59 protein-coding genes and 2 pseudogenes (2 of these 61 cut by a window edge) are annotated in these 54,768 nt (G+C 61.6%); 39 read left to right on the top strand and 22 right to left on the bottom strand.

All coding sequences use genetic code 11. The features are described 5' to 3' along the window. The 7 genes from KRR38_RS36850 to arsH form a co-directional block, all read left to right on the top strand. On the top strand, positions 1-829 hold the 3' portion of the coding sequence (locus KRR38_RS36850) for an efflux RND transporter permease subunit (protein WP_309141264.1). Its footprint begins 779 nt before the window's first position; only the last 829 of its 1,608 coding nucleotides appear in the window; the start codon falls outside the window, past its left edge; its stop codon occupies positions 827-829. Continuing rightward, a complete protein-coding gene (locus KRR38_RS34345) occupies positions 826-2,034 on the top strand; it encodes an MFS transporter (RefSeq protein ID WP_217408238.1) in 1,209 nt (402 codons plus the stop codon). The genes KRR38_RS36850 and KRR38_RS34345 overlap by 4 nt, the downstream gene beginning before the upstream one ends. Before the next feature lie 134 nt (positions 2,035-2,168). Next, entirely contained in the window at positions 2,169-2,501 is a 333-nt protein-coding gene (locus KRR38_RS34340; RefSeq protein ID WP_217408237.1) for a helix-turn-helix transcriptional regulator, read from the top strand. 11 nt (positions 2,502-2,512) lie between these two features. After that, complete coding sequence (locus KRR38_RS34335) at positions 2,513-3,040, top strand: arsenate reductase ArsC (RefSeq protein WP_217408236.1); 528 nt, start codon at positions 2,513-2,515, stop codon at positions 3,038-3,040. Next, positions 3,040-3,471 carry an arsenate reductase (glutaredoxin) gene (arsC, locus tag KRR38_RS34330; RefSeq protein WP_217408235.1) on the top strand — a complete coding sequence of 144 codons (432 nt, stop codon included), beginning with the start codon at positions 3,040-3,042 and terminating at the stop codon, positions 3,469-3,471. The genes KRR38_RS34335 and arsC overlap by 1 nt, the downstream gene beginning before the upstream one ends. Beyond that, the gene (gene arsB, locus KRR38_RS34325; protein ID WP_217408234.1) at positions 3,468-4,544 is read left to right on the top strand and encodes an ACR3 family arsenite efflux transporter; all 1,077 of its coding nucleotides are present in this window, start codon (positions 3,468-3,470) and stop codon (positions 4,542-4,544) included. The genes arsC and arsB overlap by 4 nt, the downstream gene beginning before the upstream one ends. A gap of 299 nt (positions 4,545-4,843) precedes the next feature. Next, a complete protein-coding gene (arsH, locus tag KRR38_RS34315; RefSeq protein ID WP_217408233.1) occupies positions 4,844-5,584 on the top strand; it encodes an arsenical resistance protein ArsH in 741 nt (246 codons plus the stop codon). Positions 5,585-5,614: 30 nt separating this feature from the next. On the opposite strand, the gene KRR38_RS34310 is transcribed toward arsH, so the two are convergent. Next, positions 5,615-6,745, bottom strand: coding sequence for a tyrosine-type recombinase/integrase (locus KRR38_RS34310; protein WP_217408370.1), 1,131 nt, complete (start codon positions 6,743-6,745; stop codon positions 5,615-5,617). Positions 6,746-6,828: 83 nt separating this feature from the next. Beyond that, positions 6,829-8,079 carry a hypothetical protein gene (locus KRR38_RS34305; protein WP_217408232.1) on the bottom strand — a complete coding sequence of 417 codons (1,251 nt, stop codon included), beginning with the start codon at positions 8,077-8,079 and terminating at the stop codon, positions 6,829-6,831. A 188-nt stretch (positions 8,080-8,267) separates the two neighbouring features. Here KRR38_RS34305 and KRR38_RS34300 point away from each other — a divergent pair, with 188 nt between their 5' ends. From KRR38_RS34300 to KRR38_RS36840, 4 genes and pseudogenes are all read left to right on the top strand, one after another. Further along, positions 8,268-9,920, top strand: a complete 1,653-nt coding sequence (locus KRR38_RS34300) for a Mu transposase C-terminal domain-containing protein (protein ID WP_217408231.1) — start codon at positions 8,268-8,270, stop codon at positions 9,918-9,920. Then, positions 9,917-10,840, top strand: a complete 924-nt coding sequence (locus tag KRR38_RS34295) for a TniB family NTP-binding protein (protein WP_217408230.1) — start codon at positions 9,917-9,919, stop codon at positions 10,838-10,840. Before KRR38_RS34300 ends, KRR38_RS34295 begins: the two co-directional genes overlap by 4 nt. Further along, positions 10,837-11,259 (top strand): annotated as a pseudogene (locus KRR38_RS38160) (TniQ family protein); the annotation flags it as partial. The gene KRR38_RS34295 and the pseudogene KRR38_RS38160, both read left to right, overlap by 4 nt. A 358-nt stretch (positions 11,260-11,617) precedes the next feature. After that, the gene (locus KRR38_RS36840) at positions 11,618-11,974 is read left to right on the top strand and encodes a hypothetical protein (protein ID WP_254515907.1); all 357 of its coding nucleotides are present in this window, start codon (positions 11,618-11,620) and stop codon (positions 11,972-11,974) included. Positions 11,975-12,007: 33 nt separating this feature from the next. Here the strand turns inward: KRR38_RS36840 and KRR38_RS34285 are convergent, their stop codons facing one another. Then, positions 12,008-12,898 carry a recombinase family protein gene (locus tag KRR38_RS34285; protein ID WP_217408228.1) on the bottom strand — a complete coding sequence of 297 codons (891 nt, stop codon included), beginning with the start codon at positions 12,896-12,898 and terminating at the stop codon, positions 12,008-12,010. A gap of 450 nt (positions 12,899-13,348) precedes the next feature. Between KRR38_RS34285 and KRR38_RS34280 the strand changes: the two genes are divergently transcribed. Beyond that, entirely contained in the window at positions 13,349-14,392 is a 1,044-nt protein-coding gene (locus tag KRR38_RS34280) for a hypothetical protein (protein WP_254515906.1), read from the top strand. A gap of 258 nt (positions 14,393-14,650) precedes the next feature. On the opposite strand, the pseudogene KRR38_RS34275 reads toward KRR38_RS34280, so the two are convergent. Together KRR38_RS34275 and KRR38_RS34270 are read right to left on the bottom strand one after the other, a co-directional pair. Next, positions 14,651-15,636, bottom strand: a pseudogene (locus tag KRR38_RS34275) (ParB/RepB/Spo0J family partition protein). A 229-nt stretch (positions 15,637-15,865) separates the two neighbouring features. Further along, a complete protein-coding gene (locus KRR38_RS34270; protein WP_217408227.1) occupies positions 15,866-17,071 on the bottom strand; it encodes an AAA family ATPase in 1,206 nt (401 codons plus the stop codon). Between the two features lie 552 nt (positions 17,072-17,623). On the opposite strand from KRR38_RS34270, the gene KRR38_RS34265 reads away from it, so the two are divergent. After that, entirely contained in the window at positions 17,624-18,928 is a 1,305-nt protein-coding gene (locus KRR38_RS34265) for a replication protein RepA (RefSeq protein WP_217408226.1), read from the top strand. A gap of 372 nt (positions 18,929-19,300) precedes the next feature. Here the strand turns inward: KRR38_RS34265 and KRR38_RS34260 are convergent, their stop codons facing one another. Next, positions 19,301-19,903: a MucR family transcriptional regulator gene (locus KRR38_RS34260; protein ID WP_217408225.1), complete on the bottom strand. Its 603-nt coding sequence runs from the start codon at positions 19,901-19,903 to the stop codon at positions 19,301-19,303. A 233-nt stretch (positions 19,904-20,136) separates the two neighbouring features. Then, positions 20,137-20,337, bottom strand: a complete 201-nt coding sequence (locus tag KRR38_RS34255; RefSeq protein ID WP_217408224.1) for a DUF6961 family protein — start codon at positions 20,335-20,337, stop codon at positions 20,137-20,139. A 226-nt stretch (positions 20,338-20,563) separates the two neighbouring features. On the opposite strand from KRR38_RS34255, the gene KRR38_RS37595 reads away from it, so the two are divergent. Continuing rightward, positions 20,564-21,028, top strand: coding sequence for an acylphosphatase (locus tag KRR38_RS37595; RefSeq protein WP_309141257.1), 465 nt, complete (start codon positions 20,564-20,566; stop codon positions 21,026-21,028). Positions 21,029-21,690: 662 nt separating this feature from the next. Here the strand turns inward: KRR38_RS37595 and KRR38_RS34245 are convergent. Beyond that, complete coding sequence (locus KRR38_RS34245; protein ID WP_217403750.1) at positions 21,691-22,851, bottom strand: IS110 family transposase; 1,161 nt, start codon at positions 22,849-22,851, stop codon at positions 21,691-21,693. 862 nt (positions 22,852-23,713) lie between these two features. On the opposite strand from KRR38_RS34245, the gene KRR38_RS34240 reads away from it, so the two are divergent. After that, the gene (locus KRR38_RS34240; RefSeq protein WP_217408222.1) at positions 23,714-24,802 is read left to right on the top strand and encodes an IS5 family transposase; all 1,089 of its coding nucleotides are present in this window, start codon (positions 23,714-23,716) and stop codon (positions 24,800-24,802) included. 568 nt (positions 24,803-25,370) lie between these two features. On the opposite strand, the gene KRR38_RS34235 is transcribed toward KRR38_RS34240, so the two are convergent. Next, the gene (locus KRR38_RS34235) at positions 25,371-25,694 is read right to left on the bottom strand and encodes a hypothetical protein (RefSeq protein WP_217408221.1); all 324 of its coding nucleotides are present in this window, start codon (positions 25,692-25,694) and stop codon (positions 25,371-25,373) included. 244 nt (positions 25,695-25,938) lie between these two features. Here KRR38_RS34235 and KRR38_RS34230 point away from each other — a divergent pair, with 244 nt between their 5' ends. From KRR38_RS34230 to KRR38_RS37185, 3 genes are all read left to right on the top strand, one after another. Continuing rightward, on the top strand, positions 25,939-26,199 hold the full coding sequence (locus tag KRR38_RS34230; protein ID WP_217408220.1) for a hypothetical protein: 261 nt from the start codon (positions 25,939-25,941) through the stop codon (positions 26,197-26,199). 94 nt (positions 26,200-26,293) lie between these two features. Then, positions 26,294-26,488: a hypothetical protein gene (locus tag KRR38_RS34225; protein WP_217408219.1), complete on the top strand. Its 195-nt coding sequence runs from the start codon at positions 26,294-26,296 to the stop codon at positions 26,486-26,488. A 60-nt stretch (positions 26,489-26,548) separates the two neighbouring features. Beyond that, on the top strand, positions 26,549-26,671 hold the full coding sequence (locus KRR38_RS37185) for a hypothetical protein (RefSeq protein ID WP_256449661.1): 123 nt from the start codon (positions 26,549-26,551) through the stop codon (positions 26,669-26,671). On the opposite strand, the gene KRR38_RS34220 is transcribed toward KRR38_RS37185, so the two are convergent. The 4 genes from KRR38_RS34220 to KRR38_RS34205 all read right to left on the bottom strand — a co-directional run bounded on the left by KRR38_RS34220 (position 26,668) and on the right by KRR38_RS34205 (position 28,353). Then, positions 26,668-27,330 carry an SOS response-associated peptidase family protein gene (locus KRR38_RS34220; protein ID WP_217408218.1) on the bottom strand — a complete coding sequence of 221 codons (663 nt, stop codon included), beginning with the start codon at positions 27,328-27,330 and terminating at the stop codon, positions 26,668-26,670. The genes KRR38_RS37185 and KRR38_RS34220 overlap by 4 nt on opposite strands. A gap of 129 nt (positions 27,331-27,459) precedes the next feature. Then, on the bottom strand, positions 27,460-27,606 hold the full coding sequence (locus KRR38_RS34215; RefSeq protein ID WP_217408217.1) for a hypothetical protein: 147 nt from the start codon (positions 27,604-27,606) through the stop codon (positions 27,460-27,462). Then, complete coding sequence (locus KRR38_RS34210) at positions 27,603-27,839, bottom strand: DUF6894 family protein (protein WP_217408216.1); 237 nt, start codon at positions 27,837-27,839, stop codon at positions 27,603-27,605. The genes KRR38_RS34215 and KRR38_RS34210 overlap by 4 nt, the downstream gene beginning before the upstream one ends. A gap of 355 nt (positions 27,840-28,194) precedes the next feature. Next, entirely contained in the window at positions 28,195-28,353 is a 159-nt protein-coding gene (locus KRR38_RS34205; protein ID WP_217408215.1) for a hypothetical protein, read from the bottom strand. A 430-nt stretch (positions 28,354-28,783) separates the two neighbouring features. Between KRR38_RS34205 and KRR38_RS34200 the strand changes: the two genes are divergently transcribed. Next, positions 28,784-29,080 (top strand): PilZ domain-containing protein, encoded by a 297-nt coding sequence (locus KRR38_RS34200; RefSeq protein WP_217408214.1) that lies wholly within the window; start codon positions 28,784-28,786, stop codon positions 29,078-29,080. Between the two features lie 63 nt (positions 29,081-29,143). Here KRR38_RS34200 and KRR38_RS34195 read toward each other — a convergent pair whose 3' ends face one another. Then, the gene (locus KRR38_RS34195) at positions 29,144-29,557 is read right to left on the bottom strand and encodes a hypothetical protein (protein WP_217408213.1); all 414 of its coding nucleotides are present in this window, start codon (positions 29,555-29,557) and stop codon (positions 29,144-29,146) included. An 11-nt stretch (positions 29,558-29,568) separates the two neighbouring features. After that, positions 29,569-29,922 (bottom strand): hypothetical protein, encoded by a 354-nt coding sequence (locus tag KRR38_RS34190; RefSeq protein WP_217408212.1) that lies wholly within the window; start codon positions 29,920-29,922, stop codon positions 29,569-29,571. Between the two features lie 127 nt (positions 29,923-30,049). Here KRR38_RS34190 and KRR38_RS36835 point away from each other — a divergent pair, with 127 nt between their 5' ends. From KRR38_RS36835 to KRR38_RS34155, 7 genes are all read left to right on the top strand, one after another. Next, the gene (locus KRR38_RS36835; protein ID WP_254515905.1) at positions 30,050-30,451 is read left to right on the top strand and encodes a hypothetical protein; all 402 of its coding nucleotides are present in this window, start codon (positions 30,050-30,052) and stop codon (positions 30,449-30,451) included. Positions 30,452-30,459: 8 nt separating this feature from the next. Continuing rightward, positions 30,460-30,873: a LexA family transcriptional regulator gene (locus KRR38_RS34180; RefSeq protein WP_217408211.1), complete on the top strand. Its 414-nt coding sequence runs from the start codon at positions 30,460-30,462 to the stop codon at positions 30,871-30,873. After that, the gene (locus KRR38_RS34175) at positions 30,870-32,138 is read left to right on the top strand and encodes a Y-family DNA polymerase (RefSeq protein ID WP_217408210.1); all 1,269 of its coding nucleotides are present in this window, start codon (positions 30,870-30,872) and stop codon (positions 32,136-32,138) included. The genes KRR38_RS34180 and KRR38_RS34175 overlap by 4 nt, the downstream gene beginning before the upstream one ends. A gap of 247 nt (positions 32,139-32,385) precedes the next feature. Beyond that, entirely contained in the window at positions 32,386-33,417 is a 1,032-nt protein-coding gene (locus KRR38_RS34170; RefSeq protein ID WP_217408209.1) for an IS110 family transposase, read from the top strand. A 520-nt stretch (positions 33,418-33,937) separates the two neighbouring features. Beyond that, positions 33,938-34,912, top strand: coding sequence for a site-specific integrase (locus KRR38_RS34165; protein ID WP_217408192.1), 975 nt, complete (start codon positions 33,938-33,940; stop codon positions 34,910-34,912). Beyond that, the gene (locus KRR38_RS34160; protein ID WP_217401357.1) at positions 34,852-36,045 is read left to right on the top strand and encodes an IS91 family transposase; all 1,194 of its coding nucleotides are present in this window, start codon (positions 34,852-34,854) and stop codon (positions 36,043-36,045) included. The genes KRR38_RS34165 and KRR38_RS34160 overlap by 61 nt, the downstream gene beginning before the upstream one ends. 479 nt (positions 36,046-36,524) lie before the next feature. Beyond that, the gene (locus KRR38_RS34155; protein ID WP_217408208.1) at positions 36,525-37,121 is read left to right on the top strand and encodes a sce7726 family protein; all 597 of its coding nucleotides are present in this window, start codon (positions 36,525-36,527) and stop codon (positions 37,119-37,121) included. Here the strand turns inward: KRR38_RS34155 and KRR38_RS34150 are convergent. Continuing rightward, on the bottom strand, positions 37,078-38,085 hold the full coding sequence (locus tag KRR38_RS34150) for a beta family protein (protein ID WP_217408207.1): 1,008 nt from the start codon (positions 38,083-38,085) through the stop codon (positions 37,078-37,080). The two genes, KRR38_RS34155 and KRR38_RS34150, sit on opposite strands and share 44 nt — an antisense overlap. 12 nt (positions 38,086-38,097) lie before the next feature. Between KRR38_RS34150 and istA the strand changes: the two genes are divergently transcribed. From istA to KRR38_RS34105, 9 genes are all read left to right on the top strand, one after another. Beyond that, positions 38,098-39,624, top strand: coding sequence for an IS21 family transposase (gene istA, locus KRR38_RS34145; RefSeq protein ID WP_217408206.1), 1,527 nt, complete (start codon positions 38,098-38,100; stop codon positions 39,622-39,624). Continuing rightward, positions 39,614-40,399 carry an IS21-like element helper ATPase IstB gene (gene istB / locus KRR38_RS34140; RefSeq protein ID WP_217408205.1) on the top strand — a complete coding sequence of 262 codons (786 nt, stop codon included), beginning with the start codon at positions 39,614-39,616 and terminating at the stop codon, positions 40,397-40,399. Before istA ends, istB begins: the two co-directional genes overlap by 11 nt. Positions 40,400-40,850: 451 nt before the next feature. Continuing rightward, a complete protein-coding gene (locus KRR38_RS34135) occupies positions 40,851-41,258 on the top strand; it encodes a hypothetical protein (RefSeq protein WP_217408204.1) in 408 nt (135 codons plus the stop codon). Further along, positions 41,255-41,494, top strand: coding sequence for a hypothetical protein (locus KRR38_RS34130; protein WP_217408203.1), 240 nt, complete (start codon positions 41,255-41,257; stop codon positions 41,492-41,494). Before KRR38_RS34135 ends, KRR38_RS34130 begins: the two co-directional genes overlap by 4 nt. 56 nt (positions 41,495-41,550) lie before the next feature. After that, positions 41,551-41,874: a hypothetical protein gene (locus tag KRR38_RS34125; RefSeq protein WP_217408202.1), complete on the top strand. Its 324-nt coding sequence runs from the start codon at positions 41,551-41,553 to the stop codon at positions 41,872-41,874. Positions 41,875-41,987: 113 nt separating this feature from the next. Next, entirely contained in the window at positions 41,988-42,380 is a 393-nt protein-coding gene (locus tag KRR38_RS34120; protein ID WP_217408201.1) for a hypothetical protein, read from the top strand. An 11-nt stretch (positions 42,381-42,391) separates the two neighbouring features. Next, positions 42,392-42,745 (top strand): hypothetical protein, encoded by a 354-nt coding sequence (locus KRR38_RS34115; RefSeq protein WP_217408200.1) that lies wholly within the window; start codon positions 42,392-42,394, stop codon positions 42,743-42,745. 960 nt (positions 42,746-43,705) lie between these two features. Then, positions 43,706-44,038, top strand: coding sequence for a hypothetical protein (locus KRR38_RS34110; protein WP_217408199.1), 333 nt, complete (start codon positions 43,706-43,708; stop codon positions 44,036-44,038). A 115-nt stretch (positions 44,039-44,153) separates the two neighbouring features. Beyond that, a complete protein-coding gene (locus KRR38_RS34105; RefSeq protein WP_217408198.1) occupies positions 44,154-44,417 on the top strand; it encodes a hypothetical protein in 264 nt (87 codons plus the stop codon). Positions 44,418-44,677: 260 nt separating this feature from the next. On the opposite strand, the gene KRR38_RS34100 is transcribed toward KRR38_RS34105, so the two are convergent. Next, positions 44,678-45,361, bottom strand: coding sequence for a MarC family protein (locus KRR38_RS34100; RefSeq protein ID WP_375293505.1), 684 nt, complete (start codon positions 45,359-45,361; stop codon positions 44,678-44,680). After that, positions 45,358-45,495, bottom strand: coding sequence for a hypothetical protein (locus tag KRR38_RS34095; RefSeq protein WP_217408197.1), 138 nt, complete (start codon positions 45,493-45,495; stop codon positions 45,358-45,360). Before KRR38_RS34095 ends, KRR38_RS34100 begins: the two co-directional genes overlap by 4 nt. A 180-nt stretch (positions 45,496-45,675) precedes the next feature. Between KRR38_RS34095 and KRR38_RS34090 the strand changes: the two genes are divergently transcribed. Next, positions 45,676-46,329 carry a hypothetical protein gene (locus tag KRR38_RS34090; RefSeq protein ID WP_217408196.1) on the top strand — a complete coding sequence of 218 codons (654 nt, stop codon included), beginning with the start codon at positions 45,676-45,678 and terminating at the stop codon, positions 46,327-46,329. A gap of 224 nt (positions 46,330-46,553) precedes the next feature. On the opposite strand, the gene KRR38_RS34085 is transcribed toward KRR38_RS34090, so the two are convergent. Beyond that, positions 46,554-46,730: a hypothetical protein gene (locus KRR38_RS34085; protein ID WP_217408195.1), complete on the bottom strand. Its 177-nt coding sequence runs from the start codon at positions 46,728-46,730 to the stop codon at positions 46,554-46,556. A 172-nt stretch (positions 46,731-46,902) separates the two neighbouring features. Between KRR38_RS34085 and KRR38_RS34080 the strand changes: the two genes are divergently transcribed. Together KRR38_RS34080 and KRR38_RS34075 are read left to right on the top strand one after the other, a co-directional pair. Then, positions 46,903-48,666: a phosphoketolase gene (locus KRR38_RS34080; RefSeq protein ID WP_254515903.1), complete on the top strand. Its 1,764-nt coding sequence runs from the start codon at positions 46,903-46,905 to the stop codon at positions 48,664-48,666. A 52-nt stretch (positions 48,667-48,718) separates the two neighbouring features. Further along, entirely contained in the window at positions 48,719-50,083 is a 1,365-nt protein-coding gene (locus tag KRR38_RS34075) for an IS3 family transposase (protein ID WP_217408366.1), read from the top strand. Positions 50,084-50,970: 887 nt separating this feature from the next. Here KRR38_RS34075 and KRR38_RS37590 read toward each other — a convergent pair. Beyond that, entirely contained in the window at positions 50,971-52,548 is a 1,578-nt protein-coding gene (locus KRR38_RS37590) for a recombinase family protein (protein WP_309141256.1), read from the bottom strand. Positions 52,549-52,721: 173 nt separating this feature from the next. Between KRR38_RS37590 and KRR38_RS34065 the strand changes: the two genes are divergently transcribed. Continuing rightward, positions 52,722-53,135, top strand: coding sequence for an NUDIX hydrolase (locus KRR38_RS34065; protein ID WP_217408193.1), 414 nt, complete (start codon positions 52,722-52,724; stop codon positions 53,133-53,135). A gap of 350 nt (positions 53,136-53,485) precedes the next feature. On the opposite strand, the gene KRR38_RS34060 is transcribed toward KRR38_RS34065, so the two are convergent. After that, the gene (locus KRR38_RS34060) at positions 53,486-54,679 is read right to left on the bottom strand and encodes an IS91 family transposase (protein WP_217401357.1); all 1,194 of its coding nucleotides are present in this window, start codon (positions 54,677-54,679) and stop codon (positions 53,486-53,488) included. After that, positions 54,619-54,768 carry the final stretch of a site-specific integrase gene (locus KRR38_RS34055; RefSeq protein ID WP_217408192.1) on the bottom strand. The gene runs 825 nt beyond the window's last position, so only the last 150 of its 975 coding nucleotides appear in the window; its start codon lies beyond the right edge, outside the window; the stop codon is at positions 54,619-54,621. Before KRR38_RS34055 ends, KRR38_RS34060 begins: the two co-directional genes overlap by 61 nt.

The following is a 54,768-nucleotide window of genomic DNA, read 5'->3' as shown; positions in this document are numbered from 1 at the left end:
GATCGCTCTGGTCGATCGGGCCAGCCGCGACGATCCGTCGAGCATCGGCACGCTACCGATCCGGACGCCGGGCGGCACGTTCGTGCCCTTGCGGCAACTGGCCGACATCGTGCCCTCGTCTGGACGCTATCAGGTCCGCCATGAGGGAGCGCGCCGCGTGCAGACCGTGACCGCCAACGTGGCTGACAGTGATATCGCCGCCTTCGTCGCAACCGCCAAAGCGCGCATCGCTAGCGGAATAAAGCTCCCTGCCGGAACCTATGTCACCTTCGCCGGGACCGCCCAGGCCCAGGCCGACGCCCGTCGCGATCTTCTCATCAACACGCTGATCGCGGCCATAGGCATCATATTGCTGCTGTCGGTCGTGACTCGCAATTGGCGCAATCTCCTGCTGGTGCTCGCCAACCTTCCTTTCGCCATGGTCGGCGGCGTGGTGGCGGTGCTGCTCACCGGCGGGCAATTATCGCTCGGTGCGCTGATCGGGTTCGTGACACTTGCCGGCATTACGCTACGCAATTCGATCATGATGATTTCGCACTTCGAACATCTGGTCGCGATCGACGGCCGCGACTGGAACGCAGCCACGGCGATCGACGGTGCGAGTGACCGGCTGGTGCCGATCGTCATGACATCGCTCGTCACCGCGCTCGGGCTGCTCCCGCTCGCGGTCGGCATGGGCGATCCCGGTCGCGAAGTCGAAGGCCCGATGGCGGTCGTCATCCTTGGCGGCCTGATGACATCGATGGTACTCAACCTGCTGGTGCTGCCGACGCTGGCGCTCGCCTTTGGACGGTTCGGCCGAGAGCAGAACAAGATGGCTCAGGCATGAAGCCACTCGTCACGGCAGTGCCCCGCACGGTCTGGATGCTGGGGTTCGTCAGCCTGTTCATGGACCTGTCGTCCGAGATCATCCATGCGCTACTGCCGCTGTTTCTCACGACGACGCTCGGTGTTAGCGTTGCCGTCGTCGGCGCGATCGACGGTGTTGCCGAAGCGACCGCCTCGATCACAAAGGTGTTTTCGGGCTATGTTTCGGACCGTGTCGGCAAGCGTCGCCCGCTGATCCTGATCGGCTATGGGCTCGCAGCGCTGACCAAGCCGCTGTTCGCGCTCGCCGGGACCGCGCCGGTCGTGCTCGGCGCGCGCTTTGCCGATCGGATCGGCAAGGGATTACGCGGCGCCCCGCGAGATGCACTGGTCGCCGATGTCACGCCGCCCGAGATTCGAGGCAAAGCGTTCGGGCTACGTCAGTCGCTCGACACGATTGGCGCATTCGTAGGTCCGTTGCTTGCCGTTGGCCTGATGGTCGTTTTCACCAACGACATCCGGTCGGTTTTCTGGTTTGCGACCATTCCCGCGGGCATTGCAGTGTTGCTCGTGGTTGTGGGTGTCGATGATGCCAAGCCCCATAGCAGCAGTGCTCCGGCTCGGTCGCCGATCCGTTTTGGTGATCTCGGGCGACTGGCGCGCCCGTTCTGGGAATTGGTCGCCGTCGGCGTTGTCTTCACGCTCGCGCGGTTCAGCGAGGCTTTTCTGATCCTGAAGGCAAATGCGGAAGGCTTGCCGCTTGCGCTGGCGCCGCTGGTGCTTGTTGCCATGAATATCGTTTACGCATTGGGCGCCTATCCGGCCGGAAAACTATCCGATCGCGTGTCGGCGCGCGCCATTCTCGCGGCGGGCATGATCTGTCTGATACTCGCCGACCTGGCGCTGGCAATGTTGCACGGGATCAGAGGGGCATTTGTCGGAATCGGCTTGTGGGGAGCCCATATGGCGCTGACGCAGGGGCTGTTCGCCAAGCTCGTTGCAGACAATGCGGCGCCGGAACTCCGTGGTTCGGCCTACGGGCTGTTCAATCTCGCGACCGGGCTCACAATGCTGTTTGCAAGCCTCATCGCGGGACTCGTTTGGGATAGGTTCGGCGCCGATGCGACGTTCCTCGTCGGCGGGGCCTTCGCGCTCCTCGCGATGGTTCTGCTTTTTGTTCGGCGGCCTCCCATCGCACACGGGCAGAATCATCCTGGCGGGCTGTGAGATTCGCTTAATGAACGGTGTTGGTTGCTCGTCGAGTGATCGCAAGGTCCGCACATGGACGCCCGACCACCACTGACGAGCGATCAAGGCAAATGCCTCCTCGACAATATCCTAATATCTACTATCGTGGATATATGGATAGTGATTCGGCCATCGCAGCCTTGGGCGCCCTCGCACAGGGCACACGCCTCGACGCTTTTCGTCTTCTGGTTCGGCACGAGCCGGACGGACTGGCTGCGGGCGAGGTCGCGCGGGCGCTCGATGTGCCGCAGAACACCATGTCGGTGCATCTCGCTACGCTGGCGCGCGCCGGACTGATCAACGCGGAACGGCGCAGCCGCATCATCAACTATCGCGCCGATCTCGACCAGTTGAAGGCGCTGACCCTGTTCCTCGTCAAGGATTGCTGCGGCGGCAAGGCGGAGTTGTGCGAACCGCTGATCGCCGAACTCGTCCCCTGCTGCTGATGGAGTCCGTCATGTCCGATCGCATCTTCAATGTTCTTTTCCTGTGTACCGGCAACTCGGCCCGCTCGATCCTGGCGGAAAGCGCGCTCAACAAGTTGGGCGACGGGCGCTTCCGCGCCTTTTCGGCCGGCAGCTTTCCCAAGGATGCCGTCAACCCGGACGCCATCGCCGTGCTTGAGCGGATCGAGTATCCGACCGAAGGCCTGCGCTCGAAGAGCTGGGAGGAGTTTTCCGGTGCCGACGCACCGGTCATGGATTTCGTGTTCACGGTCTGCGACGACGCGGCGGGCGAGACCTGTCCGATCTGGCCGGGCCATCCGATGACGGCGCACTGGGGCATCGAGGATCCAAGTCACGTCCAGGGCACGCCGGTGGAACGCGAGCGGGCATTTGTCACGGCGCTCCGCTACCTTGAGAACCGCATCAAGCTGTTCATTGCCTTGCCGTTCGATCGGCTCGACGCCTTGGCACTGCGCGCGCATGTCCGCGAGATCGGGCATGGCGAAGGTGCGAGCAGCCGCCGCGGGGATGCTGCCTGATGCTCGCCGACATCGTGATTTACCACAATCCCGAGTGCGGCACCTCGCGCAACACGATGGCGATGATCCGCAATGCGGGGATCGAGCCGCATGTCGTCGAGTATCTGAAGACGCCGCCGTCGCGGCCGATGCTGGTGTCACTCATCGAACGCATGGGGATCAGCCCCCGCGCGCTGCTGCGCGAGAAGGGGACACCTTTCGCGGAGTTGGGTCTGGGTGATTCATCGCTCAGCGACAACCGGCTCATCGATGCGATGATGGAGCATCCGATCCTGATCAACCGGCCGATCGTGGTCTCGCCGCTCGGGGTGAAGCTCTGCCGCCCTTCCGAAGAGGTGCTCGACCTGCTGCCAAGCGAACAGCGCGGGGCATTCACGAAGGAAGACGGCGAGCGCGTCGTCGATGACAGCGGCCAGCGGGTCGCGTCATGAACGCCACCGCTGTTGAAGCGTTGGCGCCGGCCAAGCCGGCGATCAGCACATTCGAGCGCTATCTCAGCGTCTGGGTGGCGCTGTGCATCCTGGTCGGCATCGCGCTCGGCTACGCGCTGCCCGGCCTGTTCGCGGTGATTGCATCCGCTGAGGTCGCCAGGGTCAATCTCGTGGTCGCCGTGCTGATCTGGCTGATGGTCATCCCAATGCTGCTCAAGATCGATCTCGGCGCGCTCGGATCGGTCAGGCAGCACTGGAAGGGCGTCGGGGTGACGCTGTTCATCAACTGGGCGGTGAAACCGCTCTCGATGGCGCTGCTCGGCACGCTGTTCCTGGGTTGGCTGTTTCGGCCGCTCCTGCCGGCCGCCGATGTCAACTCCTATATCGCCGGCCTGATCCTGCTGGCCGCTGCACCCTGCACCGCGATGGTGTTCGTCTGGTCCAACCTCTGCGACGGCGAGCCCACCTATACCCTGAGCCAGGTCGCGCTGAACGACATCATCATGGTGTTCGCCTTCGCGCCCTTGGTGGGCCTGCTGCTCGGCGTCGCGTCCGTCACCGTCCCATGGGAAACGCTGCTGATCTCGGTGCTGCTCTACATCGTGGTGCCGGTGATCGTCGCGCAACTAATCCGCCGCGCGGTGCTCTCATCGGGCGGGCAGTCCGCACTTGACCGGCTGCTGGCGCGGCTAGGTCCGGTGTCGCTGGTCGCGCTGCTGACGACGCTCGTCCTGCTGTTCGGCTTCCAGGGAGAAGCGATCATCGCCCATCCGCTGGTCATTGCGCTGATCGCGGTGCCGATCCTCATCCAGGTCTATTTCAACGCCGGGCTCGCCTATTGGCTGAGCCGCCGGTTCGGTGTCGCCTGGTGCGTGGCCGCGCCGGCGGCACTGATCGGCGCCTCAAACTTCTTCGAACTGGCGGTCGCTGCCGCGATCAGTCTGTTCGGGCTCAACTCGGGCGCGGCACTGGCGACCGTGGTAGGTGTGCTTGTCGAGGTTCCGGTCATGCTGTCGGTCGTCAGGATCGTGAAGGCGACGCGGCCCTGGTACGAGCAACGTGTGCCGGCATGATTGGCTCTGGCCGCATCGAAGGCTATGGGCATGACCGGCTGCTGCGATCCCTGGTTGTAAAGCCTGAGCGACGTGGAACCGGTTTGGGTGCTGCCATGCTTGGCGCGATCGAGCGAGCGGTAACCGGTAAGGGGGGTCGCTGCCCTCTATCTGCTTACCACCACGGCTGAACCGTTCTTCCGGCGGCACGGCTATGAAACCGCTAAACGCGCCGCCGTGCCGGCCGTCATCGCCCCGTCAGCCGAGTTTCGAACGCTCTGCCCGGCGAGCGCTGCCCTTCTCTTCAAGTGGATTGCCTGATGTCGCGTCTTCGTACCCTTGCCGACCCCGATTACATGCCGGCGCTAGACCGCGACGTGGTTCGTCTTCATCTCGCGGCAGGCCTCGGCGCGCTCGACCATCCGCCGCGGATCCTGCTTCTATACGGTTCGCTCCGTGAGCGTTCATTTAGTCGGCTCGCGGTCGAGGAAGCGGCACGACTGCTGATCCTTTTCGGTGCGGAAGTGCGAATTTTCGATCCGAGCGACTTGCCCCTGCCGGATCAGGTTAAGGCAGACGATCATCCCGCAGTGCACGAACTGCGCGAGCATGCGCTGTGGTCGGAAGGTCAAGTCTGGTGCAGCCCGGAACGGCACGGCCAGATCACCGGCATCATGAAGGCGCAGATAGACCATCTGCCGCTGGAGTTCGGCGGCATGAGGCCCACCCAGGGGCGAACACTCGCGGTGATGCAGGTATCGGGCGGCTCGCAATCGTTCAACGCGGTCAACACGCTTCGCCTGCTTGGTCGCTGGATGCGGATGATCACGATCCCCAACCAGTCGAGCGTCGCCATGGCGTTCAAGGAGTTCGACGAAGCCGGGCGGATGAAGACATCGAGTTACTATGACCGCATCGTCGACGTGATGGAGGAACTGGTCCGCTTTACCGTGCTGACGCGTGGCCATGCCGAACAGCTTGTCGATCGCTATTCCGAACGCAAGGCTGGTGCGGCGAAGCGGGATGCGGCCAGCGATCTCACTTCACGATCGATCGCCTGACCATCGACACGATAAGACCAAAGGGATGGTCTATGCGAGACGTGACAACAGCCGCCCCGCCCCACCAGCCTCCGCCGCCAGGTTGCGGTTGTATTCCAGCGGCATCCGCGGACTCTTCCAGCGCAGCGCATCCATGATGCCCGACAATTCCTCACCGACACTGAACAGGTCCTGGTTGAGCCCGATGCGCGTGGAATGGGCGCTGATTCCTTTGAGCAGCCTCGCGAGGTCCTCGGCCGAGAGATCGCTCAACGCCGCCTTGTCGAATGCCCGCTGTATGACCGCTCGATAGATCGGGCCAATCGAGCCAGGATGAAGGGACCCCTCCCCCACGTCATATTCGACACGAGCTGCTATTGCGGGGTGCGACAAGGTCTTGCGCAGATCCCACGTCTCGCGGCTCGATATGCTGTCGATGCGCCGCCCCTTCACGGCAGGGCGCGCCTTGTAGCGTCGCACTTGCACCCGGCGGAACAGCGCGCCGCTGTCGATGCCCGATGCCCGTTGCCACGCGATGATGGCCTGCACACTCCGCGGGCTTAGAAAGGCGGTGGCCCCCTCCCCTTCCTGATCGCCTTTGCTGCGCGGGATGGTCAGCAGCCGGGCGTCGGGATCGATGGCTTCCACTATGTGCTCGACCTGGACAGCCACCAACTCGGATGCGCGCAAGCCGGTGTCGTAGGCCGTCGAAAGCAGTGCACGGTCGCGCAGCCCCGGCAGATCGTCGTCGCAGGCGAGGAGCAGCGCGCGGATGTTGAGGCCGCGCGGCGCATCGCGCACCGCGTCCCGCACCGGCCCTTTGAAGCGCAGCGGCCGCGCCTGTTTCTGTGCGGTCCCCTTCTCGCGGCGGATGGCCGCCAGGCGCAGCTTGACCAGCGGCGCCACCGTCGGATCGGTGAGGCCGAGCAGCTGGTGGATCTTGGCGATCGATGCCTTGTAGCGGCTAAGCGAGGCCGGCTTGCCCCCCTTCCCAGCCCGCCCGTCGAGATAATCGGCTACGGTCTCGGCCGTCGCCGGCAGCGCGAACCGATTGGTTCGCCGACACCAGGCGTCGAACGCTTCGATGTCGGATTTCAGCGCGCGGATGCTGTGAGGTGACGAGGCAGCCTGGAAGGCGTCGATCAGCGCCTTATTGACGGTGATCGTCCCCCTGGTCCCCATCTTCGTCACCTCCCAGACGAGATCGATCCCGGAGTTTGGCGGAGATGGGATCAGCGATAACAGGGCGGGCAGCTCTTCCACCGCTAGAGCCTCGATTCCTTGACGATCTGCTCATGGGTGAAAGGCTCGATGCCATAGGCCGCCGCAAGGCCATTGAAGGCCTCGACCGCGACACGCTGGAGCTCGCCGGGCTCGACGGACGTCAGTGTCGCGTCATATTCGTAGGAATCCTCGACGGCCGCGTAACCCTCATCACCAAAGTCGAAGCGACCGCGCGGCCACCAGCTTCCGCGAAGATCGCTCACGCCCAGACGCACATGGATCGGGAGCGAGCCTCCATGCGCAAGCGCGAGAGCGCAGTTGCGCTCCAGAAAACCGAGCCACCGTTGGTAGAAATATCCGGTCGCGAGCGTCAGGCGATCACCCTCACGGTCGAAGAGAAAGCCGCCACCCACGCCCCAGAACTCGCCGGTCTGCTCGAACCACTGGGTCGCCGCGAGGGTCGGATAGACCCCCTCCTCCGCCGTCCCGGGCCAATAGACCACCGCGCCGCCTCGGCTGATGCCGTAGCTCAGCGTATTGGCGCGGGCGAGCAGCGCCGCATGTCCAGGGTGGTTGGCCAGAGCCTGTTTGGCGCCGGGGTTGGCAGCCCATTTTGAGGGGATCACCCGTGCATATCCCGGATATTTGTCCTTCCAGACAAATTTGGTGGTGCCGTGGGCCGGGTTTGTCACCAGCTGCGGCTCGGATCGGTCGAACCAAAGGTTGGCGTCGCCGGCGAAATGCGGTTGCCAATGCACCGCCTCGGGAAGCGGTGCCGGCAACTGATCCATCGCCAGTCGAAGATACTCGGCCACACGCTTTGCGAGGTCTGCGCGCACGCGCCGCAGTTCCTCGCGATCGGCATCGACCGCCAGGTGGAAAGCAATAGGTCCGCGCCGCCCTCGCATATCGAAAGGCAGCTTATCGACGGCGGCGCCTTCGAACGCCGTGTTCCAGACTTGCAGGATGCGGTTCTCGCCAAGAGCGCGATGTGCGTAGCCGAGTTCGATGAGCACGTTCGGATTGGCGCAGGCCTTCCCGCTCGCCGAGACAGCGATCGGTGTGACATCGCCCACGAACACCGCGGCTTCGTCGATCTTGCGCAGGATCGTCGCAACAATATCAGGCGTGCCGGCGACGCCCTGTGTGTCCGAGGTGAGGCTCGGCCGATCGGCCTCGTCGAGATCGGCAGCCAGCATGCCGATCGCCTGATCGAGCGCCGATCGGATCACGTCGCGCGTTACGCGGGCGTCGAGATCGCTCTGCCATGACCAGAATACCGTCTTTTCCACGCGCTTGTCGCCCCTGCCCGCCTCGGCGGCCTGTACTGTCGTTTTCAGAAAGCGGCCGGACTGAAAACCGGCGGGATTCCAATGGCCATGCGTTAATAAACCTCCGGACCGTCGCTCTCAAAGTGCACGTTTGCTACAATACGACCGGACCCGGCAACACGAGTCCCTGACACAAACGGGGATAGGTCATGGCCGAATTGGGTACCTCCCTTATGAGGGCCGATTCTACGGCTTGGCGCATCGCATGCATCCGCGAGCCGGTAATTCGCGCGCTCGCCGACCTGCCCAAGATCACGCGCAAAGCCATCAACGAGGTCAGCGCCGAGCTGGGCTTGAGCCGGTCGCGGATCTTCGAATTGGTCGCACGCTATCGTGAGGCCCCGGTGACCAGCTCTCTGCTCGATCTGACCGACGGCTATCCCAAAGGTCGGCGACGCCTCGCGCCCGAGCTTGATCAGCTCATCGCCGAGCAAATCGAGCAGTTCTACCTGACCCGCCCCAAACCAAATGTCGCGCAGCTCGTTCGCGCCATCCGGCATGCCTGCCATGAGCACGCCTTGCGGACCCCCGCGCGCAATACCGTCGTTGCGCGCATCGCTGCGATCGAGCGGGAACGCCTGGTCAAGGCTCGTGACGGAGCCAAGGCCGCCGCTGATCGATACCGACCGGTGGTCCAGTCATACGCCGCAGATTACCCTCTGCAGGTGGTCCAGATGGATCACACCCCGGCCGACATCATCATCGTAGACGAGCATTTCCGCAAACCGCTGTGCCGCCCGATGCTGACCCTGCAAGTCGATGTGGCTACGCGGGTCATCCCCGGCTTCTACATTTCGCTCGAACACCCTTCGGCCACCTCGGTAGGCATGGCCATCCGGCACGCGGTCCTCCCGAAGGCAGCCTGGCTGCAGGATCGGGAAATCTCGATCCAATACCCGGTGTCCGGCATTCCAGACGTGCTGCACCTCGACAATGCCCGCGAGTTCCACTCCCGCGCGCTCATGCGCGGCTGCCAGCAGCACGGGATTGAACTCAGGTATCGGCCCAAGCGAACGCCGCATTATGGTGGGCACATTGAGCGCTTGGTCGGCACGACGATCGGCGAGGTGCACCTCCTGCCCGGTACGACCTTTTCCAACATCCAGGAAAAGGGCGACTACGATGCCGAGGGTCAGGCCTGCATGACCCTCCGGGACTTCGAGCGCTGGTTCGCCATCCAGGTCGGTGTGTATCACGACACCATCCATAGCGAACTTGGGGTACCCCCGCTCACAGCATGGGCCGACGCGCTTGGCGCTCGCCCAGCCACGCCGCGCTTGCCTGCCGATACTGAGTCATTCCTCCTCGACTTTCTGCCCTTCGAGATGCGCAAGGTCCGGCGCGAGGGCATCGAACTGTTCCACGCCTTCTACTGGCACGGCGCCTTGGTGAGCCTCGCCGCCAATTGCGACCACAAGCTCCCAATCAAGTACAACCCGCTCAATTTGTCGGCGGTCTATCTCGAACTGCTTGATGGGAATCACCTGGCGGTTCCGCTGCGCGACCGGCGACGACCTCCCATTACCAAGTTCGAGCATGATCAGGCGCTGAAGGCACTACGCGAGCGCGGTCGCCAGGCCGTGGATGAGCAATCTCTGTTTGAAATGGTCAACCAGCAGCGCCGCATCGTGCTCGAAGCGGTCGACAAGACCAAGGCCGCCAGAAAATCCGCGCAGCGCATTGCCTATGCCCTTGAGGCCGGTGCTCCGCATGGAGGCAAGCCTCCGCCCCCATCGCTACCGGAGCAAGATCCTGATGCACAGCAGCCGATCGTCCCCTTCCAGATCGAGGAGCGACCATGACCGATCTCTACGATCACCTGTTTCCGGCATACCGCGAACAAGCGGAATACAGCGACGAAGCTCGCATCGACTGGCTACGCCGCGACCGCTGGATTTCCTTGCCGCAAGCTGAGATCGCCCTTGGGCGGCTTGAAGATCTTGTGACCTATCCACAGCGCGGGCGAATGCCCTGCCTGTTGCTGTTCGGCTTGACCGGCATGGGCAAGAGCGAGATCCTCCATCGCTTTGCCGAACTCCACACGGCCGCCTACGACAAGCGCGCCGGTCTCACGACCATGCCGGTCGTGGTGGTGCAGATGCCGCCTCAGCCAACCGAGGAAGAGTTCTACACCGAGCTGATGCTGGCGATGAACTATTCCGAATTCGACCACATGTCATTGCGATCCCTGCGCTCTCTTGCTCGGCGAACCCTCGCGGAATTCGGGACCAAGGTCCTGGTGCTCGACGAGATCGACAAGATGTTGGCAGGCTCACCGCGCCAGCAAAGGATCTTCCTCAACACCATCCGCTTCCTGACCAACGATCTCAGGATCCCGATCGTGTGCGCAGGCACCGAGGACGCGCGCATTGCCGTGCTTACCGATCCCAACCTCGCCGACCGCTTTGCGGCGCTCGAACTGGTCCCTTGGCGCAATGATCATGCCCTGCGCCAGCTCATGGCAAGTTTCACCGGACTGCTGCCGCTGCGCCGTCCCTCCAATCTCGATTCCAACGATGTGCGTCAGCGCGTCATCGCACTAACCGCAGGCGTGACGGGCCGGATATTTCGCCTGATGGAGGCGGTTTCCATCGCAGCTATCCGCAGCGGCCGCGAAATGATCGACGCAGACAGCTTCGATGACGAGCAACTGCTGCTGCCGCTGGTATCCATGCAGGTGATCGCCAGTACCGCCCGCGCCATGCGCCGACGCGTGGCATGAATGAGTACCTTGACCCTCTCCCCGATGAGCTTCTGACTTCGTGGTTCGCGCGACGACGCCACAATCTCCGAGGGCGTGGACTTCCTGAACCCAAGGCTGTCCGCGACAGCAAGGGAGCATGGCGGCATCCGGATATCCGGCCAACCAGGACTTGGCTCAATTCCGCCTGCGATAGGTTCAACGTCGAACCATCGCAACTGGCGGCAAGCACCTTCGTCCGCCGATTTCCTCACTTGCCGGTCGATTTTCTGGCTTGGGATTGGGCACCATTTCCGACCGAACGTGAAGGTTTGAGACCGGCGCCACGGCTCGCAATCGCCTGGTGCAGCCGGTGCCTCGCGGAAGATTTTGCTGTCGGCCGACCAGCCCACATCAGGCAACAGTGGGTGAATGCCTCCCTTGGATTCTGCCACTTGCATCGCTGGCCGCTCTCGGACCGCTGCGCTGCCTGCGGCTCCATCCGTTGGAAATTTGCAGCGCCAACTCGCGGCCCGCTGCGCATGCTCTGCGCCGAGTGCTGGCGTCCCCTTGAGCGGTCACTCCCCGAAGTCCTCCACGCCAGCAAGGAGCTGCGCGATTGCTGGGATTGCGTAATCGCGTTCGAAGCCGAGGTTCAGACGGCGTTGCGGGGTAGAACGCCCGACCAGTTCCGCTTCAACTTCACCTCCGCAAGCCAGCTTCTCAACGAAGTGCGAGACATCTGCGGTCTCCTGGCCCGCAATCGGTTGGGATTCACACCGTCGAGCATCCCCCCTGAATGCCTATGCCTGCACCGCTATGAAACTCGGTCTGTTGCGTCCCGAATTCCTGGCCAGCGATTCGCTGTTCCCCTTGGCAGTCGCCAGCGTGCTGAAACGCCGATGCATGCTGGCTGCCGCATGTGCCATCCTCGACGCGAAGGACGAAGCGGGTCGTCTGCTATACGCCCCCAGTGACCCACCAGCCATCGAGAGCTTCATTTCGGCAGCCGACAACACCGCGATAGACAAGTTCCTCGCGGAGCCCGCGCGATGGTCTCCTTCCTTCGGACGCCGCATCAAGGAAACCCGAAGGCGCGCAAGACACCATCATGTCGTCGGCAAGCTCGAACGGACGATATGGGCGCTCAATCGTTCCTTTGCTTCGGCCGGTTAAGCGCGTGCTGACGGGTGAACCCCCGAGGTTCCGTCATTCGTCGATCAATCGAAGCGCTCGGGCCTGCGCGACAAGACGCCTGACACCTTCCGGAGACCAGGCCAACCCTCCACGAGGAGTTGGCTCGCGCAAGTCCTTGGACAACCACGTGGCGATGTCTCGCAGCGAAGAACCCGGGTGCGTGCGCAACCGATCGGCGACAAGGCGTGCGCCCCTTGTATCTGGGGGGAGGCGCGGCGCGGGATCGAGGATACCCGGCTCGGCATAGCCGGCTTTAACCAAGGTGCGGCAGGCCTTCACCAGCGTCCGCTCCGTAAATGAGCGCGCGGGCGGCGTAATGGCCCGAATCTGCCGCAGCACCAGCGCCCAAGGAAGGTGTGGTCGCAGCCGCTGGACCGTCGGCAGCCAGCGCTGTCTGCCGTCAAGCAGCTCATTGAGATGACGCTCATTGAGGCTGTAGCGAATATCGTCGATGGCGACGGGGTCGCGCGCGCGCATGCGCGGATTTCCCGGCCTGGCGCCGCGCGCGACCGCGGCCTTGAGGCCTGCCCGCGTGCGCTCCCGGATCAGCGCCCGCTCGAATTCTGCGAAGGCGCCCAGCATCTGCGTCATCAACATACCCTGCGCGCTTGAGGTATCGATCGGATCGTTGATCGAGCGGAAGTAGGCCCCTTTCGCGCGGAGGGTCTCGACGATCTCGAGCAGGTGCGACAGCGAACGAGCGAGGCGGTCGATCCGGACCACCAGCAACGTGTCCCCCTGCCCCACGCGCGCGATCGCGCGCGCCAGGTTCGGCCGGTCGCGGCTACCGCCGCTCGCTTTGTCCTCAAGAATGACACTGCACCCATCGGCATGCAGCGCATCACGCTGCGCCGCGGTGTCCTGCTCGTCGGTGGAGACGCGGGCGTAGCCGATCAGGGCCATTTGTCACATTTCATAGAACGGGGACATCCGAACGGTTGCCCCCGTATGATATAAGTTTGAGGGCATCCTGGCCAGAGCTGATTGAAGCGGGCGCGCTCCATCCGTTCATCTCTCCGGCCGCAAAACGGCACCTTCGGCCGGGTTCCCCCCGCGCGGACAGGCAGCGCCGGCTTGCGCACTGCGGCGGGATCCAAAAGCCTACAGTTCTGCGGGGTTTTCGCGGCTGAGCCGATGCCAGTCCGGTGGTTTGGGGCCCAAAATCCGGCAGTTTGGGGACATCCTGACGCGCTACGTCGTGCGGTAGGCCAGAGTCCGGTCGTATGGGGAAACCGACAGGCGCGAGCGATATCGCGGATTTCGCCATAATGATAGGGTCGCGATACTCTTTCCTTATCACGACTGCTAATCAAGGCTAAGTTGACTGAAATGGCTTCTGGGTTAAAAGATGGCATGGAACAGGCTCCCGGATCGGGCCCTTACGGCCCCGCTTATAGCCCGCAGATGGCCAGTGCGATCGCCTCTTGCACGGGCGCGATTGCGCGGCTCGATGCCCGGGTTTGCGTGAGTTCGGTGGCTTCGGCCTGGAATCGCCGCGCGATGTGGAGCGGTTACGCGAGGGCACTGCAGCTGCAGTCGGCCGAGCTCGATGAAATCGACGTATTTTCCTGGGGCTGCGGCCTGCAAATCCCTGGCCGCGCCTTGCGTGCGACCAACCTCGACCAGTTCGATCGCTTTGACGAATGGCAAGCCGCGCTCGCCGATCCCGATCGCCTCGCCTGGCGGGACAGCTTGACGACTGCGGTCGGCGAACCTGCCGAGGCCGGCCTGCACCCTCCGCTGATCCGCGCGCTCGATGCCGTGCGGCAGTATGCTCGCGCCAACGGTGGGCTCGAGCCCTGGCTCGCCCTCCCCTTTGCGCTGCGCGATGCCAGGCTTACGGCCACCCCCCTGCCCTGCCTCACCGGGGGCGCGAAAGTCTTCCGGATGAAAAGGACCATCTCCGATGCGGACTGGCTCGCGGTACTGCGCGACCTTGAGGCAAGAGCCGTGGGCAATCTCGATCGCCTGCACGACCTCGAGAGGCTTTACCGCGACGCACAGCGCGCGATCGTGGCCGAATATCGTCCCGGCGCCCTCCCTGCCCTTCTCGCTCTCACCCAGCACCGGCCCTTACTATCGCCGCAATCGGTTGCCGATCTGCTGGGCCTCAGCGTGGCCGGCGCCAGCAAATTGCTCGAACGCGCTAAGGCAATCGGTCTCGTCGCCGAGATTACGCAGCGTCGGACCTGGCGGGTATTCTTGACACCTGACCTGGCGACCGAGTTCGGCTATGTCGCCGCTAAGAAAGGACGCCCGGCCAGGGAGGCCGCTCCCCTGCCCGCAGATCGAAGCCTCGCAGCTGCCTTCGAAGCATTTGACGAAGAGATGGCAAAGATAGATGAGATGCTTGGTTCCCGCGCCGGGATCATCTCACGCATGGACGATGACGACTGACAACGGCTCAGACTCGGCTCGGCTGCCGTTCCGGGGGCGTTCAGATGAACGAGTTCCCATAACCAATTGATATTTCAATGGAATATGTACATCCATTTTAAGGGCCATACAGAGGCAACATGACTCCACCGAGGGGTAATGCAGCGGAGCATGCTAAAAGGCGCTCCTGGAGCTTCTACGTGGCATTTCCGGCAAACAACCTGCCAAGACCGCCTCGGCGAGCGTCTTAATGTGGTCAGGGGTTGCCCCGCACCGATTTCACGCCTTTTCGAGCACTGTCCGGATTGCTGCGAGCAATTCATCGGTCGAAGCTCCCGACTGCGGCAGGACCTTAAGTGTCAGGCTCCCCCCTCGGACCCCGTTGGTAGCGAAGCATGGCTTTGCCCGCCCTGCCCTTCACCTGGACTTCGCCGGTTTGCTTGGGCTTGGAAGCCATGGTCGCGCGAACCAGCCGCTTGGCGATCTCGGCTCCCGAAAGCCGCGTGCCCACATCTTCGCGGTCGGCCGCTATCCGGCTTGCTTCTGCCGCCATCAATTCGAGAGTGCGGCGCTCCCCGGTCAATGGCTTGATGTCGCGCGCGACCCTAACCGTGATTTCATGCTTATCGGCGAAAGCCGGCAGGACGGCGTCGGGCAGCCGCGCTACGTCGAGCAGGCGGCTCAGCCACGACTTCGAGATGTTGAGATGCTCAGCCATCTCCGATTGCGAAGCGTTGTAGAACTCGACTAGCGCCTGCGAGTACTCCTTGGCCCTCTCCCAGTCGGAGATATCCTTGCGCGAGCGGTTCTCGATATCTGAGACCCGGAATGCCTCCTCGTCCGAGACCCGCTGGATAGTGACGAGATATTCGTACTCTGGATGATGGTGCTCCCTCAGCCATTTGACGGTCCACCACCGCCGAACGCCTGCGATGATCTCGTAATCGTAATCGGGGTCTCCCTGAAGACGCCGGACGATTGCCGGGATGCGCTGCTTTTTCGCCGACAGGAATGCGTCGATGAGATCTCTGCAGCTGTCTTCGTCGAGATGGTCGAGATCGCGGTTGTGGAGACGCCAGGGCCTGCACCGGGCCGGGTCCACCCATTCGGTGCGGTCGGTGACAACTTTTCCGGTGGCGAGCCGCGCCAGCGTCTGTGAACGGCTTGCCATGATGCTCTCGGCCGCCGGTGCGACGTCAAGGCCCCCCGTCCTCCTCGAGACCTTCCGTGAGGCTGCTCCCGAACCCTTGATTTCCCTTTGCCATATCGCTCGCTTCCGATTCCTTTAGAGACAATGGGGCGCCGGTTGCCACGTGGCAACTGCGCCAGTTTTGGTAGGATTGTGTCGGGAATCGGCAAGCTGGTTGCCACGTGGCAACTGATCCCGGCCGGCATAGTTTGCGCAAACTCCTGGCTCTCCAGGTCCGCACCAATTCGCAGGCACAAGCCTATGATTAGACGCGTTTTCTGTCCCGCGTTGCCACGTGGCAACTGTCATGAGACTACCCCTGCCCGGCTTTCCCATGTGCGCAGAACGTCGGTCTCGATATCGTGGCAAACATCGGTCAGATGCTTCATGCATCGATTGTGCACTTCATGCGACGTGACCGGCCTGTCGAGCTCGAAAACGGTCTTCATACGGGAGCTCGCATTGTCGATTTCAGCGCTCGTGCGCAGCACCGAATTCAGCATCGAACCGCCAAAGACCTGGCGCATCATCGCCAGGATCTCGCGCTGCATCGACTTGCTTTCGTCGACCCGGCTGCCGACCAGTCGAATGAAATTATAGGCCGGTTTCACGCGCCCACCGAGCTGCTCAAGCTGCTTCATCGTGGTGCGAGCCATGTCGATGAACGAGACCGTCGAAGCAAAATCGATGACACTCGGCGGCATCGGAATGACCATGGCATTGGCCGCCTGGAGGACGGCCATGGAAACCATGCCGAGGGCAGGGGGAGGGTCCATCACGACGATGTCGTAATCGTCGACGACCTCTTCGATCGCCTGGGAGATCAGGTCGATGATGTCGAAGCTCTGGTTTTGCGCGAGATAGCCGGCGATCTCATATTCGAGATTGTAGAGCTTGAGGTTAGCGGGGATCAGATCGAGCCCATGGAAATGGGTCTTGCGGATAATCTTGCGCACGCCGAGCAGTTCCGGGTTGTGGAAGTGGCCATAGAGCGTGTCCTCTTCGCCGAGGTCAATGTCCGGACGATAGCCAAACATCATCGTCGAACTCGCCTGGCTGTCGCAGTCGATGAACAGGACCCGGTAACCGCGGATCGCGAAATGCTGCGCAAGATGCAAGGCGATCGTCGACTTGCCGACGCCGCCCTTGAAATTCGACACCGACAAGATGGCCGGCGTGTCGGTTGGCGCGCGCCACGGACGCGTCCCAAATACATTGCGCATGTGGTCTAGTTCTTCGAGCGTGTATTGTAGGCGGTGTCCCGAAGCCGTGCGGTCGCGCTCGGGGAGGCGTCCGTCACGCTCGGCCTCGCGAATGGCCGAAGCCGTTCGCCCGACGAGCGAGGCTGCCTTGGAGATCGGGAAGGACGGCCCCTTCTTGGCACCAGTCTCGGGATCGAGCGCGCTATCCCTCAACCGTTTGAGGATCGTCAGAGCCTTTCGGTGAAGGGTCGCAAGACCGTCCTCGATGAGATCGTCGACGGGTGCTTCAAAGAGTTGTTCTGTCGCCATGGCCATCACTTTGTGGGTTTGATAGGGGCTATTAGCGCTCTTGGCAGTTTCGAGCAAGAATTGCCCATCAAACTTGCAACTCGACCGATGATCTCCGATCCGTTTTGTCGTGGGCTGCTCCCGCAAGCTCGCTTCCAGCAAATTCGACCGATGATCTCGGAGCCGTTCGAATGCTCAAAGAGGGACGCGAGCATGGGGCAGGGGAGGGCGCCCGAGCGCGCAAATCCCGCCTACGCGTTCATACCGATGATCTCGGTGCATACCGATGAAAACAGTGCTTTTTGCCGATGATCTCGGTGCAATCGACCGATGATCTCAGAGCCCATACCTAAGGACTCAAACTCCTATATAAATCCGATACGCGAATCGGTTTTTTAAAGATTTTTAGAGACGGGAAGGGGGGAATCGGCAAACCGCTCCGACATCATCGGTCAATTTGTAGGTTTCAAGCCGTGAATCCGGGCAAAACTGCCAATAGGCTTGCATCACCCCCCTGAATCCTGTTGTTACCTCGCCATCCGCAGCCCCTAGATTCGGGGAAGGGCACAGCGAATGAGTGGCGACCCAACAATGCCAATCGGGCACCAATACGCTCTCGCCATGATCGACGGGGGCGAAGCAAAGGTACGATCCGTTGCCGAAATGGCCGGAACGCAGCTTACGCTCGATGCGTTCCTGCGGGTTCACGACGAGGAGCCAGTACCGGCATTTCTCCACTCCGCACTTTGCGCCATGTCGCTGCCCACAAAGCGACCCAAGGACGATACGCTTCCGATTCTGCGCGAGGACGGCAAGTACGCGCTCGCTATCAATCCTCGGCCGGTACTTCAGAATATCGATGGGAAACCGGTGCTCAAGAGCCTGGGCGTCCCGTACGGCGCCTATCCAAGAGTGGCATTGATCTATCTCCTGTCACAGGCGGTCGCCAAGCAATCGCGCGATGTCTATCTCGGACGCAATTTCACCGAGTGGATGCGGCGTCTCGGCTATCAGACGATCTCCTATGGCCCTCGGGGCACTGCCAATCTCATGCGCGAGCAGGTCGACCGGCTCCTCGCCTGTGAATGGCAGATCCGCTGGGATGACATGGACGCCGGCGATAACGCCTTCGCGGTCCGCGACGTCAAGATCTCCAACGAATATGCGGGTTCGCTCGATAAGAATGGCGCCTTCGCTCGCGAAATCCGCATGTCCGAGGCTTTCTACAGCCAGCTCGTCGATCATGCGGTACCGCTAAATGAAGTTGCCATCCGGGAACTCAAGGGCACCCCAACGGCGCTCGATCTCTATACTTATCTCGCTTATCGCCTGCCGCGCATAAACAGCGCCAGGCCGCAGATGATTTCGTGGGATCAGCTTGCCAAACACCTGGGGAACGAAGCCGACAGCAAGCGCTTCCGCCAGACCGTTCGCGAGACGATGCAACTAGTCTCGGCGGTTTACCCCAACGCGAATGTCGATGTTTCTGGCCGGAAAGTGGTTCTGCATCCATCGCCCGCGCCGCTCGAGCGCAGGCTCGTCGGACCACACCTGCGTTTGGTGGGCGCTGCCAGCGAACAAAAAGCACCGAGATCATCGGTCGAAAAACCCGGAGCGAGCAAGGCCACCCCAGTCAGGCCCGGCGACGAACTCTATGCTTTCCCGAGCGGCTCGCTGAACTATGGCGAACGCGCCAAGGCGTTTCGTGACATTGGACTCGAGAAGGGCAAGCCTTGGTCTGTCGACGCAATGGCAGATGCGTTCCGTGCCGGTTTCGGTGATATCAAGCGGGCCCGCACCGATAGCGAATGGCTACGCGTGTGGGAGGCTTTCGTCGTGCGCTACGCTGAGCGCCGGTCTGCGACCTCGGAAGAATGAAGGGCGCGTAAAGTTTGGCACCACACCGATGATCTCCGTGCCCTTTAGACTCCCAAGCTGAATCGGCCGACCAACACAGTCAGCTGAGACTTCGAGATCGATCGCGAGCCGTGAAAGGCTGGCCCGCCGTGCGCAGACGCTACAATCCATCCATTTGAGGATTGCGGTGGAGCTGTGCGATCATCGATCTGAGGAGCGATGCCGTCGCGGGCAGGGGAGGGGCGTCGATCTCCGGCATGGAGATCGACACTACACCAATGCAGCATACTGGGGGGAGGGGGAGACCATCGGGCACAGCAGTCCCCATCGAGGGAGATCTGCTGCAGCCCTGACGACCTCCGCAGGATCGACGCAGCTAGCGCCGAGCAGATGTCAGGATTGTACTTCGACGGCAGGCTCCGCCGCCTTCACTGGCTTCGGCGCTTTCGGCTTGGCGGTGGGCTTCGTTGCCGTCTTGGCTGCAGTCTTCGCCGTCGGGGCCTTCGCAGCTACCGGTGCCTTCGCGGTGGCGGGCTTGGCAGCAGTTGCCGGCTTGGGCTTTGCCACCGTTTCGCCTGGCTTGCGGCCGAGGCCAATCTTCTTCGCAAGTCCGCGACGCATCTCCGCGTAGTTCTTCGCAACCATTGGATAGTCGGCCTTGAGACCATACCGCTCGCGATATTCGGCCGGCGTCAGGCCGTGGCCTGAGAGGTGGCGCTTGAGCGTCTTGTACGCCTTACCGTCGATCATCGAGATGATGTGATCATCCGAAGCGAGCGATTTGCGGGCCGTAACAGCAGGGGTGTATTCCGGTGCCGGAGCGACTTCTTCTACAGCGGAAGAAGAACCCGCAAGGCTCGTAACCGCCCCGTGCATCTTATCAAGAAATGCTGGGACCTCTTCGGCAGCGGCGCGCGTATTCGGGTTGGCGAGCCACGCGATCGTGAGTTCAGTCGCGAGTTCGAGGAGGGTGGTATCGGGCTGTTCGTCGGCCATCATCATGTCCTGTTCGTTTGAATCTGCCGCTCGCATGTAACGAAAAGCGCTGTCGCGTCAATTAACGGCTGATTGGCAGGAAATGCAGAATAGGGGGGAGGCCGCGTTAATAACTGATTTACCATGATTTGGCAAAGCGGTCTTGCGGGTCTGGCGTGTTTCATTCGCCTGAGCGCCGGATCCGCTAACCCAGCTTTTGCCGATATCGCCGAGCCGCCTGATGTTGTCGGCCCCTATTGTCGTCCGAGATTTTGATCGGCTTGCAAAGCTTCAATCCGCTGAAGGATGGCGCGCCAGGTCCTCGCGCCCTCAAAGGCTCCTTCTGCTACGAGTTCGTCGACGCGCATAGATGCGAAAAGAAAGGCGGCATCGCCATGCTGGCGCTCCACCTCAAGCGCGCAGGCCCACAAATGCTGGTCTTGAGTCATCGTCATGTGCGCTGCCAATCCTAGCATAGGGAACGGCGGCTGCGTACCTACGACGTCGACTTGGTTCGGCAACAATTCAGCGAATTGATAGGGTTGGCCATCGCCAAGGGACCGTTCGGGGGAGATTGAGATTAATCGCAAGCGTCACCGCCTGGCGATCCCAGTCTTTACATCGCATGCGGATGGCGGTTGCGGCACACGCACGTCTCTATGCGTTGTTCGCACTTGCAGCATGGCCGGCTGTCACCCACATACCGGGTGCCTTTCAGGCATCCTCTCCCATAACTTTTCATGCCCGGGCGCAAGTCCGGGCTTTTTTTGTCAGTGCTCGGAATCGCTAGCGCGAAAGCCGGGGAAGGGGAGCATCACTGCTGTCCAACCCACTTTGCAGGGCAAGGCCATTCGTGCCAACGCTGCGCGAATGATCGCGCGCTCTATTTTCATCGAAGGCCACGTCCAGGGCGTGTTTTTCCGCGAGTGGACGATAGAACGAGCGCGGGAGATAGGCGTCTCTGGGTGGGTTCGGAACCTGACCGACGGCCGAGTGGAGGTTTACGTGGTCGGCGAAGCTGCCGCGGTTGGGCGATTTGTCGATCGCCTTCGTGTTGGATCCCCAGCATCTCAGGTATCCCAAGTGCACGTTGCCGATGCAGATATCGAGCGGCTTGACGGCTTTACTCGCCGGCAATCGGTCTGATTTCTCGCTAGCCCTGCATTCGCCGGGCAACCCGCGGGAGGTCTATCGCCACACCGGCATGGACGGCGCATCCGCATGAATCATGAACTTCTGAAATTTGAGTAGTCTTTCGGCCGACAATTTCCCGCCTAATTCTATTCGTTTCTCGACGCCATTCTTGCCCCGATGTCAGTGCTCTTGGCGCGGGGAATCGCCTCTGTTATTGCTCACCTGCGCTGTGCAAAGGGCAGCGCCGGGACTGGTAATCCCGCCTGTGAAGCAACTCGGACACTTCGGTTTCCGGGGTGTCGTCGCGCATGTCCAAGCCTTCGGGCCAAAGGCGGCGGCGCATGTCACAGGCATGTTACCAGCTCTCTAGCTGAGGTCCCCTCGGCTGGGGGGAGACGCCGGATATGTTTGATCAGAACATGATCTCGTTCCCTCTTCAAGGCCTGGACGGCAAGTATTGATCGACCCGAGGTGCAACACTCTCTCCGGGGTCGTGCGACAGCCTGATGGCTGATGGATCGCACGCCGCATCATGGTCCGTTCGTATCGAAGGGTGGAGCACCATCAACCAGGCACAGGGTCATCGCTGCCCTAAGTTGGTAAAATCGGCGTCTCCGGTCCCTCCGCCTCCCGGGAGGATCGTGCCATCCGCGTCCAGGCGGATGGATCTCGTATCAGGCCCGCGCCCCCTGCATCATCTGGCGATGCGGCTCGACGGTCTCGGTCTTGAACTGGAAGTGCGTGCCGTCGCGCCAGATGCCGAACATGATGACGGCCAGTTTGCGGGCAACAGCGATCTTGGCCTTGTTGTAGCCGACCTTTTTCGATAGGCGAACGCCCCAGTCCTTGAGCGAGCTGAAGGTCTTGGTCGCAGACATGATGACCGTGGCGGCGCCGACGAGGTGAGTTCGCGTCAACCGGTTGCCCATTTTGCTGATCGAGCCCTTATGCAGCGTCTCGCCGGACTGGCTGATCTTCGGCGTGAGGCCGAGATAGGCGGCAACGTCGTCGCAGCGCCGGAACCGCGTCGGGTCTTCGATCGCGGTGTAGAAGGACAGCGCGGTGATCGCGCCGACGCCGGGAATCTCAAGGAAGCGCCGGCACACCGGATGCTCCTTCGCCAGCATCTCCAGTTCCGCCTCGATGCGATCGGCCTCGATCCTGAACTCCTCGCAGAGCTTGAGGATGGGTAGGACGCGCGGGCGCATATTGATGCCCTCCTGATCCTGGATGATGAGCATTTGCTGCATCACACGCTCGCGGAACGTCGCGGAGGATTGTGCGCCGGGTTCGACGCGACCCCCATAGACGCGCAGCAAGCCGCGGATCATGGCTTCGGTCTCCACGCGTTGTTGGACGAGGCGGTGCCGCATGATGATCTGCGCCCTGACTTCGAAGCAGGCCGCGCTCTTCACATAGACTTCGGTCAGATATTCCCGACCTGTCCGCGTGATCTCGGCGAGGCCGCGCGCATCGTTGGTGTCGGTCTTGTTGCGCTTGATCGACAAGACCTTCTTACATTGTAGGGCATCGAGCATGGTGACGCGATAGCCGAGCCGTCTCAGGCTGGTGGTCAGATGCGTCGCCATCGCGCCCGACTCCAGCCCGATCATCGCTATGTTCGTTTTGAAGTTCTTCGAGAAATAGCGCCCCATCTCGGTCGCGTTCGACTTAACCGAGCATTGGTGGACGACCTTGCCGTCGCTATCGACAACACAGACAGCCGTCGATCGCAAACCAACATCGAGGCCGATCCAAACACGCCCGCGCGCCGGGTCCACTTCGGCAGCTTCCTTCAGCGCCAGGATAGCGGGATTGGTGATCTTCTTCGCCATTACGTCCTCCTTCACGCACGATACCGATCGCGGCATCATGCCCGCTGAAGGAGAAAAAAGACCTCAGCTAAACCGCACCCGGCGGCTCCCGCGCCTAGTGTGCGGGAGTTCGGGACCCTTTTCCGCATCCGTCTCGTCCTTCCGCCTCGCCGCTTTGATGCGGACCGGAGGTACCAATGGACGAACTTAGCCCTGTTTCACCGATGCGCCGCTCGCCTGGCGCGGTGGCAAGTCTACCCCGAACACCGCAGGCCGGACCGTCGGGCAATCTCCATAACGCCACGCTGACGGCGCTATGGCAAGGAGATGACAATGCACCGGTTCAACTTGTCAGAACCCGGGAGGGGCGAAATCTGAGTCGTGCTCGCTTCCAGCGTGCGCACGAATTCATGCGGCCCTTAGAACCTGGTTCGCCCGGCAACTGGCCTGACTTTCTTTACAGCGCAGGTATCGTGGCCCAACTGGCGTTATCCTCTCACTTGCTCGACGTGGGTTTTCGTGACGATTGGTGTGCTCGTCATATCGGCCTCTTCGTCTCCAGCTCGCTTGCCTATGCCAATGCGACGGGGTTAGGACTCGAATGCCCAGAGACAGCGCGACTGGCGCAAGTTCTGTCCCCGTACAGCCAGTGGAACTGCCTGTCCCTGGTAGAGAATCTTCCTCCGAACGACGGTGGTTTCACTCACAATGAGATTCGGTCGCTACTTCGCGCGATGACGGACCATGTTGGGCACATCACCGGTCACGCTCCGCGTCGTCCAAGAGTTAGGCGCGCTGCTTCCTAGCAGGCTGTTGAAGAAGTCGGTGGCGCGACGGATGTGGACGTGATTCAATCGTTGGCGGTGATCGTCGAGAGGTTGAGATGCGAGGCACGGATAAGCGGTCGGGCGAGCTGTTTTCCTACGTGGATCTGGAGCAGCGTGTCCGGGCCGACCATCCGTTGCGAGCAATCCGAGGGGTCGTGAGCGAAGCGCTGGAGGCGCTGTCAGGGGAGTTTTCGGCGCTGTATTCCGGCATGGGGCGGCCCTCAATCGCGCCGGAGATGCTGCTGCGAGCCATGTTGCTCCAGGCCTTTTACTCGGTTCGGTCCGAGCGGCAGCTGATGGAGCGCCTGGAGTTCGATCTGCTGTTCCGCTGGTTTGTCGGCCTCGGCGTGGACGAGCTGGTATGGGACCACTCGACCTTCTCGAAAAACCGCGATCGGTTGCTGGCTGGCGAGATTGCTGCAAAATTCCTGACAACGATCCTGGAGCTACCGCGCGTACGGCGGCTGTTGTCGAGCGATCACTTCAGTGTCGATGGCACACTGATCGAAGCTTGGGCATCGATGAAGAGCTTCCGGTCACGCGACGACGAGGGCCCCGGGAACGGCGGCGGTGGTCGCAACGCTCCTGCCGATTTCCGTGGGGAGAAGCGCTCAAACGACACCCATGCGAGCAGCACCGACCCCGATGCGATGCTCTACAAGAAGGGGCCTGGCATGGAAGCAAAGCTCTGCTTCATTGGTCATGGACTGATGGAAAACCGCTCGGGCCTGTTGGTCGACGCCCGACTTACGCGCGTTTCTGGCCATGCCGAACGACTGGCGGCCCTCGAGATGATCGAGCCGTTTGCGGAGCGACCGAGAGCCATCACGCTCGGAGCGGACCGTGGCTACGACGCGGCTGAGTTCGTCGAAGAGCTTCGCACACTCAACGTCAGGCCACATATCGCCCAGAACATCAGCAGGCGTCGTTCGGCGATCGACCGGCGCACGACCCGGCACGCAAGCTATGCGGCGAGTATCCGAGCTCGGAAACGCATTGAGGAAGCCTTCGGTTGGATCAAATCCATCGCAGGCTTCCGTAAGACCAAGCTCCGCGGCCTCGCTAAGGTCGACTGGGCTTTCACCTTTGCCGCGGCCGCTTACAACCTGATCCGCTTGCCCAAGCTTCTCGGAGAACCATCATGAGTGTCCGGGGCAAATGGCGCATCATCGAGATGCCTGACTTCCCGACCGATTATCCCGACATGGTCGAGCCGGCCTATATCTTGTTCGAACGCAACGGCGGGGGGGCGAGTTCGCCTTCGGCTGCTGCACCGGTCACATTTGGGAAGCCAGTACCACCGAAGCAACCAGCATCGACTTCTCCTGGGACGGCAACGACGAGATGGATGACGTCTGCGGCGATGGGTCTGCTGAACTCCAGCCGGATGGGTCTCTCCACGGCGAAATCTGCTACCGGCATGGCGACGAATATCCCTTCATCGCCAAAAAATGGAGTTCTTCAACAGCCTGCTAGGAGCACCAGTTCGACCACTCTGCCTAATTGCGTAGGCCGGCATCTGATCCGTGAGGTCCGGGGTCGGCGACGCGCAGTTCGGTAAGACTTTAACCGGCGCAGGTGGCCGCCGGATGCCCATACGGCATTAAGGGCGATGCGAACGGATTATCGGCAAGGCCTAGAAATCGATTCCCTGCTGATCGGCCCACTGACGGCCCAGCCACCCGATCAGCGCACCGCCGGCCATCATGGCCATCAGCGACACGGAGCGAGATCCGGATGGCCGCGAACGAGCTCTTCGAGCGCGGTGCTCGCGCGGCGATGTTCGTTTGCCAGCCTTGCCTCCTGCTCGTGAGCGATCGGATCCGACGCGCTCATACCTTCGGACTCAGCCTCTAATCTCTGGTCGAGGTCCTTCTTCCATTGGCAGAGCAGTTCATGACGGGTGGCGATATCGAGGTCGATATCCTCGGCGAGATCTTCGGGACTGGCATAGTGGCGGCGAGGATCGGGCGCTTTGTCCGCGGCGGCATCGTCCGAGACGGCTTGTGCGGGTTCGACTGCAGGAACATCGCTCATGGGATTCCTCTCGCCGGGAGATCCGGCGAAATGCCAAACGTGCGGTCCGGCGGTCAGTTCCTGGCGAGCAAGGATCGGCTGTCCCGCCGCTTGGCACTGCGTCATGGCCGCGGCTCGGGCCCGGCCCGTAAAAATCTCATCTCTGGACCTCGCTGATGGCGCGGCACCGGCGCAGCACGTCTGCCTAGGAACAGGCCTGGTGCCGCCGAGTTGATCAGTTGGGTCATCGCTGGAGGCGACCTTTATGGAAAAACAGACCAGGATCGAGATGTCGGACCTGTCGCGGCGCGTGACCATCGAGGGGATGATGGTCGACGTGCAGATCTTCAGGTTCGACGACGAGCCGGACTGGGTGATCGTCGTCGCCAACGAAAGCGGTAGAACGAACAGATGGGACGAGGTCTTTGCCTCAGACACGGCGGCGATGGCGGCTTTCCAGATCGTCGCTCAGGAGGAAGGGCTCGCTGCCTGCCTCTGCCAGGGCGGCGAGCTCGCGGTGCACTAAGCGGCCCTTTGCGCCATGCCACAATGACTTGGCCCCGCTTGCCCTCGCCGGTGCGAGGGAGCAGGCTTTGGCCTCCTTCGAGGGAGGAGATGTGATGGACGATCTGGAATCGAGGCTGCGCGGCGCCGACGAGCTCAGCGTCGCGGTGGCCATGGATCACGCCGCGATCAGCTGGCCGATCAACGATCGCGCCGAGCTACTCGAGGCATTCAATCGGATCCTCGACGTACTGGGCGTCCCAGACGCCGATGGCGATGTCTATACCAGCGAGGATTTGGCCGAGCCCTAGGCTCCTCCGGCGGAACCATGGCCACACCGCCGCGCTTCATGCGAGGACAGGAGAAACGCGATGCCCGAGCCCGACAAACCCCAGGACGAGCCGCCCAAACCGGCGGAGCATGACACCGAACCCAAGAACCCAAACGAGCCCAAGATGCCCAAACGGCAGGATGACGGCCAGCAGGCCGGTTAACCGCCGGTCTTCTCGAGGACCGGGGTTGCATCCTGGACGACCATCGGCCCGTCGTAGGGCCGGATGAGCGCCTTGGCCGTTTTTGCGTCGCCCTCGAGCCAGGCATCCCAGTCCTCGGGACGAAGGATCGCGGGCATGGCCTTGGGGTGGATGGCGCCGACGATCTCGTTGGGCGGGCAGGTCGCGAAGGCATAGGCGCGCCCCCGCGGCGTTTCCGTCCAGAGCCCTGCGAATACGCCCACGGGCTGGTCGGGCAGGCTGAACCAGGCTTGGCGCGGGAGCTTGTCGTCGCCTTTGCCGCCCGCGGGATGAGGCTCGGCGAAATGGGTAAAAGGGACGAGGCAGCGCTGCAGCGTGCTTGCGAAGGCATCGCGCCAGAGCGGCAGATGGAGATTGCGCGCGTTGGTGACGAACGTGTCGAGCATAGAGCCCGGGCGCTTGGCGGGGACCTGGTGGGGGAAACCCCATTCCATCCTTTCAGCAACGAGCGGCCGGTTGCCGCCGGGCAGCCGCCGCCCGACGATGCCGTGGCGCGGCGTCTTCTTTCCTGTCGGGAAGAGCTGTCCGGGCCGGTCGGTCCAATCGATATCGATTTGTTCGCCGTGAGCCTCGAACCAGGCGTTGATGGCCTTGTGGCTCTGATGTTTCCGGTTGCACATGGGTCATACATGGCTGCGCAGAGGCTCGGTGCCAAGATCGGCGCCGGTTGGACGGCCAAACTCGCCCACGAGGCGGGGATCGCGCGGACCAAGATACCAGCCCATCACCGCGCTGCGCCCGAGGCGAGATCAGCCCAGCCAGGACCCGGGCAGCAGGTGGTCCAGAATGCCAGGCTCGTGGCCGGACAGGCCAGGCGTCGGCGTCACAAGCATCAGCATCACGACATAGGCGGCGGTGAGTGCGACGAGCGTCCAGATGAAGCGGCGCCAGGTCACTTGATGACCGTGACCGCGTCTCCGAAGGCGACCGTGCCAACCGTCTGCCCATTCTCTGCCAGGACGATGATGTGGTGCTTTAAGTCTATATGGCCCGCAAGGACGCGGGCACTCGTCACTTCGCGCGCGGCCAGGACGACCTGCTCCAGTGCCGCGGCGTCGTCTGCCCATTCGCTGCCATCGTCGTCGATAGCGGTGATGTCGTTGTAGAGATTGAAGAAATACTGGGGCATCATCGCTCAAGTGGCGAGGCCATCTTTTGGTTCCGCCCGCTTAACCTATGTTCTGGCGCTCCGTGCGTCCTAGCCCAGAGTCGGGCCATGACAGAGTCCCCCATCACCGTTGCCATCCCCTGGCAAGACGTCCGCGCCGCGCTCGATCTGCTGCAGGGCGGTCGCGCAGCCGCGTTCCGGCAATAGGGTTGTGATCGATTGCGAGGACGACGCGGATGCGCAGCGGCTTCTGGGCGCATTCAAGCATGCGCGTCTTGCCCAGACTGTCTAGGTGCGAATAAACTAGCGCCCAGCCGCCAATTCGGAAGTCGCCTTGCCCCGGGAGGCAGGGCCTCACGCGGCAAGGCGCATCATTTTACAGGGTCGGCGCATCCGGCGTTGGCTGGACCCGGGCGTCGCTGCTGAGAGGGCCGCCGGCGATCGGCACTGGGCGGGGGTCAGGCGCGCGGCGCTGGTTCTGGACATAACGATAGGCGCCGTAGCCAAGAGCGGCGAGCGCGGCGAGTTTCAGCATGGCGGATCTCCTTGTGCGTGACCTGTCGATCTGGTCTGGGGCAAGGGGTGAACCGGGACTGCCAGCCAAGGGTTCCAGCGGAAAACCGTCGTGGATGCGAAATCCTGCGCATCTGACGATGAGCCGAGGCAAAGGCTCGGATAAAGCGAGATATGGCAGGCGAGATAGCTCTTGCGCCCCCCACAGGCGCGAGGCCCTCCGCCGTGCAGCTGCGAACGACACATGCGCCGCATCCTCGCGGGACGTGGCTATTCCTGCCCCAAGAGGCCTCCGCTTTAAGCTGCTGTGAGCGAACTTTCTTGCCCTATCGCAGTTAGGTCTCGTCTCGAAGCTAGGTGGTGGCGATATGTTAACGCCCGGCGCACAGGATGCTGGCGTTTGGTCTGGAATCCTCCTCGGTGCCTTGACCAGATTTTGGGAAGGACCGCTGATGGCTGCGCGCCAGGATAGCCTGACTGCCGACAAGCGGGCGACAGACAGGGTCTCCGCGTCCATGCCCGGTGTCGTGCGGATTGCAGTCGGTGACCTCCAGGTCACCGTTCGCAACATCTCGGACGAGGGCGCGATGATCGAGGGCGTTAGCGATATCGAGATCGGCTCGCGTGTCGCGGTCCGCATTCGGGGCATCGGCTGGGTCGATGCGAAAGTCGCCTGGGCGATCGCGCCGCGATGCGGCCTGGCGTTCGACCGGGCAATCGACGCGCAGACCGTCTTGACCAAACCCTAGCGGCAATCATCGGCAATTTGTCTGGGCTGCGTCAGCGCAAGCATCGCAAGCCGCTGTTTCCCTTTAGTCTTCCAGTGCGAGCTCTTCCTGGAACTCGCCAAGGTCAAGGGCAGGATAGTCGAGGGCATCGTCGCCGATCGGCTCTAGGATGCAGGCGAGATACATGTCGGGATATTCGGCTTTGAGGTCGACCGCGCCGCTGCGCGCATCAACGATCGGGTCGGCACGGACGTAAATCGCCGCGGCGGCGAGATCGGCGGGCAGCAGGTCGGCGCCGGCACAGAAGTCCTCGAGCGCGGCCATCGGCGCTTCGCGCGGCAGCTCGCCGCGCATCACGCGGAGCTGGGTACGCTCGTAAAGACCCCAGCCCGCTTCGAACTGGTCGGTCGTCAGCTTGACGGTGTTGAGCCGGGCTATGGCCGCGCGGCGTTCGGCGGGCGTTGCGCGAAAACCGGGAAGGACGAAAAGGTCAGACATGGCGGAGTGCCTCAGTTGGGTAGGGGATTGGACAAGGTTTGCGATTGGGCCAGTGCATTGATCGGGTGGATGCCGGTCTCATCATAGACTGCGCGAAATTTTCTAGCGTGGGCGTGGACGCGCTTGCCCAAAGTCTCAGCCCCGAGCCTCAGCGATTGGCTGGTGGGAAACTCCGGTGCCTGCTCGAGAACGGCGGCAAGTGCCATAAGCACGCCGTCGATCGCCGCATCGGGATCCTTGGTGTCGTTCTCGCCGCTTTTCGAGGCACCCAGGATCGCATCCAGGACCATGTTGGCGACGAAATAGGAGGTGGTTCGGTCGGTCGTAGCGGTCGCGACGACGCTATCCGCAGGTTTGTTTTCCATCGGGCGTTCCTTCGGGCCGGCGACTCGGGCCGCTTACGATTTTAGAACATAGAAGGAACAAAGCAAATGACGGCGTGCTTCGCCGGGCATAGAATGGCCGCTTCCTGATTCGAGAGGAGAAACCGAAATGCACCGCCCATCAACTCTGACGACCAGCCTTATCGACGGGGAATTCGCGGCCGATCCGCAAGTCGAGTTCGACTTCGCCACCGCGGCGGTAGCAGCGCCAGAGCCGGCACCAAGCACAGAGCCGGCGCCACTGCCCGGCCAGCTTGCGCCCACGATAAGGCTTTTCGAAGAGGTCCGCACTGCTCCGGAAATACAGCGGCAAAGCTTCGGCGAGTGGTTGGTCGCCCAGACGGATCGGAAAGGTTGGGTCGGCGACCTCGCCAAGGCGGCGAAGGCCGACAGGGATTTTCCCCGGCGCGCGAGCGCGGCGGATGTCAGGGCGCGCCTCCAGAAGATGGGCGCCGACGGCGACGTGTTCGAGGCGCTCGACGACGCTGAACTGGACTGGTCGAGCTACTGACCCCTCAAATGCGTGCACTTGTACCAGTCCACCTGACACCGCTCGAACTGCCGCTGCTTCTGGTGAGCACCCCCGCGGGTTTCCCTTCGCCCGCGCAAGACGACATGGAAGAGCCCATCGATCTTGGCGACTGGCTCGTCGAGCATCCTGCCGCCAGCTACGTCATGCGCGTCGAGGGGTATTCGATGTCCGGCGCGGGCATCAACGATGGCGACCTCATCGTCGTCAATCGGGCCAAGAAGCCACGTGCCGGTCATATCGTCGTTGCGCTGGTCCACGGCGACCGGACGCTGAAGCGCCTGGCGCGGCGAGAAGACCGCCTCTTGCTGGTGGCGGAGGCCGAAGGTTACGGCGAAATCGTCGTCGACGAGCACGTGGAAGTCTGGGGCGTCGTCGTGGGCCTGGCCCGGAGGTACGCTTGACCACGCCCGTCGCCCTCATCGATTGCAACAACTACTATGTCTCGTGCGAACGCGCCTTCGATGCGGGCCTTGTCGGCGTGCCGGTGATCGTGCTTTCCAACAACGATGGCTGCGCGATTGCGCGATCGGCCGAGGCGAAGGCACTGGGGATCAGAATGGGCGACCCCGTACATTTTCTGCGGGACAAGATCGCAGCCCACGGCATTCGCGTATTGTCGTCGAACTATGCACTCTACGGCGACATGCAGCGCCGTGTGGTCGCCGCGATCCAGCCTTTCGCGCGCGATTTCGAGATTTACTCGATCGACGAGACCTTCGTGGATTTCGCCGGCTTCGAGCACCTCGATCTCGTCGCCCATGCGCGCGCGATGAGCGCGCAGGTCCGACAATGGACGAGCATTCCGACCTGCGTCGGCATCGGCGCCACCAAGACGCTGGCGAAGCTCGGCAACGCCGCGGCGAAAAAGAACCCGCTGTTCGATGGCGTCGCAGACCTTCGCGAAGAAAGAGTCCGCGACTGGGTGCTCGACCGCTTTCCTGCTCGTGACGTCTGGGGGGTCGGCCGAGCGACGGCGGCGAAGCTCGCAAGGGCCGGGATAACCACCGCCGGGCAGCTGCGCGACATGGCAATGAAGCGGGCCCGCGGGCTGGGGACCGTCGTTCTGGAGCGGTTGATCGCCGAGCTGCGCGGCATTCCGGCGATGGCAGTCGAGACGATCGAGCCGCAGCGCAAGGGGATGGCTGTCACCCGCTCGTTCGGCACGCCGGTGAACGATATCGAAACGCTCATGGGCGCCGTCGCGCAGTATGCGATGCGCGCCGGCGAGAAGCTCAGGCAGCATGGCCTCGCCGCGGGCCGTGTCACCGTATTCTTCCACACCGATCCGCACAAACCCGAGAGGCCGCAGTATTCGGCCTCGCGAACCCTCAGCGCCCAACCCATGACAAGCGACGGCCTCGTACTTCTCGCGCTGGCCCGGCGCGGGGTCGAAAGCGCCTGGCGCGAGGGCTACGCAATTACCAAGGCCGGCATCATGCTGGACGACCTGATCACCCAGGACCTGCGTCCCCGCACGCTGTTCGAGGAGGATAGTGACAAGCGAGTGCGGCTGATGACGGCTATGGACGAGGTCAATGCCCGTTTCGGAAAATTCACGGCTGTACCGGCGGTCCAGGGCTTCAGGCGAGGCTGGACCGCGCGATCGGAGGCTCGCTCGCCCAATTACACGACCCGTATCGCCGAGGTCCCGGCGGTCAGGGCGTAAACACAGCGATCCCTGCTTGAGAGGTCGCCAATCGGGCCACGCCCGGCACTGCCGCCGAAGGCAAAGCGGCCTGCGACGCGCCAGCGCTGGAGGCGAGCGGCCGCTCCAACCGGCGGAAGTGTTCGACGTCGCGGACTTTCCGGAATCAAGTCGCCAAAAGCGATAAGCTGCCCTTATGGGATGGCCCGCCCCTTTTCCCCGGCATCGGATATGATGCCGGTGTCTGAAAAGGAAGAGGAGCGGACCGATGACTATCGTGATCCTTGGTGTCGATCTGGGCAAGAACTCTTGCAGCGTTGTGGGAGTTGACGCGGCTGGTGCAGTGGTCGTGCGCCGGTCGATGCGCCGGCAGACGTTGATCGATTATGTGTCCAAACTTCCAGCCTGTGTAGTCGCGATGGAAGCGTGCTGCGGGGCGCACTATCTGGGGCGCCTGTTTGCTGCGCATGGGCACGAGATCAGGCTGATGCCGCCGGAATACGTACGGCCTTACGTCAAGGCGCAGAAGAACGATGATCGGGACGCAGAAGGGATCGCCGAGGCTGCTTCTCGATCAACGATGCGCTTCGTCGAGCTAAAGAGCCAGGAGCAGTTGGACATCCAGACACTCCACCGAGTGCGTTCGCGCCTCATTGCCGAGCGCACGGGCTTGATCAACCAACTGCGGGCGATCCTGATGGAGCGCGGTGTGATCTTTCCGCTCGGGCGCCGCAAGTTTGAGTTGGGCCTGGATGCAATGCTTGCCGATGGCGATGGGGCAATGTCGCAGCGCATGCGCCAACTGGTCAGCGAGCTGCGCGGCGAATGGCTCGAGCTCGATACAAAGATCCAAGCACTAAACGGCGAGTTCGTCGACCTGGCGCACCAAGACGCAGCTGCCCGAAGGCTGACCTCGATCCCTGGCGTGGGCGTTCTCAACGCCACAGCCCTGATTGCGGCTGTCGGCAACGCCAGCGGCTTCGCCAGGGCTCGCGATCTAGGTGCCTGGCTCGGCCTGGTCCCCAAGCAGCAGACGACAGGCGGCAAGGCCAGGCTGCTCGGCATCTCAAAGCGCGGCAACACGTATTTGCGCACCTTGCTCATCCACGGCGCCCGAGCGGCGCTGCCATCGCTCTCACAGAGCGACACGCCGCTAGGGCGATGGCTCAAGGCCATGATCGAGCGAGGTGTCCACCGCAATGCCGTGGTCGTGGCTCTGGCGAACAAGCTGGCTCGGATCGCGTGGGCGGTCCTGCGCAAGGAGACAACCTACGAGCGCAGCTGTGCTGTCGCGGTGTAGACGGATCGGCGGCACGCCTTAGCGCGACCGCCCACGAGGTTTGCAGGAAGGATTGGAAGATGGCCTGACAGTCAATCGGCATCTGAAAAACCCGGTGAACGAAGTGGCACTCGATGCCGATGCCGTTGTGGGGATTCAGATGCGCGGATGTCCATCTTGGCCATGGCTCGCCCATGAGACCGTATACGTTGACGCAGACTGATCAGATCTCCCGAAAATCCACTTGCAAACGGGGCGGGCCATACGTTCGTTCACGTCCTAGCCGAGGCTCGGCTAGAGCCCCGGATTGTTCGACGTGGGAGACATTCCGGACTTGCGCTGGGAAAGACCGAACCGACCCTTCGTTCATCCGAGCTGCGCGCAGCCGACGAACGACAGCTCAGTTCGACATGTACGAACCCGCTGTCGCGGGAATGGCGCTAATCGGCGAGGTGTAGAGCAGCTGCTGCCACGGCCCTTCGATTGAGCGGCGGCTGCCAGAGGCAGACCTTTGCGACTCCTTCAACCGAGGAGTCGACCCATGACCAACGCCATCACGGAAGTTTCCACGAAGACCCTTCGCGAGCGAATGCTCGAAGATATGGATCTGCGTCGCTTTGCCCGAGCGACGCAGCGCAACTACGTAAGGGACGTTGCCCGGTTTGCGGCCTTTCTGGGCCGACCTCCGGACACCGCAACGGGCGAAGATTTACGCCGCTTCCAGATTGCCCAGCGCGAGGCGGGCATGAGCGTGACGACCATGAACACCGTCGTCTCGGCCTTGCGGTTCTTCTATATCCGCACACTCGACCGACCGGATCTGGCCCGCAAGCTTCATCACGTTAAGCACCCTCGCGGCCTGCCCACGGTACTGAGCCGCGAGGAGGTCGCACGCCTGCTTCAGGCCACGACCAGCCTGAAGCACCAGGCGATGCTGTCAGTCGCCTACGGTGCGGGTCTGCGCGCTGCGGAGGTCACGCGCCTGAGGGTCCGGGATATCGACAGCGAGCGCATGCTGCTCAAGGTCGAGTGCGGCAAGGGCGGGCGAGATCGCAATGCCATGCTGGCCCATGATCTGCTGTTGCTGCTGCGCGAATGGTGGAGAGTGGGCAAGCGTCAGGGGGTGATGCACCCCGATGGCTGGCTGTTCCCGGGGCAGCACTATCTCAAGCCGGTCAGCACCAGACAATTACACCGCATCGTCGTCGAGGCAGCGATGGCGGCGGGCATCGCCAAGCGGGTCGGCCCCCATACCCTTCGCCACAGCTTCGCCACCCATCTCCTCGAAGACGGTGTCGATGTTCGGATCATCCAGGCATTGCTCGGGCATTCCAAACTGGAAACGACCGCACTTTACACGAGGGTCGCCATTAAGACGGTCAAGGCGGTGGTGAGCCCCCTGGACAAGCTGGCGATGCTTCCCGGTGCACAGGGGGGCGCCGGACAGTTGAGCCGGTGCGATCTTCGCTCGAGGTCGCAGATATCTTCTGTGCTGCCGGGCCAGCCTATCGTGTAGCCCATGCGGGGCACCTGAGCCTGTATCAGCTCAAGGTCATGACCGCGGTCGAAAACTGCCGCACCGCTGCGCTTGGCGGGCACGTGGAGGCCTGCGAGGACTGTGGCCACTGGCGGATCGCCTACAACTCATGCCGCAACCGGCATTGCCCAAAATGCCAGGGCGCGGCGGCACGCACCTGGCTGGCAGAACGCGAGGCCGATCTGCTGCCGGTGGGTTACTTCCACGTGGTCTTCACGCTGCCCGCCGAGATCGCAGCCATCGCCTGGCAGAACAAGGCCGTCGTCTACGATCTGTTGTTCAAGGCGGCGTCGGAGACGATGCTGACGATTGCGGCGGATCCGAAGCATCTGGGGGCGCGCATCGGCATCACGGCGGTGCTTCACACATGGGGGTCGGCGATGACCCACCATCCCCATGTACACATGATCGTCCCGGGCGGAGGCATCGCGCTCGACGGGATGCGCTGGATATCCTCACGCCCCGCCTTCCTGCTGCCGGTGCGCGTGTTGGGCGCATTGTTCCGCCGCCTCTTCGTCACCCGGCTGATTGCGCTTCACGATGCTGGCCGCCTGTTCTTCGGCAGCGAGAACAGCGAGCTCGCTGGCCGCCAGGCGTTCCTGCGCCTCATCGCGCCAGTCAGGAAAAAGCGCTGGGTCGTCTACGCCAAGGCCCCGTTCGCAGGCCCCCAGGCCGTGCTCGCCTACCTGTCGCGCTACACTCACCGCGTCGCGATCTCAAACCGGCGCCTCATCGCCTTCGACGAGCGCGGCGTCACCATGCGGTACAAAGACTATCGCCGCGATGGCCTCGACCGACAACGTGTCATGACCCTTGCCGCAGACGAGTTCATCCGCCGCTTCCTGCTCCACGTCCTGCCGCGCGGCTTCCATCGTATCCGGCACTATGGCCTGCTCGCAGGTTCGGCGCGCAAGGATGCGATCGCCCGAGCCCGCGCCTTGCTCCACGTAGCGCCGGCCCCGCCACCGCCCGACGACGAGGAGCCGCCTGACTATCGCCCGCCATGCCCATGCTGCGGTGGCCATATGGTAGTGATCGAGACCTTCGTGCGTTGGCAGCAGCCACGCGCACCGCCCCGGCCTCTCAAGCTCGTCCGGGAGATTGCGCCATGATCCGGCATGGCCTGGAAACACCCGTTCCTCCGGTCATCATGCCGCCGGAAGCGGTAGCGTTCGTACCCAGAGCCATCATCGCCCAAAAACTCGGCGATGAAGCACGCAGACAGCGACCGGCCCCAGGCTACCGCACCCGGCAATGGGGGTGGCCGATGCGATCTGTATCGCTCCCAGGCAGCTCTTGGCTGACACCACAGACCCGGCCGAAATTGAAATCCCCATAGCTCACGCCCAGACCCACCGCGGGTCGTACTCGTCCGGGTTTAGTACGCCTGCCGGCGCCCGAAACCCTTCGACAGTCCGGTTAGTCTCCTTTCGAACCTGACAAGTGAGAAGCAGACGTTCGTTCAAATGCCTTGATCCGCGAGCCGACCATTCGGTGGCCGATGTCGAACGGCGATTTGCAAAGCCCCATAGAAAGGCCAGCATGAGATTGGTCGTTGCGCGGAGCCCATAGCCGAGGCTATCGATTCAGCATGGCTTCGAAACCGCTTCGGGACAGTGATGTCAGGCAAGCTGCTTATCGGCGGTTGCTGACGCACGCCCAAGCCTGTCCCGACACCCTGGTGATCGACGAACTTGGCCTCGATCATGGCAGCTGCCGTATCGACATCGCCGTGATTAACGGACACATCCGAGGCGTCGAAATCAAGGCTGAGGCCGATAATTTGCAGCGCTTGCCTAGGCAGGTGGCCGCCTATGGCGAGGTGGTCGACAAGGCCCTGCTGATCGTCGACCCAAAGCATCTCACGTCGGCCATGGCGATAGTGCCCGATTGGTGGGGAGTCATGGTCGCTGAGCGTGGTGCGACCCAAGGAGTGAAGTTTCGCCGCGTGCGAGCCGAGCGGGCAAACAGGGGCATTGATCCACTCGTGCTGACGCGCCTGCTTTGGCGCCCGGAGGCACAGCATCTGCTCAGGGAACTTGGCGTTGCGGAACGCCATTTGCGCGCCCCGCGTGAAGTACTCTACCAGCAGATCGTATCGCTGATGCCGCTCAGAAAACTTGCGAGCGCCGTCCGCACCGCCCTTAAGTCCCGGACAATGTGGCGAGATCAGCAACCACTTTCGTGATGTGGTGATTGGTCGCGACCCATTTCCACGTGGTGGGATTGCCCATCTTCTCGGTTCCGAGCCGGCAACCGTCGATATATTTCGAACCCTCGGAGAAGGCCGTGCCGGCAAAGCTGCCCGAGGCGACAATCCCGCCGCACAAGCCGGGATAGGCGTGGTTGTTGTTCGATTTCTGGCGCTTCGCTTTGGCGACCAGCCAGGCATCGTCGATGGCGTATCGAACATTAGGCGAGCCGCGCATGAACCGCATGTCGCCTTTCGGAAATTCGACCGCAGCCACAGCGTAATCCCCAAACCCGGGGCGGCGAACCTGATCGGGCATCGCTGCCATCAATGCCTTGTATAGCAGCCACTCGCGTCGCGGCAGGACATCCAGGCCAAATTGCAGGCTCATCAGGCTGTCAGGAAACGACGTTGCCAGAATGGTGATCGAATGCGCCGAAGCAAAGATGCCTGCGCTTGCCAGGACAGATGAGATGATGGCGATCAGGGGGCCCTGTGGCTCGAAACTGGGACTTCCAAGATCGAGCAGAATATCGACAGTGCCTGGCGCACAACCCAACTGGGCGAGGAGAGCCTGGACGCTGGCTTCGAAATCGGGATCGAGCGCCTCTTCGAGCCTGCACCGCAGAGCGATGCCGCGGGCGTTCGCAGCCACGATCGCCTGCACGCTCTGCTGATATCCGGCATCCCGATCGAGGGCCGTAACAGGCGTAAGGTCGAGGCCTTTTGCGCGCCCTTCATCGAAAATGAAGGTGAGCGGATGACGGCCATCGCCCATGCGGACGGACGGATCGATCTGCACGCCATCGACCAGCGCGGGGCGGCCGGGCCAGTGATCTTCAACCTGCTTGGCAAACGGTGTTGATTTCCGCTGAGAGCTGACCCGGGAAGGTCCAAAGTTTCCACTGAGAAGTGACCCATGTTCTGAGCTTCCCCCTGGCATTTGCGTCGGGGGGATCAAGGAGTGATCGACATGGCGTTATTGAGCGTAATCCGGCGCTGGCATTTCCGCGAAGGGATGCCGATCCGGGAGATTGAGCGACGTACCGGATTGTCGCGCAACACGATCCGCAAGTACCTGCGCGCCGGCACGATAGAGCCAAAGTTCAAGGTTCCCGAGCGGCCGAGCAAGCTCGACCCGTTCGCCGAGAAGCTGTCGGCATGGCTACGGATCGAGGTCGGCAGGTCGCGCAAGCAGCGGCGCACGGCCAAGCAGATGCACGCCGATCTGGTGGTGCTGGGCTATGACGGATCCTACAACCGCGTCGCCGCCTTTGTGCGAGCCTGGAAGGCCGAGCGGCAGCGCGATGCCCAGACCAGCGGCCGCGGCACCTTCGTCCCGCTGGCGTTCGCGCCGGGCGAGGCGTTCCAGTTCGACTGGAGCGAGGACTGGGCGATCATTGCCGGCGAACGGACCAAGCTGCAGGTGGCGCACAGCAAGCTGTCGCACAGCCGCGCGTTCATCGTCAGGGCATATCTGCTGCAGACCCACGAGATGCTGTTCGACGCGCTGACCCAGGCGTTCCGGGTTCTAGGCGGCGTCCCCCGGCGCGGGATCTTTGATAATATGAAGACCGCGGTCGACCGGATCGGCGCCGGCAAGGTCCGACAGGTCAACGCCCGGTTCGCAGCGATGGCCAGCCACTACCTGTTCGAGCCGGATTTCTGCAACCCGGCCGCCGGTTGGGAGAAGGGACAGGTCGAGAAGAACGTCCAGGATGCCCGGCGTCGGCTGTGGCAGCCGCTGCCCAGCTTCCCCGATCTGGCGGCGCTCAACGCCTGGCTCGAGCAGCGCTGCATCGAGCAATGGAGCCAGATCCAGCATGGCGTCCTGCCCGGCACGATCGCCGATGCCTGGGCCGACGAGGTAGTCAGCCTGATGCCGCTGGGGCGGACCTTCGACGGCTTCGTCGAGCACGCCAAGCGGGTCTCGCCGACCTGCCTCATACACTTCGAGCGCAACCGCTACAGCGTGCCGGCATCCTTCGCCAACCGGCCGGTCAGCCTGCGCGTCTATCCCGACCGGATCGTCATTGCCGCCGAAGGCCAGATCCTGTGCGAGCATGACCGGATCATCGAACGCTCCCACCATCTGCCGGGGCGGACGGTCTACGACTGGCGGCACTATCTGGCGGTGATCCAGCGCAAGCCTGGCGCCCTGCGCAATGGCGCGCCCTTCGCCGAGCTGCCCGATGCGTTCCGGCGGCTGCAGGGCCATCTGCTCAAACGTCCCGGCGGTGACCGGGAGATGGTCGAGATCCTCGCGCTCGTCCTGCAGCACGATGAGCAGGCGGTGCTTTGCGCCGTCGAGCTGGCGCTCGAGGCCGGCGTTCCGACCAAGACCCACATCCTCAACATCCTGCACCGGCTGACCGACGGCAAGGTCGGCACCCCGCCGACGATCGACGCCCCGCAGGCGCTGAGCCTGGTCCGCGAACCCAGGGCCAACGTCGAGCGCTACGACGCGCTTCGCAGCAAGGAGACCGCCCGTGCGTCATGATCCTGCCAGCGCCGCCGTCGTGGTCATGCTTCGCGGTCTGAAGATGTACGGCATGGCCCAAGCCGTCAGCGAACTCGTCGAGCAGGGCGCGCCGGCCTTCGATACCGCGGTGCCGATCCTGTCGCAGCTGCTCAAGGCTGAGGTAGCCGAGCGCGAGGTCCGCTCGATCGCCTATCAGATCAAGGCCGCGCGCTTCCCGGCCTATAAGGACCTCGCCGGCTTCGACTTCGCATCCAGCGAGGTCAATGAGGCCATGGTCCGCCAGCTGCACCGCGGCGAGTTCATCGACGGCGCGCACAACGTCGTCCTGATCGGCGGGCCGGGCACCGGCAAAACCCATATCGCCACCGCGCTCGGCATCCAGGCCGTCGAGCATCATCGCAAGAAGGTCCGCTTCTTCGCCACCGTCGACCTGGTCAACGCGCTCGAGCAGGAAAAGGCCATGAACAGGGCCGGCCAGCTGGCCGAACGGCTGCTGCGCCTCGACCTCGTCATCCTCGACGAGCTCGGCTACCTGCCGTTCAGTTCCTCAGGCGGCGCACTGCTGTTCCACCTGCTCAGCAAACTCTACGAGCGCACCAGCGTCGTCATCACTACCAACCTGAGCTTCAGCGAGTGGGCCGGCGTGTTCGGCGATGCCAAGATGACCACCGCGCTGCTCGATCGGCTCACGCACCACTGCCACATCCTGGAGACCGGAAACGACAGCTTCCGCTTCAGAGCCAGCACCGCCGCCGCGGCGCCCAAAACACGAAAGGAAAAATCGCCAGCTTGACCCATCACCCGCATCGCGGGACATATCTTCACCGGGTCACTTCTCGATGAAAATCCCGGGTCAACTCTCAGCGGAAATCAACAGATAAAGCTTAGAACCTTTGACATGATTGGTTTCCTGACCCTCATAATGAGGCCCGGCAAGTTTAGTTCCGCTGCAATCACTTCTCAGATAGCGTCACATGTAGAAGCAATAAGGCGCCCAATAGCCTGTGACCGTTGATAAATTCGCAATGCAAATGAGAATGCGGGCAATTTTTACATCCCAGTTAGTCTCAATATAATTTTTTATGATGAGGCCCGGCCGCAATGGTGGTATAAGAGCCATATCACCCGAACCATGCCTCAGGCATCTCGTGACAGAGAGACTTGCGTGCTCCCGCCTGCGTTGCTGGGAGCTCGATTATGCCCCTTCCGATAATCTCAGCCTCGCCCTCGAGCGGGCCTGATCGATGACAATCCGCACTACGACCGCGACGGTTGAATTTGTTGGTTCGTTCAAACTGGAAGGGCACGACGAAATTCTGCCTGCCGGAATTTACCACGTCGATGTCGACGAAGAGGCGATCGAGGCTATCCATCGTACGGTTTATCGGCGTTTGGAAACGAGGCTGCGCATCCAAACGGACGGCAAGACCGTGCATCGACGTATCGAGCCTGCAGCCCTCGAGGCCGCGCTTCAGAGAGACCGCGTGGCAGCACTGGAAACAAATCGTTCCCAGCCGGGACCGAGCATCGAAGTGACCGACGTCGATATGCGGGCAAAGCGGAACGGAGCGCAAGCCCTCTCCTCGCCAGTCCGTAGAGTTCGCTGCTGGATTCAGGCGACAATTTACGGCAATCGCCGGCCGAGCCCATGAACTTTCAAACCTCTGCCAAGATCTGCCGGGAGCGCGAAGCCCATCACCAGCTCATTGCGGCGGAAGCCGGTCTGCTCAACGTGCGCAAAATCGCGGATACGGCGGCCGAAGCGTGGGCGCGTCAAGCCGAAGAAGCCGAAGCCAAAGAAGCTGGATTCAGGCAGCTTCTCAGCGCCGAGGACGCGGCGATAGCTCGGGAATTTCAACAGGAAGATAACCCGACGCCGACGGAATAGAACATTTCTTTCCTCAAGCCCGAGCATTTCGACTCTGGCTGCAATCTGGATCAAACGTGGCGAATACCATTTCTTTATATATTCTGGGTGGGCTGCTTGGCGTGATGGTCGCGGCTGGAGTGTGGGTTCGTATCTACATGTTGCGAGCCGGCGCGGAGCAGAAGCAGCGTCAGGACATTAGACTGCGCCTTGAGCACATTCAGAGCTTGAATAAAGAAGGGCGGCGCCTGTCTCGAGGCGAACCTGAAAACTCGCCCGCGGGTCAGCTTTGTCGGCGTGAGCACGCGATCGCCGCCGCCGTTGGGAAGCCCGCCTCTTGCCCTTGGCCGACCACCGCCGGCCAACAATCCAAGAAAGGTACAAAGAAGATCGAAAGCTGACGTGTGTCGCGCTTGTAGCGAATGACGAGCGTGCCCATATTGAGGTTATCGCCCTCAATGTGTGAGCATAGCGCGACAGAGAGTTAGCGACTCCCGCTCGGGCGGAGGCGCGTATGCCAAACAAGGCACCCAAAACGTCACGTTCTTTTTCGGCTTTTTCGTCGGCCTCAGAGGAAGCTCGCCTGCACCCTGATGAGACGAGCTCACGTGGCGCCACGAATGCAGAGGCTGGCCGTGGCGGAGCGAATGCAACGCCGAATGAGGTGACTGAGGTCGAGCGCCGGGTGCTCGCCCACGAACGGATCTTGCAGGCGCTGATTGGTCATCTCGCGGACGACGATCCTGAAATCCTCGTACAACTCAAAGCGCGCTTCGGTAGCGGCCACGACCTTGGGCAGCACGAGCAGAACTACGTCTCGACAGATGACTATTGCGATCACTTCATTCGCTCGATCGAGCTGGAGGTCGAGCGGCGCAAACGACGCGATGCTGGGTGTCGAGGGTAATGGAGAATGATATGTCTGACATGGCCAAAAACATGCTCGCCCAGAGCAGAGCATATGGAACCACGGAAGAGCGCGAGGTGCTCGCACTCGAATCGATCGCCGACCAGCTACGATTGCTCGTCGAGCTTGGAACCCGAGCAGCCAACTCTGAGGTAAGCCGCGGCACTGAAGAAGTGGGGCGAGCTGATGTCGCTGATGAGCGCGCCTGGGAAAATGAAGGTGGAAGTCTCGACAAAGGATTGGCTGCTTCCCTTGACATCAAGCACAGCGCGACGGCCCAGTTCGAGACAGGTGGATATCGCTATACGAAACTGGCGGATGCAATCGCGCAAGCCAAACGCGCGCGCGATAGTTCCCTCTCCTGATCGCGAGGGCAGGCCTGCAGCGAGGGTCTTTCGGGCCTCAGCCCGCGCATTCGCCTGGTTGCAAAGACCCGCTGATTTGACCTCAAGGTCACGACGCAAAAGAGAAATTCAAAATAGGGCGACCCTCCTAGAGGGTCGCCCTAAAGTCGAGACGCAACGATTCGTCGAGTCTCCGGGTCGCATCTCCCCTATGCTCTAGAATCGACAAGAGTGCGATGAAATTCGACTGAGAATTCCTTGGGAATCCTATTTTTGAAATAATGCCGATTGTGAGGTGCGAATCTATTTATAAGGCGTATGACACTCACATATAACCTTCTTGCCTCCTCCCACGATCAGGCGAAACTGAAAGCTAGTTTCAATGCCCCCGCTTCCGCCGATTAATCCCCCCAGATCGGCTTACGATAGCCATGTCATTTCAATGAAGGTATTTCACGTCCGAAAGACAGGCGCCGAGGAACGGCTCGCCAAGATTGTCCTTCAAAATCATCGCACAGCAACATTTGGTGAAATGCTTTCCGATCTCGGGTGAGCACGGTTAGGCGATCCTCGCTGGCCCGGGCGAGGCCAGGCCTGCAGCATGAATTTCCTACGCAATCTGGAAGCGGGACCGAATTGTCGGCAGCTGGAGCTCGGTCGAAGTCCGATGGGTGTCACCTGCTGAAATCGCAAGCCGGATTACATATTCCGCTCGCTCAAACCAAAGTGAGAAATCGCGGCTGCCTTTCAGGCATCCTCTCCCAAACCTATTTCTGGCTCGGCTGAACATGCCGGGCCCTTTGTGGCCATCCAGAGATCGGTGCGGCCTTGAAAGATACGTAGGTGGTCGGGCAACCTTTCCGCTGCCGAACGCTTGGAACAAGGCTGCCGTCGCTGCCTTGCGTGAACTTAGTTCCGATCCCTCCCCCCAGAGTAGTGGCGACGGCAGTTACCCCTCGAGCAGCCCCCAAGGAATGCTTTATGAGCGATCTTACCGCTATTGAACCGGCCCAGGCCGTCTCGCACGACGCTGCAGCCGCCAAAGCTCCCGATGCGCGTCGCCACTATTCGAGCCCAGAGGATCTAGCCGAGGACATCGATCTGGATATCGCAATACGGCAGGACCTGTTGAGCCAGTGGAAGCGGGATCTTGATCAGCGACTTGAGGCAGAGTCTGAAGGCATGGGCGCTTCCGATCCGATGGCTCACGAACAAGAAGCAAAGCTAGCGAATGAACATCGCAGGGTGAGCAACGCTCTCGAAGCCCTAGTCCCGACGGATCCCGCTCCCTTGCGGTGCGCGCAAAGTGAATGAAGGAATACGGGTTGGTAGATGGCCTGGCGCATGCGGAGCTACCTGTGGCGCTCACCTCAGATGATCCCGCGTGCGTTGTCACTTTGAGCGCGCAGCGCACGGAGGATATTCCGCAATGGCAAACTCTTTTCCCCGCATCGTGCGCTCCGACCTCTCGCGCTCGGTTACGCTCGACGATTTGACTGTGAAAGTCGACATTTCGCGCTTCGTGCACCACCGCGAGTGGGTCCTGAAGGTCTTTACCGAAGACGGAATGGTGACGATCTGGGATGACTCTTTCGTCAGCGAGGTCGACGCACTCGCCGCCTTTCAAAGCGCCGTCCAGGAAGAGGGCATTGCCTGCTTCTTCGGCCATAATGGTACCGAAACGGTCCATTGAGACGCTAACAACAACGAAAGGCAAGCGACCAGCGCCTATGAGATGCTGTCCTTCGTGGCCCCTCCGCACCGAGCTCTACCTCCGGTTAGAAGCGGACAAATTACACCCGGGAATGAACGAAGGACTGCTGTTAGAAGGCGAAGCACTAGGCTTGATCGTTAGCTATGTGGGCAGTCTCGGGCTTTAGTGCCCCGCTATCGAGCCATTGGCGTCCGGCTGCTTTCCGGACAATGTGCTCCATTGGCGCATTGTTTCGGACGTTATTGCCAACCGGGAAAAATCCTCAAAAGCGCTCCGGTCATGCCATCAACTGCGAGCGCAACAACGACAAGTCCGAAGAGTTTTTCGGTCACGATCAGTGCTTCGGGTCTGACGAGGCGCACGATTGTCGTCGCCAGAAAATTTAGCCCAATGATCACGAAAGCATTGGCGATTATCGCGACGACCGCGCCAATATAAACTGGCTCCGGGCCACTGCCCCAAGCGATAACAACAGACAGTACGCCTGGTCCCGCATAGATTGGAAAACCCAGCGGAGTAATGCCGACGCTACGAGGGGATGGCGCCGCTATGTTTCTCTGTATGTCGATCCGCGTGTTTGAGGCAGAGTGAAAATGCTGGTCTGGCAAATTATCCCCCGTCAGGCTCACGACCGTTGGCGCATTGATCATTTTCCAGCCAATAACCGCGACGACAGCCATGCCGGCTAACCGCAATCCGCTGCTACTCACCCCGAAAAAGATTAGCGCGGCGTTACCTGCGAATAGCGCCACGAATGCGGCAATCATGTAGGTCGCGGTCGCGATCAGGGCAGTTTTGCGGCGGTCCCGGCCAGTCTGACCGTTCGTGGCGCTGACAAACAATGGGATGGCGGCAATCGGCGCAGTGATGCCGAACAGCCCAATAAACATCGTCAGAAACACGCTATCGGTCAAACCGCTCACTTGGCGGCGGCCACAATCACAGTCGGCTCACGGCCGGTGGCGCTGCTGGAACGGAAATCACGCGGAAGATCCACACCATGGAATATTTTTACGATAATGGCGCTGAAATATGATATTTTTACGAATATGGTCATTTCTCTTTATTATATATATTTTCTAATAACGGCCAATATATTTTCAATTTATCATGATAATAGAGCACCATACCGGTTGAAAATCCAATTATGTTTGTCATTTCCTGGAATTTACAGGAAACATTATTGGAGGTTGCGGGTTTCTCGGCCGAAGGCATTTGTCTTCCAAAGGAAAATCCCATGCTTCGCAAAACCCTCTTCGCACCGCTTCTAGCGGCAAGCGCGATGGCGCTTGCCCTCGCCACGCCCGCACATGCCGGCAAGGCTGACCGCGCTCGCGAGGCCATCGCTGCCGCCGATGCCAAGATCCACACGGCCGAAACAATGGGCGCGGGATCGGAAATGCCGCATCCGACGGCAGAGGCAAGAGCCGCCTTGGCTATAGCTAAGGAAAAGCTGGCAGCCGGACAAAAGTCGACTTCTATCGCCGAAGCCATCCGCGCATCCACACTCGCGGACGCCGCGATCGGCGAGATGCAGGGCCGTCAGGAACGGACGATTGCCGCCGAACGGCAGGCGCGAACCGATGGCGTTGCCGCAGCGCAGCAGCAAACGGCCGTGGCACAGCAGCAGAGCGTAGATGCCAACGCCCGTGCGAATGTCGCCCAGCAATCCGCCGCAATATCTGCGAGCGAAGCGGTCGTAGCACGCAATGCGGCTGCAGCGGCGCAAGCGCCAGTCGGACACATGGAAACTACCACTACGACGGTGCAGCCCGCCCGAGGCAGCACTCACGCCACGACGCGAACCTCTGTGACAACAAGTACGATCAAACCCACCCCGCCTGCGGCCGCGGTGACGACCACGACGACGGTTACCCCGCCGACGCGATAAGACGCGGTCGATCATAACGTAGGCCACGCCTTGGCCCGGCTATCCACGCAGGAGGCCGGGCCAGTCGCCCTCGAATGGGGGATGCTGGGACAGTCCTGCGTCAGACTTGTCGCCGACGCGAAACTGAGCGCGGCCACCCAGAATTTGAGGAGCAAGGCCATGGGCCAGGATATAATGATCGCATTCCTACTCGTGTTCGCGGCAGGATTTAGCACGTTGGCGGCCTACGCCCTTCGAAGCACCATGCGCGATCGATCCAAGCGGAACGCTGCCGCTGCGGCTGTCCGATAATCAGAGTCTGCATCGGAGGGCGTGCCGGCGCGGAACGCCAGAGAGCTCATTTTTTCTCCGGCCAGCATCGACTGCATCTCGCGTATGGTCGCGCCGATCATCCGCTTCATTCGCGATGCTGAGTCAGTGCTCGTTATGTGGCGGTTTAGCCGCCGGGCGAAACGAACTGCGCCCTGACCCATCTGTGCTCGCGCCGAACTCTCTCATCGCGCCTCTTCCTTTCTCGCACATCCAAAGGCTTCGACCATTGCCGGTCGCCGCAACCGATCGCTGGAGAAACGTATGACCGACACATTGTCGCCCGATATGCTCGCTCGCATGGATGCGTACTGGCGCGCCGCAAATTATCTATCAGTCGGCCAGATTTACTTGCGGGATAACCCACTGCTGGAGGAGCCGCTTCGGCTTGAACACATCAAGCCGCGTCTCCTTGGCCATTGGGGCACGACAACAGGTCTTAATTTTCTCTACGTCCACCTCAATCGCCTGATCGCACAGAACGATCTCAACATGATCTATGTTATCGGGCCCGGACACGGTGGGCCCGGGCTGGTTGCGCATACCTATCTGGAAGGATCGTACACCGAGCTATTTCCCGCGATTGAACGCGATCGCAACGGAATGCGGCGTCTGTTTCGCCAATTTTCCTGGCCAGGTGGCGTACCTAGCCATGTGGCCCCCGAGACGCCGGGCTCCATTCACGAGGGCGGCGAGCTTGGGTATTCACTTGTCCATGCATATGGAGCAGCGCTCGACAATCCCGACCTGATCGTCGCTTGCGTCGTTGGTGACGGTGAGGCGGAGACTGGGCCGCTTGCCGCAAGCTGGCATTCGAACAAATTCGTGAATCCTGCGCGTGACGGCGCGGTGCTACCTATCCTGCATTTGAATGGCTTCAAGATCGCCAACCCAACGATCTTGGCGCGGATCAGCCGCGATGAGCTGACAGATCTACTGCGCGGATATGGCCACGAACCCTTCTTCGTAGAAGGGGATGATCCGGCCCAGGTCCACCGGCAACTTGCCGCAACGCTAGACACCGCATTGGAACGCATACAGGTCATCCAAGCCAAAGCACGTGCGAGCGATGCGCCGGTAGGCGGAGACGCGCGCCCACGTTGGCCAATGATCGTATTTCGCACTCCCAAAGGTTGGACCGGTCCCAAGGAGGTGGATGGCAAACGGGTCGAAGGGACCTGGCGAGCGCATCAGGTGCCGATCGCCAATTTCGGTAAGCCCGGACACCTTGCCCAACTCGAAGCCTGGATGCGCAGCTACCGGCCAGAGGAATTGTTCGACGCCAATGGTAAGCTGATTGAGGAACTGGCCGCGCTTGCACCCACAGGCCGTCGGCGTATGGGATCTAATCCCCATGCCAATGGCGGCCTTCTGCTCGAGCCGCTAGGTCTTCCCCATTTTCGCGATCATGCGATCACTGTCACTTCGCCCGGCAGTGTCCGCGGTGAAGCCACTCGTATACTTGGCCGCTACATCCGTGACGTCATGCGCCTGAGCCTTCCCGCCGCCAATTTCCGTCTATTCGGGCCCGATGAGACGGCGTCAAACCGGCTCGAGGCATCCTACGAGGTGACCGGCAAGGCGTGGATGGCCGAGATCGAAGACGTCGATGAAAATCTCAGTCCATCCGGCCGGGTAATGGAAGTGCTGAGCGAGCACCTCTGCCAAGGTTGGTTGGAGGGCTATCTGCTGACCGGCCGTCACGGCTTCTTCTCATGCTACGAAGCCTTCATTCACATCGTAGATTCGATGGTCAACCAGCATGCCAAATGGCTCAAGGTGAGCGCCAAAATCCCTTGGCGCAGGCCGATTGCCTCGCTCAACTACCTGCTGACCTCGCATGTCTGGCGCCAGGACCACAACGGTCTGTCGCACCAGGATCCAGGCTTCATCGATCATATCGCAAACAAGAAAGCAGACGTCGCGCGCATTTACCTACCGCCGGACGCCAATTGCCTGTTGTCGGTTGCAGATCACTGCCTACGCAGCCGGGGCTGTCCGCCGTCAGCACCAATGGCACAGATTTGAGGTTGTGATTTAAGGAGGGTTGGGGCTTCGTCGCAGTGACGAAGGAACGAAGATGAAGCCCCAACCCTCCTTGAAAAAATCGCCGGCCAAGGCCCCTGCCGAGCGGATAGTGAAGGACATGCGGCGGCAGACGCGTCGCCATTTCTCGGCCGAGGACAAGATCCGCATCGTGCTCGATGGGCTGCGCGGCGAGGACAGCATTGCGGAGCTGTGCCGCAAGGAAGGCATCGCCCAGAGCCTGTACTACACCTGGTCGAAGGAGTTCATGGAAGCGGGCAAGCGCCGGTTGGCCGGTGACACCGCTCGTGCCGCGACCACCGGCGAGGTGCAGGATTTGCGCCGCGAGGCCCGCGCCCTGAAGGAATGCGTGGCCGACCTGACACTCGAAAACCGTCTGCTGAAAAAAAAGCATGATCGCGGATGGGGGCGACGACGAATGAGGTATCCCGCATCCGAAAAGCTCGAGATCATCCGGATCGTCGAGCAGTCGCACCTACCCGCCAAGCGGACGCTGGATAAGCTCGGTATCGCCCGCCGGACGTTCTACCGCTGGTATGATCGCTACCTTGAAGGCGGGCCGGAGGCGCTGGAGGATCGGCCGTCGGCGCCAAGCCGGGTGTGGAACCGCATTGGCGACGACATCCAGGACCAGATCATCGAGCTGGCGCTGGAAGAGACCGATCTGAGCCCCCGCGAACTGGCGGTGCGCTTCACCGACGAGAAGCGCTACTTCGTGTCAGAATCCACGGTTTACCGCCTGCTGAAGGCCCATGATCTGATCACCAGCCCGGCCTATGTGGTGATCAAGGCTGCCGATCAGTTCCACACCAAGACCACCCGGCCGAACGAGATGTGGCAGACTGATTTTACCTACTTCAAGATCATCGGATGGGGCTGGATGTACCTGTCGACCGTGCTCGACGACTTCTCGCGCTACATCATCGCCTGGAAACTGTGCACCAACATGCGGGCCGAGGACGTGACCGACACGCTGGACCTCGCCCTCAAGGCCTCGGGTTGCGACAGCGCCACGGTGCTGCACAAGCCCAGGCTGCTCAGCGATAATGGCCCCAGCTACATCGCGGGCGAACTGGCGGAATACATCGAAGCCCGGAAGATGAGCCATGTGCGCGGCGCTCCGCTACACCCCCAGACCCAGGGCAAGATCGAGCGCTGGCACCAGACCCTGAAGAACCGCATCCTGCTGGAGAACTACTTCCTGCCCGGCGACCTTGAGGCCCAGATCGAAGCCTTCGTCGAGCACTACAACCACCAGCGTTACCACGAGAGCCTGGCCAATGTGACGCCCGCCGACGCCTACTTCGGCAGGGCTCCCGCGATCATCAAACAGCGTGAAAGGATCAAGCGACAGACCATCGAACATCGGCGCTTGCAGCACCGCAAGCTCGCCGCCTAACATCACCCCTCAGACGAGGTCCGCACTCCGCTAATTTACGCCGCGAGTTGCGCCAAATGTTCTGACGACGGACACACGAGAAACGACTTGCAACGGCTGCCGGGCTCAGTTCGGCATCTCCCTTTGCGATGTCCCACCGCGCGGACCCGCGAAGGGTCAACGCATTTGCGGCTCCAGCCTCATCGCGAGCTTCTGCCGCGGAACCTGCCGCGGGGGGTGCGGGAACGAGCTCCAGGCTTTCGGGGAGCGCAGTGCTGCCAAGATAGGATGCAGAGCCGAGCGGCGAGGCCTTTGGCGGCACAGCCTCCGACACGGCGGGGGCCTTCGAGCCATCCTGGGCAGCGCAGGCCGATATGATGGCAACCGACGCAAACACGAAAAGAGCTTTCTTCACGGCCTGTGCCTCCTACCCAACGGCATCTCGATTTGAACTTTGGATGGTCTACTACGTTGGCTGTTCGAGTCACCTCGATATTCGCCGCTGGCGCGATCAAATTAGTTTGCGCAGGCGGCCGTTTCATGGGCCCTTCCGCTAGCATCAAGGGCCAGAGGCGTGAGGCAGGAACAGAGTTGCGAGGTCCGAGAACGCCACAGGCCGATGCCGTGTGATTCATCTGGGCAACGCCGCCACGCAAACTATCCAGCTGCAAGCAAGGTGCCATATTTCGCACTTGCAGCATACCAAGGTAGGTTAGTAAATGACTGCGCCTCTCAAGGGCACTCCATAACATACCTAAAGGCTCGGCCCCGTTGGCCGAGCCTACTTTTCAGTGGAGATGCGGGGGGCAATGAACGAACAGCCAGTCACAAGAGCCACCGATCGACAGCTCAACGTCGGAACAGTCGGCGATGGCAGGCGGACTAGGGATGAAGCGAGCTACGCACGCTCATCGGGCTTCCGCCGTCGCCCGTACGCTGCCCTCATAATTTCGCTCCGATTGCTGCAAAAGCCAACAAGCGCATAAGCCCGCTCCATCCCCCCCGAATTTCCGACAGTAAAGCCAAGAGCTCGGGACAGCTTCGGAGCTATCGATCATCCGGCGTGACAAATGGCCATGTTCCTCGAAAAGCCTACGCAATCCATCTAAGAGTACAGCCTCCGATTTGGGAGTACCATCCGGATTTAAGTCAATTCTCCTCTTCGGTATTTTATCCTGCAATATACCGGAAGCGGAATACGCCTTCCTCAAACCCCCGAATCTCCGCTTAAAAAATGCAGCCGACGGTGATCGTTTGTCTCTATTAATTATCTCTCGCGACAACCTGCCATTTTCGCGCTGAATGCGTTTAAGTTCGCTCTTCAAATCTTCATCGGAGTATATTCGAGTGTGAACCCCTTCTACTCGCACGGGTTTATCATAGCCGACCAGTTTGCAAGCTTTGGCAAGACTGCCAAACCGTTTCGTGAATGTGATAGGCAATGGCAGATAGCTGCACTTGGTGATGAGGGGTCCAGAGATATATCCCTCTTCCGAAAGGAGCCTCGCCAAGCCCCTCTTCAAGTCCTCGTCGGAGCGCGGACGCCGCGAACGATCCGCCAGCTTGCTCGCAGCGGCTTCAAACAGCTCCGGTGGCACGATGGGCTTCATGACCGTCGTTCGAATCCACTTCGATTGCGGAAGCGTCTCCGGTTTTCCAAGGTTGTTGGATCGCCTTCCGTACACATAGACGCCGAGATAAATCTCATTGCGGAGCATCTTGAAGATAGAGCTGTAGGCCCACAGGCGCCCGAATCTCTCGGTCTTTCCCTTCTTCTTGAGCCAATCGCAGATCTGAGAAATCTCCAAATTCTGAATCGCGTACATTGTGAAAATACGCCGGACGAGTGCAACTTCAGATGCCGAACCACGGGCAATCACAACCCGGTGATTGGAAAGCGCTTTTCGCTGCCCTGGGTGCAAAACCATTACCGGCCGGCCGTCTTCGTCAACGACTTGCCTGATGGTTGCGAACGAGGGAGAACCGCCTTGCTTGTAACCCAGGCGTGCTTGCAAGCGATGCGCACGTGCAACCCGTATTGATAAATCCCTACTGTATTCCGCAGCCATAACCCGCTTCATATGCTTGACGATCGAAGCCATGGCGCCGCCATCATTGTCGAAAGCCTCACTGCAATAACGCACCGGGACGCCCGCCTCTCGGCACATAAATTCGTAGTGAGCCGCCTGGTCGGCATCTTGGAACCGGCCCCATCGGCTAACATCGAGCACCAGGATTGTCTTGTAAGGCATGGCCCCGCTGAGAACGTCGCTCAGGAGACGCTTCAGCTCCGGGCGTGCCTTAAGCGTGAGGCCGCTCTTGCCCGAGTCCTGATACGTTGCCACGATTTCGTATCCGTGCTCGGCCGCAAATGCCTTGTTTGCAGCTCGCTGATTGTCCGGACTAAACCGCTGATGTTCGGTCGACATTCTTATATACTGGGCTGCCGGAATTAGACCGGCCGGGGATGTGGTGCGCTTCGTCACAGCTTCCTCGGGATAAACTCGACCGGAGGGATGCCGGCAGTTTGCTAGCTAGCTTTAGTTTGGTGAAAAAGTTTCCAGACCAATATCTTGCTGAGCAACATCTAAGTTCCCGGGCCGCGGGTTTTCTGCCGTGACGTCTGGGCGAATTGCTGAAGGACGTTATATAGCAAGCCATGCAGCAGGTCGGCGCCCTTCCTTACAGAATTGGTCCTGACGGCGACGTGGAGGTTTTGTTGATTACCTCCCGCGGCAGCGGGCGCTGGATAATTCCCAAAGGCAATCCGATCAAAGGGCTGAAGGCGCATCAGGTTGCGGCTCGTGAGGCCTTTGAGGAGGCCGGAATCAGCGGCAACCCTTCCATCAGGTCGCTTGGCAGATTTTACTCCGTCAAACAGCGTGCGGGCCAGCCGGAAGCGGAAACAGAAATCACGGTCTACCCGCTGCTCGTGACCGAGCAGTTTCAAGACTGGCCGGAGCGACCCCAGCGCAAGAGGCGGTGGCTTAGCCCGATTGCTGCTTCGCATCTCGTGGAGGATGCCGGCCTAAAGCGTATCCTGCAGATATTTCACCTGACCGTGGAAACCTGAACGAGGGGCGGCTTTCAGGGAAGCTGTTTGATTGCTCGAACGTCGGCTTAGTCGAAGGGTTTCGGGCGCCGGCAGGCGTACTAAACCCGGACGAGTACGACCCGCGGTGGGTCTGGGCGTGAGCTATGGGGATTTCAATTTCGGCCGGGTCTGTGGTGTCAGCCAAGAGCTGCCTGGGAGCGATACAGATCGCATCGGCCACCCCCATTGCCGGGTGCGGTAGCCTGGGGCCGGTCGCTGTCTGCGTGCTTCATCGCCGAGTTTTTGGGCGATGATGGCTCTGGGTACGAACGCTACCGCTTCCGGCGGCATGATGACCGGAGGAACGGGTGTTTCCAGGCCATGCCGGATCATGGCGCAATCTCCCGGACGAGCTTGAGAGGCCGGGGCGGTGCGCGTGGCTGCTGCCAACGCACGAAGGTCTCGATCACTACCATATGGCCACCGCAGCATGGGCATGGCGGGCGATAGTCAGGCGGCTCCTCGTCGTCGGGCGGTGGCGGGGCCGGCGCTACGTGGAGCAAGGCGCGGGCTCGGGCGATCGCATCCTTGCGCGCCGAACCTGCGAGCAGGCCATAGTGCCGGATACGATGGAAGCCGCGCGGCAGGACGTGGAGCAGGAAGCGGCGGATGAACTCGTCTGCGGCAAGGGTCATGACACGTTGTCGGTCGAGGCCATCGCGGCGATAGTCTTTGTACCGCATGGTGACGCCGCGCTCGTCGAAGGCGATGAGGCGCCGGTTTGAGATCGCGACGCGGTGAGTGTAGCGCGACAGGTAGGCGAGCACGGCCTGGGGGCCTGCGAACGGGGCCTTGGCGTAGACGACCCAGCGCTTTTTCCTGACTGGCGCGATGAGGCGCAGGAACGCCTGGCGGCCAGCGAGCTCGCTGTTCTCGCTGCCGAAGAACAGGCGGCCAGCATCGTGAAGCGCAATCAGCCGGGTGACGAAGAGGCGGCGGAACAATGCGCCCAACACGCGCACCGGCAGCAGGAAGGCGGGGCGTGAGGATATCCAGCGCATCCCGTCGAGCGCGATGCCTCCGCCCGGGACGATCATGTGTACATGGGGATGGTGGGTCATCGCCGACCCCCATGTGTGAAGCACCGCCGTGATGCCGATGCGCGCCCCCAGATGCTTCGGATCCGCCGCAATCGTCAGCATCGTCTCCGACGCCGCCTTGAACAACAGATCGTAGACGACGGCCTTGTTCTGCCAGGCGATGGCTGCGATCTCGGCGGGCAGCGTGAAGACCACGTGGAAGTAACCCACCGGCAGCAGATCGGCCTCGCGTTCTGCCAGCCAGGTGCGTGCCGCCGCGCCCTGGCATTTTGGGCAATGCCGGTTGCGGCATGAGTTGTAGGCGATCCGCCAGTGGCCACAGTCCTCGCAGGCCTCCACGTGCCCGCCAAGCGCAGCGGTGCGGCAGTTTTCGACCGCGGTCATGACCTTGAGCTGATACAGGCTCAGGTGCCCCGCATGGGCTACACGATAGGCTGGCCCGGCAGCACAGAAGATATCTGCGACCTCGAGCGAAGATCGCACCGGCTCAACTGTCCGGCGCCCCCCTGTGCACCGGGAAGCATCGCCAGCTTGTCCAGGGGGCTCACCACCGCCTTGACCGTCTTAATGGC

Origin of the sequence: Novosphingobium sp. G106 (assembly GCF_019075875.1) — a bacterium.
Classification (GTDB): Bacteria; Pseudomonadota; Alphaproteobacteria; order Sphingomonadales; family Sphingomonadaceae; genus Novosphingobium.
The sequence above is the reverse complement of the archived record's forward strand: the minus strand, read 5'-3'. Positions and strand labels throughout refer to the sequence as shown.

What these genes read in the sequence shown, in the direction of transcription:
- KRR38_RS37185 (WP_256449661.1), top strand. Translation starts at nt 26,549, where the DNA reads ATGCCCGAGCCCGACAAACCCCAGGACGAGCCGCCCAAACCGGCGGAG.
- KRR38_RS34280 (WP_254515906.1), top strand. Translation starts at nt 13,349, where the DNA reads ATGGAACAGGCTCCCGGATCGGGCCCTTACGGCCCCGCTTATAGCCCG.
- arsC (WP_217408235.1), top strand. Translation starts at nt 3,040, where the DNA reads ATGCTCGCCGACATCGTGATTTACCACAATCCCGAGTGCGGCACCTCG.
- KRR38_RS34180 (WP_217408211.1), top strand. Translation starts at nt 30,460, where the DNA reads ATGCGTGCACTTGTACCAGTCCACCTGACACCGCTCGAACTGCCGCTG.
- KRR38_RS34170 (WP_217408209.1), top strand. Translation starts at nt 32,386, where the DNA reads ATGACTATCGTGATCCTTGGTGTCGATCTGGGCAAGAACTCTTGCAGC.
- KRR38_RS34345 (WP_217408238.1), top strand. Translation starts at nt 826, where the DNA reads ATGAAGCCACTCGTCACGGCAGTGCCCCGCACGGTCTGGATGCTGGGG.
- KRR38_RS34310 (WP_217408370.1), bottom strand. Translation starts at nt 6,745, where the DNA reads ATGGGGACCAGGGGGACGATCACCGTCAATAAGGCGCTGATCGACGCC.
- KRR38_RS34195 (WP_217408213.1), bottom strand. Translation starts at nt 29,557, where the DNA reads ATGTCTGACCTTTTCGTCCTTCCCGGTTTTCGCGCAACGCCCGCCGAA.
- KRR38_RS34300 (WP_217408231.1), top strand. Translation starts at nt 8,268, where the DNA reads ATGGCCGAATTGGGTACCTCCCTTATGAGGGCCGATTCTACGGCTTGG.
- KRR38_RS34295 (WP_217408230.1), top strand. Translation starts at nt 9,917, where the DNA reads ATGACCGATCTCTACGATCACCTGTTTCCGGCATACCGCGAACAAGCG.
- KRR38_RS34155 (WP_217408208.1), top strand. Translation starts at nt 36,525, where the DNA reads ATGGCTTCGAAACCGCTTCGGGACAGTGATGTCAGGCAAGCTGCTTAT.
- arsB (WP_217408234.1), top strand. Translation starts at nt 3,468, where the DNA reads ATGAACGCCACCGCTGTTGAAGCGTTGGCGCCGGCCAAGCCGGCGATC.
- KRR38_RS34115 (WP_217408200.1), top strand. Translation starts at nt 42,392, where the DNA reads ATGTCTGACATGGCCAAAAACATGCTCGCCCAGAGCAGAGCATATGGA.
- KRR38_RS34190 (WP_217408212.1), bottom strand. Translation starts at nt 29,922, where the DNA reads ATGGAAAACAAACCTGCGGATAGCGTCGTCGCGACCGCTACGACCGAC.
- KRR38_RS34200 (WP_217408214.1), top strand. Translation starts at nt 28,784, where the DNA reads ATGGCTGCGCGCCAGGATAGCCTGACTGCCGACAAGCGGGCGACAGAC.
- KRR38_RS34075 (WP_217408366.1), top strand. Translation starts at nt 48,719, where the DNA reads ATGAAGCCCCAACCCTCCTTGAAAAAATCGCCGGCCAAGGCCCCTGCC.
- KRR38_RS36840 (WP_254515907.1), top strand. Translation starts at nt 11,618, where the DNA reads ATGAAACTCGGTCTGTTGCGTCCCGAATTCCTGGCCAGCGATTCGCTG.
- KRR38_RS34165 (WP_217408192.1), top strand. Translation starts at nt 33,938, where the DNA reads ATGACCAACGCCATCACGGAAGTTTCCACGAAGACCCTTCGCGAGCGA.
- KRR38_RS34230 (WP_217408220.1), top strand. Translation starts at nt 25,939, where the DNA reads ATGGAAAAACAGACCAGGATCGAGATGTCGGACCTGTCGCGGCGCGTG.
- KRR38_RS34130 (WP_217408203.1), top strand. Translation starts at nt 41,255, where the DNA reads ATGAACTTTCAAACCTCTGCCAAGATCTGCCGGGAGCGCGAAGCCCAT.
- KRR38_RS34085 (WP_217408195.1), bottom strand. Translation starts at nt 46,730, where the DNA reads ATGAAGCGGATGATCGGCGCGACCATACGCGAGATGCAGTCGATGCTG.
- KRR38_RS34240 (WP_217408222.1), top strand. Translation starts at nt 23,714, where the DNA reads ATGCGAGGCACGGATAAGCGGTCGGGCGAGCTGTTTTCCTACGTGGAT.
- istA (WP_217408206.1), top strand. Translation starts at nt 38,098, where the DNA reads ATGGCGTTATTGAGCGTAATCCGGCGCTGGCATTTCCGCGAAGGGATG.
- KRR38_RS34120 (WP_217408201.1), top strand. Translation starts at nt 41,988, where the DNA reads ATGCCAAACAAGGCACCCAAAACGTCACGTTCTTTTTCGGCTTTTTCG.
- KRR38_RS34270 (WP_217408227.1), bottom strand. Translation starts at nt 17,071, where the DNA reads ATGGCGACAGAACAACTCTTTGAAGCACCCGTCGACGATCTCATCGAG.
- KRR38_RS34205 (WP_217408215.1), bottom strand. Translation starts at nt 28,353, where the DNA reads ATGCTGAAACTCGCCGCGCTCGCCGCTCTTGGCTACGGCGCCTATCGT.
- KRR38_RS34090 (WP_217408196.1), top strand. Translation starts at nt 45,676, where the DNA reads ATGCTTCGCAAAACCCTCTTCGCACCGCTTCTAGCGGCAAGCGCGATG.
- KRR38_RS34225 (WP_217408219.1), top strand. Translation starts at nt 26,294, where the DNA reads ATGGACGATCTGGAATCGAGGCTGCGCGGCGCCGACGAGCTCAGCGTC.
- KRR38_RS37595 (WP_309141257.1), top strand. Translation starts at nt 20,564, where the DNA reads ATGGCCGGCTGTCACCCACATACCGGGTGCCTTTCAGGCATCCTCTCC.
- KRR38_RS34235 (WP_217408221.1), bottom strand. Translation starts at nt 25,694, where the DNA reads ATGAGCGATGTTCCTGCAGTCGAACCCGCACAAGCCGTCTCGGACGAT.
- KRR38_RS34210 (WP_217408216.1), bottom strand. Translation starts at nt 27,839, where the DNA reads ATGCCCCAGTATTTCTTCAATCTCTACAACGACATCACCGCTATCGAC.
- KRR38_RS34260 (WP_217408225.1), bottom strand. Translation starts at nt 19,903, where the DNA reads ATGGCCGACGAACAGCCCGATACCACCCTCCTCGAACTCGCGACTGAA.
- arsH (WP_217408233.1), top strand. Translation starts at nt 4,844, where the DNA reads ATGTCGCGTCTTCGTACCCTTGCCGACCCCGATTACATGCCGGCGCTA.
- KRR38_RS34285 (WP_217408228.1), bottom strand. Translation starts at nt 12,898, where the DNA reads ATGGCCCTGATCGGCTACGCCCGCGTCTCCACCGACGAGCAGGACACC.
- KRR38_RS34080 (WP_254515903.1), top strand. Translation starts at nt 46,903, where the DNA reads ATGACCGACACATTGTCGCCCGATATGCTCGCTCGCATGGATGCGTAC.
- KRR38_RS34105 (WP_217408198.1), top strand. Translation starts at nt 44,154, where the DNA reads ATGGCAAACTCTTTTCCCCGCATCGTGCGCTCCGACCTCTCGCGCTCG.
- KRR38_RS34135 (WP_217408204.1), top strand. Translation starts at nt 40,851, where the DNA reads ATGACAATCCGCACTACGACCGCGACGGTTGAATTTGTTGGTTCGTTC.
- KRR38_RS34335 (WP_217408236.1), top strand. Translation starts at nt 2,513, where the DNA reads ATGTCCGATCGCATCTTCAATGTTCTTTTCCTGTGTACCGGCAACTCG.
- KRR38_RS36835 (WP_254515905.1), top strand. Translation starts at nt 30,050, where the DNA reads ATGCACCGCCCATCAACTCTGACGACCAGCCTTATCGACGGGGAATTC.
- KRR38_RS34245 (WP_217403750.1), bottom strand. Translation starts at nt 22,851, where the DNA reads ATGGCGAAGAAGATCACCAATCCCGCTATCCTGGCGCTGAAGGAAGCT.
- KRR38_RS34265 (WP_217408226.1), top strand. Translation starts at nt 17,624, where the DNA reads ATGAGTGGCGACCCAACAATGCCAATCGGGCACCAATACGCTCTCGCC.
- KRR38_RS34340 (WP_217408237.1), top strand. Translation starts at nt 2,169, where the DNA reads ATGGATAGTGATTCGGCCATCGCAGCCTTGGGCGCCCTCGCACAGGGC.
- KRR38_RS34255 (WP_217408224.1), bottom strand. Translation starts at nt 20,337, where the DNA reads ATGACGATGACTCAAGACCAGCATTTGTGGGCCTGCGCGCTTGAGGTG.
- KRR38_RS34065 (WP_217408193.1), top strand. Translation starts at nt 52,722, where the DNA reads ATGCAGCAGGTCGGCGCCCTTCCTTACAGAATTGGTCCTGACGGCGAC.
- KRR38_RS34095 (WP_217408197.1), bottom strand. Translation starts at nt 45,495, where the DNA reads ATGACCATATTCGTAAAAATATCATATTTCAGCGCCATTATCGTAAAA.
- KRR38_RS34110 (WP_217408199.1), top strand. Translation starts at nt 43,706, where the DNA reads ATGAGCGATCTTACCGCTATTGAACCGGCCCAGGCCGTCTCGCACGAC.
- KRR38_RS34220 (WP_217408218.1), bottom strand. Translation starts at nt 27,330, where the DNA reads ATGTGCAACCGGAAACATCAGAGCCACAAGGCCATCAACGCCTGGTTC.